At 37.2% G+C, this 57671-nt stretch carries 39 protein-coding genes and 1 pseudogene (1 of these 40 running past the window's edge); 20 read left to right on the top strand and 20 right to left on the bottom strand.

Annotated features, from left to right (window positions below; genetic code table 11):
* From pulA to H592_RS0118635, 5 genes are all read left to right on the top strand, one after another.
* On the top strand, positions 1-1722 hold the 3' portion of the coding sequence (gene pulA / locus H592_RS22830) for a pullulanase-type alpha-1,6-glucosidase (RefSeq protein WP_037072189.1). 1488 nt of this gene lie to the left of the window's left edge; 1722 of the gene's 3210 nt are visible here — the last part of the coding sequence; its start codon lies beyond the left edge, outside the window; its stop codon occupies positions 1720-1722.
* A gap of 514 nt (positions 1723-2236) precedes the next feature.
* On the top strand, positions 2237-3679 hold the full coding sequence (locus H592_RS0118650; RefSeq protein ID WP_211235692.1) for an alpha-amylase family glycosyl hydrolase: 1443 nt from the start codon (positions 2237-2239) through the stop codon (positions 3677-3679).
* Positions 3680-4315: 636 nt separating this feature from the next.
* Positions 4316-5590, top strand: a complete 1275-nt coding sequence (locus H592_RS0118645) for a maltoporin (RefSeq protein WP_028870109.1) — start codon at positions 4316-4318, stop codon at positions 5588-5590.
* Positions 5591-6035: 445 nt separating this feature from the next.
* A complete protein-coding gene (locus H592_RS0118640) occupies positions 6036-6848 on the top strand; it encodes a MalM family protein (RefSeq protein WP_028870108.1) in 813 nt (270 codons plus the stop codon).
* 51 nt (positions 6849-6899) lie between these two features.
* Positions 6900-7859, top strand: a complete 960-nt coding sequence (locus H592_RS0118635) for a glucokinase (RefSeq protein WP_028870107.1) — start codon at positions 6900-6902, stop codon at positions 7857-7859.
* A 185-nt stretch (positions 7860-8044) separates the two neighbouring features.
* Here the strand turns inward: H592_RS0118635 and H592_RS0118630 are convergent, their stop codons facing one another.
* Entirely contained in the window at positions 8045-8620 is a 576-nt protein-coding gene (locus H592_RS0118630) for a hypothetical protein (RefSeq protein ID WP_028870106.1), read from the bottom strand.
* A 240-nt stretch (positions 8621-8860) separates the two neighbouring features.
* On the opposite strand from H592_RS0118630, the gene H592_RS0118625 reads away from it, so the two are divergent.
* Positions 8861-10924, top strand: coding sequence for an alpha-amylase (locus H592_RS0118625; protein WP_245600451.1), 2064 nt, complete (start codon positions 8861-8863; stop codon positions 10922-10924).
* Positions 10925-11677: 753 nt separating this feature from the next.
* Here the strand turns inward: H592_RS0118625 and malG are convergent.
* From malG to malE, 3 genes are all read right to left on the bottom strand, one after another.
* Positions 11678-12568, bottom strand: a complete 891-nt coding sequence (gene malG, locus H592_RS0118620) for a maltose ABC transporter permease MalG (protein ID WP_028870104.1) — start codon at positions 12566-12568, stop codon at positions 11678-11680.
* An 11-nt stretch (positions 12569-12579) separates the two neighbouring features.
* Entirely contained in the window at positions 12580-14148 is a 1569-nt protein-coding gene (malF, locus tag H592_RS0118615; RefSeq protein WP_028870103.1) for a maltose ABC transporter permease MalF, read from the bottom strand.
* 165 nt (positions 14149-14313) lie between these two features.
* Positions 14314-15495, bottom strand: a complete 1182-nt coding sequence (malE, locus tag H592_RS0118610; protein ID WP_028870102.1) for a maltose/maltodextrin ABC transporter substrate-binding protein MalE — start codon at positions 15493-15495, stop codon at positions 14314-14316.
* 680 nt (positions 15496-16175) lie between these two features.
* Between malE and malK the strand changes: the two genes are divergently transcribed.
* Positions 16176-17312, top strand: a complete 1137-nt coding sequence (gene malK / locus H592_RS0118605) for a maltose/maltodextrin ABC transporter ATP-binding protein MalK (protein ID WP_028870101.1) — start codon at positions 16176-16178, stop codon at positions 17310-17312.
* 666 nt (positions 17313-17978) lie between these two features.
* Here the strand turns inward: malK and malQ are convergent.
* Positions 17979-20156, bottom strand: a complete 2178-nt coding sequence (malQ, locus tag H592_RS0118600) for a 4-alpha-glucanotransferase (RefSeq protein ID WP_028870100.1) — start codon at positions 20154-20156, stop codon at positions 17979-17981.
* A gap of 365 nt (positions 20157-20521) precedes the next feature.
* A complete protein-coding gene (locus H592_RS0118595) occupies positions 20522-22975 on the bottom strand; it encodes a glycogen/starch/alpha-glucan phosphorylase (protein WP_028870099.1) in 2454 nt (817 codons plus the stop codon).
* A gap of 613 nt (positions 22976-23588) precedes the next feature.
* On the opposite strand from H592_RS0118595, the gene malT reads away from it, so the two are divergent.
* The 7 genes from malT to cdd all read left to right on the top strand — a co-directional run bounded on the left by malT (position 23589) and on the right by cdd (position 32613).
* The gene (malT, locus tag H592_RS0118590; protein WP_028870098.1) at positions 23589-26297 is read left to right on the top strand and encodes an HTH-type transcriptional regulator MalT; all 2709 of its coding nucleotides are present in this window, start codon (positions 23589-23591) and stop codon (positions 26295-26297) included.
* A 219-nt stretch (positions 26298-26516) separates the two neighbouring features.
* A complete protein-coding gene (locus H592_RS22825) occupies positions 26517-27221 on the top strand; it encodes a substrate-binding domain-containing protein (protein WP_051369265.1) in 705 nt (234 codons plus the stop codon).
* A 162-nt stretch (positions 27222-27383) separates the two neighbouring features.
* A complete protein-coding gene (locus H592_RS0118580; protein WP_028870097.1) occupies positions 27384-28322 on the top strand; it encodes a LysR family transcriptional regulator in 939 nt (312 codons plus the stop codon).
* Between the two features lie 360 nt (positions 28323-28682).
* Entirely contained in the window at positions 28683-29459 is a 777-nt protein-coding gene (deoC, locus tag H592_RS0118575) for a deoxyribose-phosphate aldolase (RefSeq protein WP_028870096.1), read from the top strand.
* A gap of 91 nt (positions 29460-29550) precedes the next feature.
* Positions 29551-30882, top strand: coding sequence for a thymidine phosphorylase (deoA, locus tag H592_RS0118570; protein WP_028870095.1), 1332 nt, complete (start codon positions 29551-29553; stop codon positions 30880-30882).
* 328 nt (positions 30883-31210) lie between these two features.
* Entirely contained in the window at positions 31211-31726 is a 516-nt protein-coding gene (locus tag H592_RS22820; RefSeq protein WP_051369264.1) for a DUF1097 domain-containing protein, read from the top strand.
* Positions 31726-32613, top strand: a complete 888-nt coding sequence (gene cdd, locus H592_RS0118560) for a cytidine deaminase (RefSeq protein WP_028870094.1) — start codon at positions 31726-31728, stop codon at positions 32611-32613. The genes H592_RS22820 and cdd overlap by 1 nt, the downstream gene beginning before the upstream one ends.
* A 356-nt stretch (positions 32614-32969) precedes the next feature.
* Here cdd and H592_RS0118555 read toward each other — a convergent pair whose 3' ends face one another.
* Together H592_RS0118555 and H592_RS22815 are read right to left on the bottom strand one after the other, a co-directional pair.
* On the bottom strand, positions 32970-33431 hold the full coding sequence (locus H592_RS0118555; RefSeq protein ID WP_028870093.1) for a lysozyme inhibitor LprI family protein: 462 nt from the start codon (positions 33429-33431) through the stop codon (positions 32970-32972).
* Positions 33425-34189, bottom strand: a complete 765-nt coding sequence (locus tag H592_RS22815) for a glycoside hydrolase family protein (RefSeq protein ID WP_028870092.1) — start codon at positions 34187-34189, stop codon at positions 33425-33427. Before H592_RS22815 ends, H592_RS0118555 begins: the two co-directional genes overlap by 7 nt.
* Positions 34190-34688: 499 nt before the next feature.
* Here H592_RS22815 and H592_RS0118545 point away from each other — a divergent pair, with 499 nt between their 5' ends.
* Complete coding sequence (locus H592_RS0118545) at positions 34689-35501, top strand: Cof-type HAD-IIB family hydrolase (RefSeq protein WP_028870091.1); 813 nt, start codon at positions 34689-34691, stop codon at positions 35499-35501.
* A gap of 336 nt (positions 35502-35837) precedes the next feature.
* Here the strand turns inward: H592_RS0118545 and H592_RS0118540 are convergent, their stop codons facing one another.
* Entirely contained in the window at positions 35838-37247 is a 1410-nt protein-coding gene (locus H592_RS0118540) for an amidohydrolase (RefSeq protein ID WP_028870090.1), read from the bottom strand.
* Between the two features lie 656 nt (positions 37248-37903).
* On the opposite strand from H592_RS0118540, the gene H592_RS0118535 reads away from it, so the two are divergent.
* Both H592_RS0118535 and H592_RS0118530 read left to right on the top strand, forming a co-directional pair.
* Positions 37904-38227, top strand: a complete 324-nt coding sequence (locus H592_RS0118535; protein ID WP_028870089.1) for a hypothetical protein — start codon at positions 37904-37906, stop codon at positions 38225-38227.
* 879 nt (positions 38228-39106) lie between these two features.
* The gene (locus tag H592_RS0118530; protein ID WP_028870088.1) at positions 39107-39715 is read left to right on the top strand and encodes a copper homeostasis protein CutC; all 609 of its coding nucleotides are present in this window, start codon (positions 39107-39109) and stop codon (positions 39713-39715) included.
* A 190-nt stretch (positions 39716-39905) separates the two neighbouring features.
* Here H592_RS0118530 and H592_RS24970 read toward each other — a convergent pair.
* The 6 genes and pseudogenes from H592_RS24970 to proV all read right to left on the bottom strand — a co-directional run.
* Positions 39906-40082, bottom strand: a pseudogene (locus H592_RS24970) (HipA N-terminal domain-containing protein); the annotation flags it as partial.
* A gap of 624 nt (positions 40083-40706) precedes the next feature.
* Positions 40707-42065 (bottom strand): Na+/H+ antiporter NhaA, encoded by a 1359-nt coding sequence (nhaA, locus tag H592_RS0118515; protein ID WP_028870086.1) that lies wholly within the window; start codon positions 42063-42065, stop codon positions 40707-40709.
* Between the two features lie 379 nt (positions 42066-42444).
* Complete coding sequence (locus H592_RS22810) at positions 42445-43230, bottom strand: PRC-barrel domain-containing protein (RefSeq protein WP_211235691.1); 786 nt, start codon at positions 43228-43230, stop codon at positions 42445-42447.
* A 404-nt stretch (positions 43231-43634) separates the two neighbouring features.
* Positions 43635-44666: a glycine betaine/L-proline ABC transporter substrate-binding protein ProX gene (proX, locus tag H592_RS0118505; protein ID WP_028870085.1), complete on the bottom strand. Its 1032-nt coding sequence runs from the start codon at positions 44664-44666 to the stop codon at positions 43635-43637.
* Positions 44667-44678: 12 nt separating this feature from the next.
* Positions 44679-45533 carry an ABC transporter permease gene (locus H592_RS0118500; protein WP_028870084.1) on the bottom strand — a complete coding sequence of 285 codons (855 nt, stop codon included), beginning with the start codon at positions 45531-45533 and terminating at the stop codon, positions 44679-44681.
* Positions 45534-45559: 26 nt separating this feature from the next.
* Positions 45560-46786 (bottom strand): glycine betaine/L-proline ABC transporter ATP-binding protein ProV, encoded by a 1227-nt coding sequence (gene proV, locus H592_RS0118495; RefSeq protein ID WP_028870083.1) that lies wholly within the window; start codon positions 46784-46786, stop codon positions 45560-45562.
* 744 nt (positions 46787-47530) lie between these two features.
* Between proV and H592_RS0118490 the strand changes: the two genes are divergently transcribed.
* Positions 47531-47965 (top strand): universal stress protein, encoded by a 435-nt coding sequence (locus H592_RS0118490; protein WP_028870082.1) that lies wholly within the window; start codon positions 47531-47533, stop codon positions 47963-47965.
* A 283-nt stretch (positions 47966-48248) separates the two neighbouring features.
* Here H592_RS0118490 and H592_RS0118485 read toward each other — a convergent pair whose 3' ends face one another.
* From H592_RS0118485 to H592_RS22805, 4 genes are all read right to left on the bottom strand, one after another.
* On the bottom strand, positions 48249-48998 hold the full coding sequence (locus H592_RS0118485) for a Crp/Fnr family transcriptional regulator (RefSeq protein WP_028870081.1): 750 nt from the start codon (positions 48996-48998) through the stop codon (positions 48249-48251).
* 731 nt (positions 48999-49729) lie between these two features.
* A complete protein-coding gene (locus H592_RS0118480) occupies positions 49730-52132 on the bottom strand; it encodes a plasma-membrane proton-efflux P-type ATPase (protein WP_051369267.1) in 2403 nt (800 codons plus the stop codon).
* Positions 52133-52570: 438 nt separating this feature from the next.
* Positions 52571-53350, bottom strand: coding sequence for an acetoin reductase (locus H592_RS0118475; protein WP_028870079.1), 780 nt, complete (start codon positions 53348-53350; stop codon positions 52571-52573).
* Between the two features lie 699 nt (positions 53351-54049).
* The gene (locus H592_RS22805; protein ID WP_425414402.1) at positions 54050-54823 is read right to left on the bottom strand and encodes a PRC-barrel domain-containing protein; all 774 of its coding nucleotides are present in this window, start codon (positions 54821-54823) and stop codon (positions 54050-54052) included.
* A 520-nt stretch (positions 54824-55343) separates the two neighbouring features.
* Between H592_RS22805 and H592_RS0118465 the strand changes: the two genes are divergently transcribed.
* Positions 55344-56144, top strand: a complete 801-nt coding sequence (locus H592_RS0118465; RefSeq protein WP_028870078.1) for a PRC-barrel domain-containing protein — start codon at positions 55344-55346, stop codon at positions 56142-56144.
* A gap of 254 nt (positions 56145-56398) precedes the next feature.
* Entirely contained in the window at positions 56399-56614 is a 216-nt protein-coding gene (locus H592_RS0118460; RefSeq protein ID WP_028870077.1) for a hypothetical protein, read from the top strand.
* 482 nt (positions 56615-57096) lie between these two features.
* Here H592_RS0118460 and H592_RS23430 read toward each other — a convergent pair whose 3' ends face one another.
* The gene (locus H592_RS23430) at positions 57097-57300 is read right to left on the bottom strand and encodes a hypothetical protein (RefSeq protein WP_028870076.1); all 204 of its coding nucleotides are present in this window, start codon (positions 57298-57300) and stop codon (positions 57097-57099) included.
* Between the last annotated feature and the right edge of the window lie 371 nt (positions 57301-57671).

The raw sequence follows: 57671 nt of genomic DNA, 5'->3' as shown, positions 1-57671 counted from the left end.
ACGGTCGCTAAATTATGTGGAATAAATGACTCTGCAGCGATTTGTGATCAAGGAGTAAACGGCTCAATAATACGTGATGTACTCGCAGGTTATGATTCTTCAACAGGGGCAGCCCAAGCTTTACTCAACGACTTAAGGGCTTATGACAGCTTTAACTGGGGTTATGATCCTTTTCATTACACAACACCTGAAGGCAGTTATGCAACAAATGCAAACGGCATTACACGAGTCGAAGAATACCGCATGTTGATTATGGAACTACATGAGATGGGTTATCGAGTAGTGATGGATGTCGTTTACAATCATACCAACTCAGCAGGTACTAATGATAAATCTGTATTGGATAAAATAGTACCAGGCTATTACCAACGCCTTAATGCAGCAGGCGGAATTGAAACCTCGACCTGTTGTTCAAATACAGCGACAGAACATACCATGATGGGTAAGTTAATGACTGATTCATTAGTTACTTGGGCAACTCACTATAACATTGATGGTTTCCGTTTCGACTTAATGGGACATCAACCAAAGCAGTTAATGATTGATGCACTTAATGCTGTTCAAGCCGTTGATGAAGATAATTACTTTTATGGGGAGGGTTGGAACTTTGGAGAGGTAGCTAATGATGCTTTATTTATACAAGCCACACAATTAAATATGGCCGGTACTGGTATTGGAACATTTTCAGACCGCTTACGTGATGCAGTTCGAGGTGGAGGCCCCTTCGATGGCGGTAGTGATCTACGTAAAAACCAAGGATTTGCCACAGCAGGATTATGGAACGAACTTCAGGAAGATATTACTGCAGCTTCACTCAAGTTAAGAAAAGATGGAGATATGATCCGCTTAGGCATGGCAGGCAACCTCGCTAACTTTAAATTGATAGATCAGACAGGGGTAGTTAAAAAAGGTGAAGAAATTGATTACAACGGTCAGCAAGCGGGTTATACCTTAGATCCGCAAGAGAACATATCCTATGTTTCAAAGCATGATAACCAAACACTTTGGGATAATAATATGTACAAAGTAGCGTCACAGGTAACTTCTGAGCAACGAGCACAAATGCAAATATTATCGCTCAGTGTCAACGTATTGGGGCAAGGCATTCCGTTTTTACATATGGGATCTGAATTATTGCGCTCAAAATCAATGCAACGTGATAGTTATGATTCAGGTGACTGGTTTAATACAGTCAATTTTGATATGAGCAATAATAATTGGAATGTGGGTTTACCAAGACAGGATAAAGATGGTGATAACTGGCCGTTAATCCAAACAATTATTGAAGATCCACAGGCTCAACCTACAACTGCGGATATAGAGTGGACCGATACGCGATTTAAAGAACTTTTAAAAATTCGTACTAGTTCCCCTTTATTTAGCTTGACCACTGAATCAGAAATACAAGCACGCGTTGATTTCCACAATACAGGTGCAGATTCAATAACAGGATTAATCGTAATGAGTATTGATGATGGGGCAACAGCAGGTATAGATTTAGACCCTAATATAGACGCCATCGTGACTATTATTAATGCGACTAATGAACAACAAGTGTTTCCCATTTCAGACGCTAATGGCTTTACATTACACCAGAGATTAGTCGACAGTAGTGCATCATTTGCGGAGGGAACATTCACTGTTCCAGCCTTATCGACTGCGGTGTTTATTAAACCACAAGGAGAATCTCAAGGGCAGGGACTTGCTGTACAACAAAAGTAGAAAACACATTATTTCAATTAAAGATTTAAGTTTTTATTAAAAAATGACCGCTTAGATCAGAAAATAGTAGTACAGATTAAATGGAGTAAACAATAATACTTTATAGCCTATATGGGTAGGCTATAAAGTATTGATAATAAAAATTTTAAGCGTAGGCCACTTTAATGAGGGGTTAATAATCACGTACCTTTTCACAGGCTAAAATAAGCTCAGATATCAGATAAAAATGTAATAACACCTTACTACTTCTACTTCTACGCCCGCCGATTCAACCTACTAATATAGATATCGGGTGGATTGCTTCCATTATTCAGCGTTTATAATGAGACATATTCTAATAGAAAATAAATGTACTGTTGCTCTGAAAACTAATTATGATGAACGGGAGTAAAAATAAACTACATCAAACTTTTTCGTTTATATAAAAACAATAAAATTAAGTGATTGAGTTTAGGTAGGGTTGAATTTTATTTAGGTTTATTGCAACAAGCTGCAATAGCCAAGGAGAACTAAAATGATGTATCAATCTAACATGCACACTATTGAACTGGATATATCAACGTCCGAAGTATTGAAGAATCAAGACAGTTCAAAACGGGTAAATATTGAAAGTAACCAACTTGGTAATGAAAATGTAATTTTACATGCCTTTGATTGGTCATACGCAGAGGTTGCTAAGCAAGCAAAAATAATCAGCCAAATGGGTTATCACTCAGTATTAGTCTCACCACCACTAAAATCTTTTAAACATAAAAATGGCACAGAATGGTGGCAACGCTACCAACCACAGGATTATCGTATTATTGATAATCAGCTTGGTAATACCCTCGATTTCTCTAATATGATAAAACAACTCGCTAAATATGATCTTCATGTTTATGCCGATATTGTATTTAATCATATGGCCAATGAAGCCTATCTACGGACTGATCTTCAGTACCCAAGTCAGGAAGATCTTCAACACTATGCTGATAATAAATCTTACTATCAATCTTTGCTTCTTTTTGGTGATTTAAGTAAACCCCTGTTTAATAGCACACACTTTGTTGATGGCTTTGGTATTAAAGACTGGAAAAATTGCTGGGAAGTGCAAAATGGAAGAATAACAGGCGGCGCAGAAGACCCTGGATTACCCACGCTAAAAGTATGTGACTATGTGATAACACAACAACAGTCATACTTAAAAGCACTTAAAAGGCTAGGCGTAAAAGGCTTTAGAATCGATGCAGCAAAACACATGACACTCGAACACTTGCAACGAGTTTGGAGTAAAGATATCACTGAAAATATGCATGTATTTGGTGAAATAATAACCGATGGTGGTGCGACGGAAGAAGAGTATGAGTTATTTCTGCAACCCTATCTTGAAAAAACAAGCTTAGGGTCCTACGACTTTCCATTATTTAACACTATTTTTGACGTGTTTCAGGAAAATGGCAATATAGAATCACTGATCGACCCTTATTGTTTTGGGCAGGCGTTAGTAAACTTTAGAGCGATTACCTTTGTGATCACCCATGATATTCCCAATAACGATAGCTTTAAAGATTTGATTTTATCAGAACAAAATGAATACTTAGCTTATGCATATATATTAGGCAGGGATGGTGGTGTGCCATTAATATTTGCGGATTTAAATACCAGCGGTATCGAAGGTAAAAATCAACAACCACGTTGGGTTAACGCTTGGAAAAATAAACGCATGCAACAGATGATTAAATTTCATAATTATGTCCATGGTGAACCAATGATCCCTATTTTATCTAACCAAGATCTGTTGGTTTTTGCACGAGGCGATAAAGGGATCGTTGTCATAAACAAATCCGATGCAGACATCTGTATTGACTTTCAATGGCATCGTGCAATGCAAGATATATTGACTGAGCAGCAGTTTGAAATTGAATCAGACAAATTACATCTAATCTTAGAAGGAAAATCATATTTAATGTTAATTTGATGCTATCACAGACTATATTTATATCCCCTTTAGCATTCAAGGCTAAAGGGGTATCTACTTAGCAACTTAACAAACTACTAACCAGCAACCAAGCATTAAAAGCCTTTCTCTAGTAACTTGCAACGTTAACTTACAGGTCATTATTTGCCGATTGTGCACTCTTCTTTTTAGAATTAATTTCAATCTAATTTTAAGGGCTAATATTAGCAATTTATTGAGTTTTGATTTAACGCAATATTATCGTCATTAATGAATATTTAGTCGCGTAAAACAATTAGAAAGAGATTACAAATTTCGCTCAATTTTAAGCTCAAATGGTACCGTAACACTACCTTGATCACTCTTTTTCAGCCACCTCCTCCCTAAATACGTGACCCCTTCTACATTTTTATTTTAATGGCGTAACTCTACTCCTTCCCCCCCCCCCCTAAATAAAATAAAGGTGGAGGAAGTCAGCCATCTTTATCTCACCTAACATAGTCAGCGTTGAGTCACTTTGAAGGGAGGAAACTCCTAAACACTACCCTGTTGTTGCTTAAACTTTTTACTGTCTATCTAACAAGTTAAAGGAATAACGGAGAAATAATAAATAACCAATCGTTTTAAAATTAGCGAGTTAAAAATGGAGTTGATAACATGAAAAAAATAAGTTTAATCGCAGCAGCAGTATCTACCGCATTGCTTTCAAGCTCAGCATTTGCAGTAGATTTTCACGGTTATGCTCGTGCAGGTGTTGGCATGAACGCAGATGGCGGACAACAAATTGCTCACGAGAAAAATAAAATTGGTCGTTTAGGTAATGAGGACGATGTTTATGGTGAAATTCAGCTAGGGTCTGAAGTTTATAATGATAATGGCAAAACATTTTATCTCGATTCAATGGTTGCGATGACCTCTAACGGATCAAATGATTGGGAAAGTACCGGTACTTCTTGTGAGCTTGTCACTTCAGGCTCTGCTGATGCAGTAGAATGTAAAGATGACGCACAATTCGCTTTACGTCAGTTTAACGTCCAAGCAAAAGGTTTAATTTCTGCAGCACCGGAAGCAACCTTATGGGCCGGTAAGCGTTTTTACCAACGTCATGATGTACATCATACGGATTTTTACTACTGGGATATTTCAGGTGCAGGTGCGGGTGTTGAAAACATTCAAGTTGGACCAGGCAAACTTTCTTTAGCTTGGGTACGTAATGACCGTAGTGATATTGTCGATAGTGGCAACAAAGGTGGTTCAGTAAACGTTAATACATTTGATATTCGTTATGCTGGGATTTCATTATGGGAAAAAGGTAGCTTAGAAGTTGGTCTTGATTATGCGATGGTCAATGACACTGATGATGTTGTTGGTGATCCACAAGATGGCGTTATGACAACTTTTGAATTTACACAAGGTTTAGATAATGGCTTCAATAAAACAGTATTCCAATACGGTACTGAAGGCTACAGTAAATCTTTAGCCTTTTACGGCAGCGGTAACTGGTATGGTGCTGAAGCAAATGACGGTGCTTCTGGCTACCGTGTAATTAACTGGGGTGTACTTGGTTTTGGTGAAAATATTGAGATGTTACATCAGCTAGTTTATGCCGTTGGTGAAGATATGTGGGATGGTCATGATAAAACTAAAACCATGTCAGCGGTTATTCGTCCTGTTTACAAATGGGATGAGAATCATAAAACTATCCTTGAGTTAGGTTATAACATTGATGACACAGACGGTGATAAAACCAAAAATAGTAAAGTAACTATTGCGCAAGCATGGACCGCAGGTTCAAGCATCTGGGCACGTCCTGAAATCCGTGTTTATGCAAGCTACATTAATCAAGACGCAGACAGCGGTGCTAATGCCTTTAACGGTGGTCGTGACGACAGTACTATGCAGTTTGGTGTTCAAGCTGAAGCTTGGTGGTAAGCCAGTAAGTTATTAATCAACAACACAGTCGATGTCTCGACTGTGTTGTTTACTTCCTTAATTGAGCATTATCTTTTATCAAAATTAGATTTCTTAAAACAAGGCTTCTTGATATCTAAACTCCTGAGACCTAGACTCTTGAAACCTAGCCTTCTGAAAATAAGTAGAATGAGTAAAACAAGTAAATAAGCTTTTAAAGGGATATTATTTTTAAACCAACCAAATTTTTATCCATAAAATTTTAAATCCAGCGACATGGATGATTTAAAAATAATATAAACTAATAATAATCAATGTTAACAAAGCTATAGAATGAAATAATAGGTAAGAATAAACACAAATCGTCTTTTCAAATACAGGTACAATAAACACTTATTATTGGTCACTCTTAATCAGTGAAGATATAAAGTGGCAGAAATGATACTCACAATTAGGATAATCAATCATGAAAAAATGGATAGCACCAATTATTTTATCAACTTTAATCGTAGGTTGTGCAAAAACACAAACAGTGACACTCGACGTTCCTCAAGAAAATAAAGTTGCATTGAACATATCAGAGATCACATGGTCAGCCTTAGATATCCCAACTGATATTAAATTTTCGATTGATAAGTCAAACCAATTATTGCTAAACGGAGAAAGTGCAGGTCCTATCGCCAGCTTTACTTTGCCTGGCAATAAAGGTTCTTTAGATATAGAAATTGAAAGTTTTGTCGATAGCAAAAACACTTTTTATGCACCTAATATTGTTATCCTAAATAAAGCAGGCGACCTTATTGACCAAAAGCCCTTCAGCGACTTTACCTACGAGCCGGCAAAATTATTAGATAACGATAAATTTACCACTAAGTTTAATATCATGCCTGATATGAGCGGAGATAATCTAAAATTATTGGTCTTTACCACCGCAAAAGATTTAGCAGGTTCAACGCCAGTTTTGCACCCAGCAAAAGCCTTTGCCATTGCTAAGCATACAGTACAACCTATTATCGATGATCCGCTTGCTAAACATGTTGCCTATGGCAATTTAAGCTTAACGCTTACTAGCAATCAAGTTGTGACAACACGCATCATTAACACCAGTGATAATATTCCTGCTGGGATTAACCTTGAAAGTTTCTATAGAAAATCAATCCAAAATGCCGTTGCAAATGAAGATATTCCAAAGGCACTAAAGCTTTTAGAAGAAGCTAAAAATCTGCAAGTAGAAGGTGCACAAACAATTTTTGTTGATGCAATCAATAGTTATAAGTAAAAGATAAAAGGTAAATTTAAGTTGAAAGTTAACAAGTATTTAGGAGAAACTATGTCAGCGGTTGTAGTCGATCTTGGTGGCACTAATATTAGATTTTCGGTTTGTGATCTTAAAACTGGTGAATTGAGCCAATTGGTCGAGTATGTTTGCGCTGATTTTGCCTCCATAGAGCAAGCTTTGTTAGCTTATTTCTCAACCTTGCATAGTGCAGTTAATGACCTTTGTATCGGTATTGCCTGCCCCGTAGAAAATGATCAAGTGACCATGACTAATTTAAGTTGGTCATTTTCACAAAAGGCACTTAAGGAACAATTAAACTTAAGCACTTTATATGTGATCAATGATTATACCGCGATCTCTATGGCATTGCCTTTCTTAACGCCATCAGATAAATTAAAAATTGGTTCGGGTACAGTTCAGGAAAATGGCAACACCGCTGTTTTTGGGCCAGGTACTGGATTAGGTGTATCACATATCATAAAAGTCGCTGATAAATGGATCAGTCTAGAAGGTGAAGCTGGGCATGTTAGCTTCACTGCAAACACCCACCAACAAGCGGATATTTTGTTTCAATTACAAGCTAAGTTTGGCCATGTTTCTGCTGAGCAAGTGATGTCAGGGCAAGGTATCGTTAATTTATATCAAAGTCTGTGTGACTTATCGCAACTGAACCCTCAATTTATTGAGCCTAAACAAATAACCCAAGCAGCACTAAACCATAAATGTGTAATAGCACGACAAACTTTGGATATCTTTTGTCAAATAATGGGCAGTTTTGCAGGTAATCTCGCCATGAGCTTGAACTGTACGGGTGGTGTTTATATTGCTGGTGGCATCGTGCCGCGTTTTCTTGAATTTTTTGAAGCCAGTGAATTCAGACAATATTTTGAAGAAAAAGGACGTTTAAAAGACTATTTAACGAAAATACCTACTTTTGTTATTACTCACAAAAATCCAGGTTTACTAGGTGCAGCAACTTACCTACGCCAAGAGTTAAAATACCTTCACTAATCAATAAATAATGTTCTAGTTTAAAATCAACGCCAGCAGATATTTTTACTGACGTTGATTGCAACCACCTACCTTACTATTGATAGATTAATTGATTGATGGATAGTTTGATAGTTTGATAGTTTGATAGTTTGATAGTTTGATAGTTACCCATCATTAGCAATAGCTTGAGCCCGTCAGTGACCTTAAAGCTTAAAAAAGTTCACATTTATCGTAACACCATCACTTACAAACTCAACATATCGACTTGGATTGGCTTGTTGATATTGTGTCTCAGGGTACCACAGTAGCCTTCTAGGTGAAGATATTCTGCCCGAGTTCATAAACATAATCACTTCTCTATCAACAATATGAAACGGTTTGTTCTTAAGTTGATCAATAATATCAATATGTTTTCCTGCAATTTCAACCCAAGCTAAAACATAGCCATCCTTACGAATATTGAGTTGAAGTTTGGAATAATTATTTGCGGTAAAGGGCGCATTTAGTTGAATTTTGTTTACACTTCCCTTTGCTAACCATAAATGTCCCTGTACAGGCGTTGTATAGTAATTAACAACTTCAGAGCAATACTCTTTACCTTCTTCTTTTTCGCCACAATCAAATAGATCCTGATTTTTATTTAATACATCAACAGACCACCCGGGAATATTGTCACCTAACATAGGTGATAACCAAGGTAAGCTTAAAGTACTAGGATAAGCTGTTAACGTAGAACAAAATAGACTACAGATTAGAGAAGTAAAAACAGTTTTTTTCATAAATGGCTCGTGGTTACTTTATTGTTGAATAGTTGGTTAACTGAATAACTATAAAACGCAATAACAGCATAACTAAATGATCAAGATGTTATTAGTTTACCTGTTTACATAAACAGAAGTATCACCCTTAAACCATTTATAATAGGGGTCTACTTTAAAAATCTGAGGCGTAGATGGACGGTTGATGTGTCAATAGATACAATTTTATATGATGTAATAAGCTAATTAAAAGAAGGTAAAATGATGAAACTTAATACTCTTTTTCTCACGTTATTAATCAGTGCTCCGAACGTTTTCGCAGCCAATATTGCAATATCTACCACTACAAATAGTCGACAGTTTACACTTGAAGACGAACATCCCCTGGTTGTCCCGCTTTCAAAAGATAGTTACACCATAAATATCTCTGAGGTTAATGGAAAATGTGCTTCAGTAAATGCACAAAAAGTAAAATTTAATAAGCCTTTAGCATTAAATTGTGGTGAGCCAACAGAGCTTGATTTACGGGTGCGTTTTAGCGGAGATTATGCATTCACATTTAATGAAAGCCCCCCTTCCTTAAAAATTAATCGGCAACCTAAAACTTCACAAAAAACTACCTTTAAACGCCCTATTCCTGATCTGCAGTGTGAAGTCTATTCAGGAGGCGCAGTTACTATTAATCTGGATAATCTATTCAATGAATCGACAAAATTACGTGATGCTTATTCGGGCCATATTGTCGAAGTTAAAAACAATAAGGTAACGCTCACACCTTCCCCTGATAGCGGTGGATTAGTGCTACTTGAAAAGTTGCCAACAGCAAGCACAGTTCAACAGAAACCCCCATTAAATTGGAGAAATGCAAATATCTACTTTGTTATGATTGACCGTTTTAATAATGCAGATACTAGTAATGATCAATCTTATGGACGTGTTAGCGACGGTTTAGATGAAGTCGGCACATTTCATGGCGGTGATCTTAAAGGTGTCACTCAAAAACTAGATTACATTCAAAGTTTAGGCACTGACGCTATTTGGTTATCTCCGATTGTCGAGCAAGTACATGGGTTTGTTGGCGGTGGAGAGAAAGGTAACTTTCCCTTTTATGCTTACCATGGATACTGGACACGAGATTTTACTAAAATTGACCAAAATTTTGGAAATGATGAAGACTTAAATGAGTTAGTCAAACAGGCCCATCAACGCGGGATGAAGGTACTACTAGATGTAGTAATTAACCATGCAGGTTATGCTACCTTAGCCGATCTTCAAATAGATAAAATCGATGTTGTGACACCTCAATCAAATTGGCCACCTCAATGGTCTGCTTGGAAGCCCATGTCAGAACAAAACTGGCATAGTTTTCACCAGCAAATTAATTATAAAAGTTCGCAATGGCAACATTGGTGGGGAAAAGATTGGATAAGAGCAACTTTCCCCGGTTATCAGTCACCGGGGAACAGCGATATTTCGTCCTCTTTAGCAGGATTACCCGATATGATAACAGAATCAACCAAAGCGGTAGCGCCACCTGAATGGCTACTCAATAATGCAGGTACTCGTGTTGCTAAACGAGCTAATTTTACTGTGTCAGATTATTTAATAGAGTGGCAAACCGATTGGGTGAAACGGTTTGGTATTGATGGATTTAGAATCGATACCGTTAAGCATGTTGAACCCAGTGTCTGGAAAAGGTTAAAGTCAGAAAGTATTAACAGTTTAGAGACATGGCGCAACAATAACGGTGAATCAGGTTTACCCTTTTTTATGATGGGTGAAGTGTGGGGGCATACAGCTTATCGTAGTCCTTATTTTGATGATGGGTTTGACGCTTTGATTAATTTTGATTTGCAAAAGAAAATGGATAAAGGCGCTGCTTGTTTCAGCCAAATGAAGAATACCTACCAAAACTATGCCAATACGATACAGGAAAGCAAAGACTTCAATCCGGTCAGTTACATGTCATCACACGATACTGAGCTATTTTTTAGTCGCTTTAACTCTTTACAGATGCAAAGAAATGCGGCAAATGCATTGTTGCTCACCCCTGGCGCAATCCAAGTTTATTATGGCGATGAAGTGGCAAGAAAAATTGGTCCATATGCTGATGATTTTCATCAAGGCACCCGCTCTGACATGGTGTGGGATTTAGATAAAGATCGTCAATCCTTGCTAACACATTGGAAAACGATTGCTAAATTTAGAAAAAATCATCCTGCAATAGGAGCAGGAAAACATAACGTTATCAACCACGATAATGCTTATGTGTTTAGTAGAAGTTTGAAAGACGATACCGTTGTGGTTGCTTTTTTTGGCCATTAACCGATTATATCAATTGTCTCAATGCAGTAAAAAGTGACTTAGTGTTGAGACAATTCACTTCTCTATTTATAAGTAACTGCTTATAAAAAACATCAATAAGCTGCATCCAATAATTAATAGTCATAAATCAATGCCTATTAATGCCCTCATGATGCGCAAACCACTGCAATAACGCGATCAAGATAGCATGAGTATGTACATGAGTAACAATACAATCGAATTGTTCTAGTTCATTTAGACATTAACAAAAGCCAACCTTGAATCTAGTTCTATCAATAGCCTTAACACCAGCCCTAAACCAATCAAAAAAACCAACCAAGAACTATTTCAACACACAAAACCTTTCAACAACATGAATAAGAAATGTTCACTTTCAATAGTATTTTCTTTTAGTACCTTTAGCTTAGCGATATGTGTAAATACAGTCAGAACGACTTAGGACGAGGTTATTTAAGTTTATTTTTTCTTAAAAAACATTAATTCTCATTATCAATGCCTATTAATAACATAGATAAAAACAGAGGAGAAAATATAAATATTTAGTTTATAGTTGCACATAAAAATAATTACAAGGGTAATAATCTCGTATAATCACAAATAAGGAGGGAGAACGGCTACTCATAAAATTAATTCATGGATCAATCAATCAATCAATCAATGATGATTAAAGTAGGCTTAAAATAGTTAAAAAAAAACGCAATTTACAAGGTGGGATAAATTGCGTTTATTAAAGCTATCTAGAAGTTAAGGATGCTACCCTTTCACACCTCCAGCTGTTAATCCACCCACTAACCAACGTTGTGCGAGTAAAAATACACCAGTAATAGGCAATGCCGAGAGTACCGCTGCTGCAGCAAAATCACCCCATAAATAGTTTTGAGGGTACAAGTACTGTTGCATGCCAACGGCTAACGTATAGTTATCAACATCTGATAATAATAGTGAAGCAACAGGCACCTCGCCAACTACAGCAATAAACGAAAGGATAAACACAACAGCTAATATCGGAACCGATAAAGGCAACAACACTAAGCGGAATGCTTGCCAAGGTGTAGCACCATCTAAAGCAGCCGCTTCTTCAAGCGAGTTATCAATGGTCTCAAAGTATCCTTTGATGGTCCAAACATGCAGTGCAATCCCCCCTAAATAAGCAAAGATCAATCCGCCATGGGTATTTAATCCAAGAAACGGAATGTATTGTCCTAATTTATCGAATAACGCATACAAAGCAACTAATGCCAGTACTGCCGGAAACATTTGGAAAATCATCATCGCTTTCAAAATAGCACTCTTACCACCAAACTTCATACGCGCAAAAGCATAAGCAGAAGTTGTTGACAAGGCAACAATTAAAATTGAAGAAATACTCGCAATCTTAATTGAATTCCATAACCAGGTTAATACAGGAAATGGGGGCGGCGTGACACTACCATCTACGTTAGTAACAGAGAAACCTAATGCCAGCTTCCAATGCTCTAAAGATGGATTTTCGGGTATCAAGCTGCCTGTTGCAAAGTTACCTTCACGCAATGAAATTGCGATTACCATTAATAACGGGAAGATAATAAATGATAGAAAAACCCAAAGTGCTATGTGTGTTGCCCAAACTCTATACTTTAAATTCTTGCCTTGTACTATAGCCATCGGAAAACTCCTTAATCTTGTTCAAGTTTTGTGAAGCGAAGATTTAGCAATGCCAAGCCGCCCACTAATAGGAAAATAATTGTTGCAATGGCACTTGCTAGACCAAAGTCTTGTCCACCACTTCCTTCAAATGCAATGCGGTAGGTATAGCTCACTAATAAATCCGTATAACCTGCCGGTTCAGTAGTGCCAATCATATTCGGCCCACCACCCGTTAATAGGTAAATCATTACAAAGTTATTAAAGTTAAAAGCAAAACTTGCAATTAATAACGGTGTTAATGGTTTAATCATTAGAGGGAAAGTAATGTTAGTAAAGTTTTTTAATGGCCCTGCACCATCAATTGCAGACGCTTCGTAAAGATCATGTGGAATCGCTTTTAAAAGCCCCATACACAGGATCATCATATAAGGGAAACCAAGCCAAGTATTAACAATCACCACCATGGTTCTTGCGGTGATAGGGTCTGAAAACCAAGCTGGGCTAATGCCGAACAGGGCTTCTAACACCATATTTATTTCACCAAAACTTTGGTTAAATAACCCTTTAAAAATAAGAATAGAGATAAAAGCGGGAACCGCATAAGGTAATATCAATAATACCCGATACACTGCGCGCCCTTTTAGTGCTTCCCATTGCACCACACTAGCTAACACCAATCCGATAATTAAGGTCAAAAATACAGACAATGCTGAAAATACAACGGTCCAAATAAAGATCCCTATAAAAGGTTCTTTAATCCCCTCATCCTTCCATACCTTCTCAAAATTTGCAGTACTGACATTGACGACAAAACCAGGCGAGATAGGGTCTCCTATAAATTCGTTATTTTCATTAACGACTTGATAGAATCCTATTTCCATATTCGCTTTAAGTCGCTGCTCAGTTTCATTGTTTAATAATGTTTCGCCATCCGATTGCATGCTATAAAGAGGTTGTATGGCGGCAAATTTCCGTAGCCCACTCATGCCCACCACTGTGCCGTTTGGCATAGTTAAATTAATGTCGTTGAGCTTTGCCCTAATTTTGATAATTGATTTTATTTTTTGTTTTTTACCATCAACTTCTTGTACGGCCTTAAGTTCAACATTTTGTCCGGCTACAATATCCATTGTAAAATCATCTGTCGCGAGCGTTTGGCCATTATCAATGACCGCTATACGAAAACCTTGTTCGGTCTGATAGAGATTAAATGGATAACTTTGACCGCTCTGAAATGTTCTATCCAACAAGACACTTTGTGCTCGTTCTATCGTTAATTGGTTTTTAGCACTGTAGTTAGTAAATGCGAGGCTAGTGGTATAAACCAATGGAAATAATATAAATAGGATCATGCCCGCAATACCAGGATAAATATAGCGATGAGCATAGGTCTTTTTACTACCAAAAATATACAGTGCCAGTGATGTTAATATGACGGTAAGTAATGCAAATGCTAGTTCTCCACGAGAGTACATTACAATCGACGCATAACCGTTTACGATAGCGACTGAAACTAAAATGGCCCATTTTATTATCACTCCCCAACTAAGAGGAAGTGGAGATGGTGCAATGGCACCAGAACCTTGAACTGACTGCATATAGAACCCTGTTTACTAAAATCAACGCCACCACTAACTGTTTTTCATCATGATTAATAGTAGTGATGTGTTATTGATGGAGTCGAAAAAAATTAAAATGAGGAGAAAGCAATGCTTTCTCCAGTGTTAAGGAATAAACTTGATGTTTACTCCTTAACAACGTCATTATTTGACCATTTGTTTTTCTGCATCTGCAAGCGCTGCATCTACTGCTTGGCGACCATCAACGATATTGATAATGGCATTTTTTGCACTTCCCCAGAATGCACCCATTTGTGGGATATTTGGCATTATTTCACCATTTTTTGCATTATTCATGGTTGCCGCAATGCGTGCATCAGCAGCTAACTCTTTTTGAAATGAATTCAATGCAACAGCACCAAGCGGTTTATCATTATTAATATTACGTAAACCCTCGTTAGTGAGTAGGTAGTTTTCAATAAACTCAACAGCAAGGTCTTTATTAGGTGACGCAGTGCTAATACCCGCGGTCAATACACCAACAAATGGTTTAGAATCTTTACCATTAAATTTAGGTAAAGTAGTCACACCATAATTAATGCCAGCTTTTTCAATATTGCCCCAAGACCAAGGACCGTTAATAGTCATTGCAACATTGCCCTTAGTAAATTCAGATTCAGACACGGAATAATCCATATCAGGAGAAATAACCTTGTTATCGATCAATTGTTTTACAAACGTCATTGCCCCTTTTACACCCGCATTATTAATACCAGCATTTTTAATATCATAACCGGTAGACGTTGGCTTAAAAGCATACCCCCCATCAGCAGCCATTAAAGGCCAAGTAAAGTAAGGTTCTTTTAAGTTCCACATAATCGCCGATTTACCATCTTTTTGCAGTTTAGTATTCAGCGCCGTGATGTCTTCCCAATTCTCAGGAGGCGTAGCAATTAAATCTTTGTTATAAATAAGTGATAGCGCTTCAATAGCCACAGGGTAACCAATGAATTTACCTTTATACTGCACAGCATCCCAAGCAAAATCGACAATACCGTTTTTCACTTCTTTAGAAGGGGTCACTTCAACTAGCAAACCTGCTTCTGCGTATCCACCAAAACGGTCATGTGCCCAAAAAACGATATCAGGACCATCGCCCGTTGATGCCGTTTGTGGGAATTTGTCTTGTAGTGCATCAGGGTGAGCAACAGTAACTTTAATACCAGTATCTTCTTCAAAGCGTTGGCCGACTTCAGCAAGTCCATTGTACCCTTTGTCGCCATTGATCCAGATAGTAAGCTGCCCCTCTTCAATCGCCGCGTTGGCATTAAAAGAACCCAATGCAGCCATGGTGCAAAGCGCAACGATACTTAGATTTTTTTTCATGTTAATATCCTTTTTAGTTGTGATGGAGGGCTAGCCGTTGGGTAAGCCATATTTCGAACTTTATTATCTAGAAGTTAAAACGCTTAATCATCATCCTATCCACTACGCCCCATGGGTTCGACTCTATTTTCGTGACACAGCTCTACCTATAACCGAGATCAAGATCTCAAATTCAATTTTTGTGTGATAGTAATCATCATAATTAATGCAAATTAGTGGAATGACATCTGCACTTTGTTGAATATGTCTTATCCCTCCCCTCCTCTGTCCTCCTCCTACAAATTATTGCACTAGGATGATGTATAGATGGTCTAAAATAAGCATACTATCAATCACTAGTAATAGATTGAGATCGTGTTATTTACGTTTTCGTTTCAGCGATCCCTAACTGCGGCTAAAAATAGCCAATAAAACCAATTTATCGCTAATATTTATACTTTTTTACTACCATTTACATAACAAATTATGCAATCTCGGTATTTATAAAGTGTATCTAGTTAGTTCGTTGTTAATAAAAAGAAATGTTGTAAGAAGGATACATCAACGGCAGCAATTATTTATTAATATAAAACACAATTAATGGTTTCAAATTTCATAAATAAAAATTCCTAAATAAGAGTTCAGGAATAAACAACAGAAATCATGAGCGTAAACATAAAAATTAATCGAGGACAAACTACATGACCAGTGTCACCTTAAAAAATGTATGTAAAGCTTACGACAAGCTACTTATCTCTAAAAATGTCGATCTTGAAATAAAAGAAGGCGAACTGGTCGTCTTTGTTGGTCCATCGGGTTGTGGTAAATCCACACTTTTACGATGTATAGCAGGCCTTGAAGAAATTACTTCTGGTGATTTATACATCGGTGAAGAACGCATGAATGATGTTGAACCATCAAAACGGGGTGTCGGTATGGTATTTCAATCCTACGCACTCTATCCGCATCTTAACCTCTACGACAACATGTCCTTTGGTTTAAAGTTAGCTAAAGCTAAAAAATCTGAAATAGATACACGTGTTCATCATGTGGCGGACATTTTACAATTAACTCACTTACTTGAACGTCAACCTAAAGCACTTTCAGGTGGGCAACGACAACGTGTCGCCATTGGCAGAACACTGGTATCACAGCCAAATGTCTTTTTGCTTGATGAACCACTCTCTAATTTGGATGCCGCATTACGCGTCAATATGCGCAGTGAAATTACTAAACTGCAACGTAAACTTGGCTGCACTATGATCTACGTGACTCATGACCAAGTAGAAGCAATGACAATGGCCGATAAAATCGTAGTATTAGATGCGGGTTCAGTATCACAAGTGGGTCGCCCTCTTGAACTATATCACTATCCAATCAATCGTTTTGTAGCCGGCTTTATTGGTTCGCCTAAGATGAACTTCATGAGCGTATCGATTGAAGATACAGAGGATGAACGAGTCAAAGTCAAACTAGCAAATAATGAAAGCTTTTGGATACCTGTAGAAGGTAAAACAGTGACTATAGGCGATCGAATGTCATTAGGCATTCGTCCTGAACATTTACTGAATGCAGAACAAGCTGATGCCACTATCGAAGGCAAAGTACAAATCGTAGAAAAGCTAGGTAATGAAACCCAAATTTACATGAACCTAGCCAGTGCAGATGCAGATGTTATATATAGAGCAGCAGATACGCTTGATGTGGAAGTTGGTCAAAAATACAATGTGGGTTTAACTGCGCATCGTTGTCATTTATTCCACAGAGATGGTATAGCCTGTCGCCGTCTTCACCGTGAAAGCGGTGTTGATTATGATGCGATGATCGCTGAAAAATAAAGACAAAATTAACAAAAATATAAATTCAATAGTAAATGCTCACAGATACTGAGCAAATAGTGCAGCATTTACTATTCCAACACTTTTTGTTCCAACATTGGCAATGCAATATACATTAATAACTCACAACTGATGATTTCCCCCTTCCCGCACACAAAAAATAATAACCCATAACCGACACAGTCTATAAACAATCAAATACTCGATATCGCTTATAACTCAACGATTACATTTATTACCACAGACTCTATTTACAATGCTTATGTCATTTATTCTTTAGGAAATGACTATATAGAATGACGACATCAAATTATTTTATGAAACCACTTATTATACGAATCTAGGCTTGTACTTAAGTAATTGTATTTAAGTAGTTGTATTTAATTAAGTAAATTTAGGTAGCTCCATACTCAACCAGCTTAATGATAATGTTAAATGAAGAAAATGGATGAGTTTAATGATTAATGTTTAAAATTGAATTGATAACTAAGTTGATAATTAAGTTGATAGTTAAGTGAATAGTTAAATGAGTCCTTAAATTGAGAGGAAAATCCCAAACGAATAGCAATTTAAAACGGGTAATAAAGCTTTGCTAAGAAAGGCTTTATTACCGATTATATTGCTCAACGATAGAGCTAGAGAGAATATAGTCTCCAGCACAAACAATTAATGACTAGCTTTTAAGCGCAATTGGGTCATTTGTTTAGCTAAGCGATTTACCGACTGTTTTTGAAAAATATCATCGATGTTAACTGATAATTTACGTCGCCAGTTAGGATATTCATTGACCGTTCCAGGTATATTGACAGGCATATCCATTTCTAACAAATCTTCAAGTTGCACACTAAACAATGCAGATGAACCGGCAGCGAGGTGCAAATGTAGCGCTTCACTCAAGTAACTGTCCATTGGAACAAAGGCTGCATCTTTGCCCACACCTTCAGGCAAGAGTCCATGCCAGGCAAGGCTATTAAGTATTTCTTGTTTAGATCGTAACCGTTCATCATATAAAGCTTTTAATTGAACAGGATCTGGATACAAACCAAGTTCTTTACCCATACGCAGATCTTCACAATGCCAGAACCCTCTAAGCGTTGGCATATCGTGTGTACAAAGTGCTGACATAGATTGTTCTGTATAATGGGTAGGTGAGAAAAAACCACCGTCCTCAGCGACTTCGAAAAAAAACAATTTATAAGAATGGATACCCGAGCTTGCCAGTATATCGACAATTTCATCTGGAACAGTACCTAAATCCTCACCAATTACTGCACATTGATGTCGATGTGACTCAAGCGCTAAAATAGCTAACAAGTCTTCAACAGGGTAATAAATGTAAGCCCCCTCCGCCGCAGTTTTATTTTTAGGTACCCACCATAAGCGTAATAAACCCAAAACATGATCGATTCTTAACGCACCACAATGTTTCATATTAGCCCTTAATAACGCAATGAAAGGAGCATAACCTGAGTTCTTAAGTACTTGAGGGTTCAGAGGTGGCAGTCCCCAATTTTGCCCTAACGGCCCAAACACATCCGGTGGTGCTCCGATGCTTGCATCAAGTACCAGATGTCCATTATCAGCCCAACTTGCCGAACCTGAGTTTGCTTCGCCTACTGCTAAATCACGGTATAAGCCGACCGACATTCCGCATTCTTCTGCAAACTGTTGAGCTTCATTAATCTGTGTATCAGCAATCCATTGATAATATAAATAAGACTCAACCAGTGATCTGTTTTGTGTAATAAACTGATGTACCTCTATATTGCTGAACTTGCTATATTTATTTGGAAATACTGGGCAGCCCCAAACAGAAGGATCCTGTTGATGCAAGTGGGCATGTAGCGCATCAAATGCCGCTTGATGCTGTAAACTTTCTCCACCTTGCGCCACAAAATCATGAAAAGCCTCCGCGCGCTCTGTTTCTTTAGAAAGATGCCTAATTTCAAATTCTTTAAATAAAAGGGGTAATACACTTAATTTTAATGCCGCTACTTCACTGTAATTAACCCATTCATCTTTACGCACACTTTTGAGACGTTGTTGAAATTTGATGCATCCGACTTTTTGCTGCGCCGCGCTACTCAATACAAACTCAGGGATAGCTGTCACATCAATATACATAATGTTCAACCAATGACGAGAAGAAGGGCTATATGGGCTAGCCCCTTCAGGGTTGGCAGGAAATAGTGCATGGATCGGGTTTAGGCCAATAAAATCTCCGCCACGGGAAGCGACTTCTGTTATTAGCTGCTTTAGATCGCCAAAATCTCCTATTCCCCAGTTATATGCGGTGCGAACCGTATAAAGTTGGATGCTTGGACCCCAAAGTTTTTCACCTTTAAGTAAACTAGACTGCTTATAACAAGATTCAGGCGTAATGATTATAGTCATTTGATACGGGTTTTTACGGCGTTTACGAGTAACCGTTAATTGGTGATACCCTAACGGTAATTTAGGTAGTTGAAAAATCAACGCTCCTCCATTTGAGCGCTCATCTTTGATCACTTGTGATTGCAAATAACCTTCTAAAACTTCGCCATTCTCTGTAATAACTTGCCAACTAAATTCGCTTTCTCGCACGGTTAAACCAAGGTTTAATTCAATTTCAATCGGTTGTTGTGGATCCTTAATGACCTTAACGGGTGCTAATATTTCGGTTTTATGCCTTTTTTGTGCAGATTTTAACAACGTTTGATCATCAGTCGTATCGTAGCCTAACGCACTTAATAGTTGTTCGATGGTTTCATCTTTAACATAAGCTTCATTTCCCCAGGCACTAATGTAACGGTCTGAGATTTTAGCCATTTTGGCTACTTTTTTTAATACTGATTGTTCGTTCATTGCTCTCTCCGTGGGCATAATATCAAGACTCGTTAATAAAAGATCATGGCCAAACATTAGCTCGCTACTGTTAATAAGAATATTGAATGGTATATACCTTATCCAAATGTAAAAACAATCTGCAAAAAATGATGGTAAAACCATGGTTTATTTAGTAAGTAAAAGACTATCAACCCTACTCAAATTTTTTAGCGTAATACCAAAGCATGTTTGCTGATCAATATCACTGCTTAATGTGAGCCCATTATTTTTCGTTCTTTTTTTATAAATGAATTCAGCATTTATAATGGCGACTACTGTGAAATGGGCATATAGATTAATAAATTAAAAAGTGAAGTGCGCCTAGCACACTTCACTCAATGCGATTAACGATGTACTGCCGATAACTTCCAAATATTATTAGCATAGTCTCGAATAGAACGGTCAGAGCTAAACTTGCCTACCAATGCAGTATTCATAATAGCTTTACGCGCCCAGCCCTTTTTATCTCGGTATTGTTTATCCATCGCTTCATGCGCATGAATATATGATGCAAAGTCCGCTAAACACAGGTAAGGGTCTCCGCCATCCAACAACGCATCATAAATAGTACGCAACCTTCCTGGCTCATTAGGTGTAAATACATCGCTAAGTAACAAGTCTAATGAAGCTTTTAATAACGGATTAGTATGGTAGTAGTCGAAGGGGTTATAACCTCGGCTTAGTACAGCTTCAACGCCATCAACGTCGAGCCCAAAAATATAAATATTATCGTCACCTACCTCTTCACGAATTTCTACATTTGCACCATCCATTGTGCCGATTGTTAACGCACCATTTAATGCCATTTTCATGTTGCCTGTGCCTGATGCTTCTTTACCTGCCGTTGATATTTGCTCAGAAACATCCGCAGCAGGGATGATGATTTCAGCAATGCTGACTCGATAATCAGGAATAAATACGACTTTCAACTTGCCGTTGATTCGCTGATCATTGTTAATGGTTTCAGCAATTTTATTAATAGCGAAGATGATCTCTTTTGCAAGGTGGTAACCGGGCGCAGCTTTTGCAGCAAAGAAAACAACTCGCGGCACCATATCAAAGGTAGGTTCGTTTAATAGACGATAATAAAGCGACAAAATATGTAATAAATTTAAATGCTGGCGCTTATATTCATGTAAACGTTTAATTTGAACATCAAAAATAGCATCACTATCTAGTTCAATATCCATATGTTCCTTAACCCAACTGGCCAAACGCTGTTTATTCAATTTTTTTACATTCATATAATCATTTTGAAATTGACTATCTTCGGCAAACTCAGCGATTTGGTTAAGTTGACTTAAGTCCGCAGGCCATTGATCACCTATTTTATCAGTGATTAATTGAGATAATGCTGGATTACAGAACTTCAACCAACGTCGAGGGGTAATGCCATTAGTGATATTTTGTAAACGGTTAGGATACAACTCATCAAACTCAGGGAATAAATCACGTTTAACTAAAGCAGAATGCAAAGCTGCAACACCATTAACCGCATAAGAGCCAACTACGCATAGGTTTGCCATGCGAACATTACGATGAAAACCATCTTGAATAATGGATAATTTACGTTGTTTCTCAACATCACCCGGCCATTTTTCTCGTACTTCTTGCATAAATAAGTGATTAATATGGAATATAATTTCCATATGTCGAGGTAATAAGCTTTGAATCAACGATTCAGACCAAGTTTCTAACGCTTCAGGTAGTAGCGTATGATTAGTGTAGGCAAATGTTTTGCTACAAATAGCCCAAGCATCGTCCCAACTCATGTCTCTTTCATCAATCAAAATACGCATTAATTCTGGAATAGCGATCGTTGGATGAGTATCGTTGAGCTGTATGGATTCGTATTGAGCAAGATCTTTGAGATTATGTCCAGATTCATCGTGACGACGTAAAATGTCTTTGATTGACGCGGCACTATGAAAATATTGCTGCATTAAACGCAGTGTTTTACCTTTTTCGTGATTATCATTTGGATATAGAATTTTGGTGATATTACCAGCATCGATAAGTGCATGTTGTGCTTCAAAATAATGTCCATTATTGAAACTTTCTAATGAGAATGGTGCAATCGCCTGGCATTCCCATAAACGTAATGGATAAACAGTATTACTTTGGTAACCAACAATCGGAAGATCCCACGGCATGCCTTTTACGAACATACCAGGTACCCAGCGGCGCTTTTCTTTGCCATTTTCAACTACAGGCTGTACATGCCCATAAAATCCTATTTCCTGCGCATATTCTGGGCGCGCAACTTCCCACGGGTAACCTTCTACACCTCGCCATGCATCTGGTGCTTCTTTTTGATGACACTGTTCAAAGGATTGCTTGAAAAGCCCATATTCGTAATGTAGCCCGTAACCAATAGCAGGGAATTCTTGGGCTGCACATGAATCCATAAAACAAGCAGCTAAACGACCAAGACCACCATTTCCTAATGACGGATCGCGCTCTTCTTCAAGTAAATCCGATAGGCTGTGTCCCATTTCTTGCATCGCATCGTTAATTTGATCGTAAATACCCATGCTAATTAGGTTATTGCCTGTCAGTCTGCCAATCAAAAACTCTAAGGATAAATAATTAACACTTTTCGCATTTTTAATTTTCGGATCTTGCTCAGTCGCTAATAAATCAAAGGTAGTTAGCCCAGCTAATGCGCGTCCTAAGGCAAGGTACCAGTCATGCGTCGTCGCTGTCTCTTCGGTTTTTGCATAAGTCGTGTTTAAGTGATTTAACACTTCAGATTTAAATAACGTTTTATCAAATTCTCTTTGTTGAACAGGTTTCATGGTAAAGCCTCTTTATTAAGTTTTATTTATCTGAGGCATATTCTGGATTTATATTAAACGCAAAACATCCTCCTAATTTAGGGTTAAATAAGGAGGAGTATTAAGGGCGTAGAAAACTAAGTTTATGCTTAGGGCGATGAATACAGAATCGATGACCTTTTACGATAATAATCAATAGATAGCACTAGTGTGGATAATGAGTGCCAAGTCACTTTTTAAAATAACAATGATAAAGTAGTCTCGACACTTCGATAGTAAATGAATTAATCTTAATGCTGATTTGAAAATATAAATACTCTTACAAAAAAAAATAAGCTTTTTTTTCATGATATTAGGTTTAAACACTGATATGCATCATCATTTTCAAAAATAGCTTAAGGTATACTTTAGGTCACATAATTTGATGATTGGTGATTGAGGTTTTGAAAACAGTACTATCATCGAGAATTAGCCATGCCATACAGTACGAGATTAGAGTCACATCGCTATTACACAGGGCACTAAAAAATGTGTGTAATGTCATGCAATGTAAAGCCTTGCAGTAGTCAATTCTAGTGAATATAGCGTACGCTTGGCCCTTATAATAGAAATAATTAATAACACGAGAAAGCAAATGTGGCTCCCATCAAAACTAACAAGACCAGGCAGATTACATAACGCAATACTAAGACCTCGCGTGCTCGAGTTATTGCAACAAGCGCCATTTTATAAACTGGTTCTATTTCGTTCGCCAGCAGGCTATGGAAAAACCACCATGACCGCACAATGGTTAGCGGATAAATCCTCCGTCGGCTGGTACAGCATTGATGAGAATGACAATGATATATTTCATTTTATTAACTATTTCATTCAAGCAATCAACAAGGCAACTAACGAGTCCTGTCCTAATGCGCAAACATTAGTTGAAAAACGTCAATTTTCATCGCTGCAATCATTGTTTGGTGAAGTATTTAGTGAACTTTCCAACTATCACCAAGAATGTTATTTGGTATTAGATGATTATCACTTGATCAAAGAAAATGAGATTCATGAAGGGATACGTTTTTTCCTTAAACATATGCCAGATAATATAACATTAATCGTAACCAGTCGTTCTGCACCTCCTATTGGTACAGCAAACCTTAGAGTACGCGACTTAATGATCGAAATAGACAATGATCTTCTCGCTTTTGATGCAGATGAAACAGCTCGTTTTTTCAATCAACGTTTTTCCGAGGGCGTAGATGATACTACGGTAGATAACCTTCGTGCTTATGTTGAAGGCTGGCCTTCTGCATTACAACTTATCGCGTTACAAGCACAACATAACAAAAAAACACTAGCACAATCGGTTGAGTCTGTTTCAAATTTTAGTAATGGCCATCTTTGGGAATACCTTGTTGAAGAAGTTTTTGACTTTTTAGATAATGATACTCGTCACTTTTTAATGCAATGCTCTGTACTGAGTACCTTTAACGATACGCTTATTAGTGAGTTAACAGAAAGAGACGATGCATTGAGTATGCTTGAATACCTAAATCGTTATGGCTTATTTATATACCCCTTAGAGGGAGAACAAAACTGGTTTAGGTTTCATAATTTATTTGCAGAGTTTCTAGCACATGAACGTCAAGCACGGATCCCGCAGGAAGAAAATGCGCTTCATCATAAAGCGGCTAAAGCATGGCTAAAACTAGATATCCCTCAACAGGCTATGTTTCATGCACAGAAAGTAAATGATGGCGAACTACTGACAAAAATCATTTCCGCGCACGGCTGGAGAATGTTTAATCATGGTGAATTAACTAATTTAGAAAGTGCAATTAACAGTTTGTCTCCTGACAAGTTATACGAAAATATTAAACTGCCATTAATAAGAGCTTGGCTTGCACAAAGCCAACATAGCTATACCGCAGTAGAGAATATGCTGGCGGAGGCTAAGCAAGAGATCGATAAGAGAAATATTACGTTAACAACAAACGATCAAGGTCAAGTTAATGCGCTGCTTGCGCAAGTTGCTATTAATAGAAGTGAGCCTGAAAAAGCCTTTGAACTAGCTGAACTAGCATTAACCCAATTAGACTCTAATGGTTATCGAAATCGAATTATCACCACCTCTATAGTAGGTGAAGTAAATCATGTAATGGGACAGTTAGACAGAGCCCTACCTTTAATGCAACAAACCGAGAAATTAGCGAGACAGCATAAACTCTTTCATCAAGCATTGTGGGCAATATTGCAACAGGGTGAAATACTGCTGGCACAAGGTTTTGTACAAGCTGCATTTGAGTTACAAGATAGTGCTTTTAAACTGATTACTGAACAAAAATTGCAGCAATTGCCGTTACATGAGTTTTTATTGCGTAACCGTGCGCAAATATTATGGTGCTGGAATCGCTTAGATGAAGCTGAAGAATGTGCTTATAAAGGAATCAATGTACTCGGAAACATAGAACCTAGCAAACACTTACACTGTTATTCAATGCTAGCGATGATAGCAATAAGTCGTGGAGAGCTAGATAAGGCCATGCGATTTATTGAAAAAATACAACACCTAGTACAACAATCAACCTATCATGATGATTGGTCAGCACATGCGTCACAATCATTGCTTTTATACTGGCAAGCTCGTAATGACTTAGACGCAATAAAAAATTGGTTAGGTACCGCAATCCGCCCTAACCAAGCAAATAACCACTTTTTGCAACTGCAAGTTCGTAACATTGTCAGAGCTGAAATAGCCCTTGAACAATATGACCAAGCAACAATAACGATTAAGTTTTTACAGTCTGAGGCCAAAGCATCACATTTAATTACGGATAATAATCGTAATCTTATTATTGAAGCGATTATAGCGACAAAAGTAGGTAATGAAACATTAGCGTTAGAGACATTAAAACAAGCACTAAGTTTAACTAACCAAACAGGCATGGTCAGTAACTTCTTGATCGATGGTGTACATATTGAGCATTTACTACAAAAACTTAGCAGTTCCGCTAGCTTAAATGAACTTGAAAAACACCGTACGTTACAATTATTAAAAGATATTTCTATCAAGCAAAAGAGCCGTTCTATCCACTTCGATGAAAGTTTTGTGGATCAACTGGTGAATCACCCTGATATACCTGAGCTCGTTCGAACCAGTCCCTTAACACAAAGGGAATGGCAAGTATTAGGTTTGATTTATTCTGGATTAAGCAATGAACAAGTCGCACTCGAGCTGGATGTGGCAGGTACAACGATAAAAACACATATTCGCAACTTGTATCAGAAGCTGAATATTGCAAATCGCAAAGAAGCGATAAAAACAGCAGAGAACTTGTTGAGACTTATTGGTTATTAATACCAATTTTGCTCAATAGCTAATTAATATTGCTGGTTAAAATACACCACTTCTTTATTCTTGATGGTTTACCATCAAGAATAAAGAAGTGGCCCAATAAGTTAGTCCTGATACAAGGGCTCAACTGAATAAAGAAAATAATGACCGCAGTTGAAGCCAACTCAACCACCTACTAAAGTAGATGGTTAAGTTTTATGCCACAAGGGTCCATTAGACAGAATGCAGCATAACGTAGACATGTTAATGCAAAAGCGTGTTGATGGGTTAATGCTTATGTGTGCAGAAGTAGATGGCCGTCATATTGATCTGCTTCAACATCATAAACCTGTTCCTTCGATAGTTATGGACTGGGGGCCTGCTGATCCTTCACTAGATCAAATCCAAGATCACTCTTTTCTCGGTGGAAGCATGGCGACTAAATACCTAATAGACTGTGGGCATACAAAAATAGGTTGTATTACAGGCCCGTTAGAAAAAAATACGGCTCACTTAAGGTTGCAAGGGTTTAAACAAGCAATGATAGAAGCACATATTGCAGTCAACAAAGAATGGATCATAGAAGATGAATTTGAAGCTGAAGGTGGTTTTCAAGCATTTAATAAGTTATTTGAAAAAGGCCCACTGCCCTCCGCACTTTTTATTGGTAATGACATGATGGCAATGGGGGTTATTAATGCAGCCCATAAACAAGGGATAAGAATACCAGAAGACATCTCTATCATTGGCTATGATGGCATTAAAATGGCTAAATTTTTCACCCCTTCTCTGACCACCATTCATCAACCTAAATTTAGGTTAGGTGCAAAAGCTGTCGATACGTTACTAGAAAAAATTAATAAACAACGCGCTGAGTCTATCGTCATCAAACTTGAACCAAGTTTAATAATAAGAGATAGCGTTAAAAATCTAAATAAATCAATTTGATGACAGCAATTACTTGCTCCCCTAACTAGCCACAGAACAATAGATATTGATCAATAGCAGGTTAATATAACTTATTCACCTCACTTATCTACCATTCAGCTCTTTTACTGGCATTGCTTTTACTATCTTTGTAAGATGCTTTTTTAGAACTTGGAAATTGAAATGAAAAACCGTGCTAATCAAATGTATTTATTACATATATTGAAAATGAGTGGCAGCTTTACTAAAGCGGCTGAACGATTGGATGTATCAATTTCCTATGTTAGTAAACAATTAACTCAATTAGAGTCAGAACTCAATGTGCAACTTGTGCAAAGAACCACGCGCAATTTGACCTTAACCGATGCGGGTATTGAGTTTGCTGAACATTGTGCTCAACTCTATGCAAATATTCAAAATGCAGAAGCGGCAATGATGGATGCAACAGAACAAATGTCAGGTACCATCCGTTTGGCACTATCACGAAGTTTTGGCGCGCTGCACGTCATTCCAGTATTAGATAAAATGCAAAAGCAGTATCCAGAGATCAATTTTGATATCACTTTTTCAGATCAAAAAATCGACATGCTAAATGATGGTATTCATTTATGGATAACAACCCATGCGGATATCAATGAAGGTTATATAGCCCAAAGGGTCGCCGATGGTAATTTCGTGCTTGCCGCTTCACCGGGATACTTAGATAAAAACCCGAAACCTATTCACCCAGATGATTTATTGCATCATAACTGTGTCACCTATCATAGTAATACCCGTGACTACAGCTATTGGCCATTTAGTAAGGGCGAACAATTATGTTGTAACCATGTCACTGGCAACTACCGTGTCAACCTTTCTGAAGCAGTAAGGGATGCAGTTATCGGAGATCACGGCGTAGGTTATATTGCGACCTATTTATTATCCAATGAGTTTGAAACAGGCAAACTTATCCAACTCCTACCAGACTGGAAAGCTAATTTAGATATGCCGGTTTACGCCGTCTACCCACGAAAAAAGCACCTTCCCAAAAGGCTGAATACAGTGATCACGTTTCTAAAGGAGCATATTGGTACGCCGCCCTATTGGGATCTAGCTCTAGCTCCTTGGGTGAAGAACATTTAGTCGCATTAAATAAACCTTTCGTTTCTTTTCATTTATTCGTTGTGATCGTCAGTGCTTTTTCTTGTGCCAGTGCCGCGTAAAGCGCCCTTTAATAGCAGAGCCTGTTTCTATGCTCTGTTATATCGTTTAAAACCGATTTTTTAGACCTAATTTTGTAACCCTAGTCGCATAACCTGACTTCATAACATAGCTTCATAACATAGCGGCAAAAAAAACAGTATTCAAGAACGTTAATCAATCCTTCACTTTTTCCATACGTAAAAAGTGCTTTGCCTATATCGTATATATCAATGCTTTTATTCGATGTACTCTCGAGCACATAAACCTCTTTCAACTTACGATAAAACTGGAGCCAACCCTATGTCTGATATTAAAACAGCTGCTTTACGTGCACTTAAGCTAATGGATTTAACTACATTGAACGACGATGATACAGATCAAAAAGTTATCGAGCTTTGTCATAATGCTAAAACGGCCGTTGGTAATACCGCTGCAATTTGTATTTATCCTCGTTTTATCCCGATTGCTAAGAAAACACTGCTTGCACAAGGTACACCAGAGGTGCGTATTGCAACCGTGACCAATTTTCCACACGGCAACGATGATATTGAGATTGCAGTTGCAGAAACTAAAGCTGCGATTGCTTATGGAGCCGATGAAGTTGATGTGGTTTTCCCATATCGCGCACTGATCGCCGGTAATGAAAATGTTGGTTATGAGCTAGTGAAACAATGTAAAGCAGCCTGCGGTGATATTTTACTTAAAGTGATCATTGAAACTGGAGAGCTTAAAACTGAAGCGTTAATTAAGCGTGCTTCAGAGTTGAGCATTGATGCTGGTGCAAATTTCATCAAAACCTCTACTGGTAAAGTTGCAGTTAACGCCACTCCAGAATCAGCTGAAATAATGCTTAAGGTGATTCGTGATATGGGTGTTGCTCAGCGCGTTGGTTTCAAGCCAGCAGGTGGCGTAAAAACAGCACAAGATGCAGCGCAATATCTAGCAATGGCAGATCAAATTCTAGGTGAGCAATGGGCTGATAGCATGCATTACCGTTTTGGTGCATCAAGTCTACTGACTAATTTATTGAACACATTAGAAGTGACAAATCAAACTGCCGATGCAACAGCATACTAGGCATCGCTTTCGTTACAGCTAGTCCTTCTATTTATTATAGAGGGGCAGACAAACAATTAATTAAAACTCGTTAAAGAGTATGGAGAGATTAATGTTTTTACCTCAAGAAATAATCCGCAAAAAACGTGATGGGCAAACACTAAGCACTGAAGAGATCAACTTTTTCATTCAAGGCGTGGCTAACGATACTATTTCTGAAAGCCAAATTGGTGCATTTGCTATGACTATTTTCTTTAATGAAATGGACATGTCAGAGCGAATTGCCCTTACCTGTGCAATGCGTGACTCAGGTATGGTCATGAACTGGGATCACATGAATTTTGGTGGCCCTATTGTTGATAAACATTCAACAGGTGGCGTGGGTGATGTTACCTCGCTGATGTTAGGTCCAATGGTTGCTGCCTGTGGTGGTTTTGTACCAATGATTTCTGGTCGTGGTCTTGGTCATACTGGTGGCACATTAGATAAATTAGAATCAATTCCTGGTTACAACATTTCTCCAAGCAACGATGTGTTTGGCGAAGTGACCAAACAAGCAGGTGTAGCGATTATTGGTCAAACTGGCAACCTTGCCCCTGCCGATAAACGTGTTTATGCAATTCGAGATATCACCGCTACAGTAGACAATATTAGTTTGATCACCGCGTCAATTTTGTCTAAAAAATTAGCAGCAGGGCTGGATTCACTAGTGATGGATGTAAAAGTGGGTTCCGGTGCATTTATGCCCACCTACCAAGCATCTGAAGAACTGGCTAAATCTATTGTTGCTGTGGCTAATGGTGCTGGCACAAAAACAACGGCAATTTTAACTGATATGAATCAGGTACTTGCCTCGTCAGCAGGTAACGCACTCGAAGTACGTGAAGCAGTACAATTCTTAACCGGTGAATACCGCAATCCTAGACTCTATGAAATCACCATGGCACTTTGTGCGGAAATGCTAGTATTAGGTAAATTAGCTGAAAACAGCGAGCAAGCACATCAACAGTTACAAACCGTGCTAGACGACGGCTCTGCCGCAGCATGTTTCAGTAAGATGGTTGCAGGCTTAGGTGGACCTAAAGACTTTGTTGAACACTACGACAAATACCTAGAAAAAGCACAAATTGTCAAACCTGTTTATGCAAAACAAAGTGGAATTGTTTCCGCAATGGATACCAGAGCAATTGGTATGGCCGTAGTGAGTATGGGTGGTGGACGCCGCGTTTCTAGCGATACTATTGACTATGCTGTTGGTTTTGATAACTTTATTTGTTTAGGTGACACTGCAAACGAACAAAAACCACTAGCTGTTATTCATGCTCGCAGTGAAGAACAATGGCAAGAGGCTGCTGCAGCACTACTTCAGGCTATTAAGGTAGGCGACCAAGCTTATCAACCGACACCCAATGTTTACGGGCAAATCCGCGCGGAAGATATTTAAAGTAAAGCCTGTAACAAGGCACAAGAAATCAGAGTGGCAGTTATTGAAGCAGTGTTTGATGTACATTATGCTCACTGCTTGATGTAAATAATAATGATACCGCCTTTGAATATGATGATTAATCTATTTCTTTGTAGGTTTATTAACAAAAACATTGAGAAAAAATGGTGCGCTAATATCGGTTAATGTTTAGCAAGTGGTTATGTAACGTAACCAATCAATTATTGCCTCTCCTTTCTATAACAATAAGCACATGTTTACTCAAAGCATGTGCTTTCATTTCATATTTTTTTATACTATTTTAATTTACAAAGATTAGGGATATTCGATGAGTTTACTGTTAGCATTGTCAATTAGCACTGGCATTTTATCCGGCTTGTTAGTTTGGCTTACTGATTTTTTTGATATAGCAAGCTGGCTAGTATTCTTAGGGGCAACCAGTTATTTTGCTTGTACTGATAAAGGTATGAAAGGATTGGTTCAAGTCTGGTTGACTAATTTCAGTGGTACAATTTGGGCAATGTTAATTATTGTTTTCTCCACTTATCTTGCAGCTGATTTTGCTCCTTATGCCACAACGGCTATCTTTGCCTTTGCTATGTGTTTTCAAGCTAAATTTAATGTGCTTAAATTTATCCCTGGCACATTCATCGGTGCAGCCGCCATTTTTTCTTCCAATGGAGAATGGATGGTTACTATTATTGCCTTATTTATTGGTGCTATTGTTGGCTTTCTCATGACTTATACCGGAGAACAGTTGCATAAATGGAGCGAGCACCGCTCAAGCGATAGTAAATCTCAGCTATCGGAAAACGGTCGATCAAAAAGCTTAGGAATAAAATAATGAATAAATTGTTAGCAAATGCATTGAATGAACTACCTATAATTTTAGCCGATTATTTAAAACCTATCGTTGAAGATAAGGACTTTTCTGCCACTATTTCAGTGGCACAGTTTAATGAATTAATGACTATAACTACATTAAGTGATAGTGAATTACGTGTTGCATTACTGCCACTTGCAGCAAGTTACTCCTACTCCCCTATTTCCAATTTTTGTGTTGGAGCGATTGCGCGCGGCCTTTCAGGAATATTATATTTTGGGGCTAATATTGAATTTCCAGGGTCACCGCTAGCACAAGCAGTGCATGCAGAACAATCTGCCATTTCCCATGCTTGGATGAAAGGAGAGACGGGCATTCAAGATATCACCATAAACTATAGTCCCTGCGGACATTGCCGACAGTTTATGAATGAACTAAGCAGTGCAGATAAAATGATGGTACAACTGCCAAATCGACAAGCAAAAACGTTACAAGACTATCTACCAGAATCATTTGGTCCTAAAGATCTCAATATAACGACACTGTTAATGGAAGATAAACCACAAAAATATGTTGTATCTGATGATAATTTGTTACTTACGAATGCCGTTGCTGCTTTAAATATCAGCCATGCGCCCTATTCAGAAAACTACTGTGGCATCGCTATTCAACTCGATGATCAATCAATCTATATCGGTGCTTATGCAGAAAACGTTGCTTTTAATCCGAGTTTGCCACCACTTCAAGTAGCATTAATACAGATACTTTTAGCGGGCAAAAGCTTTAAACAAATTTCAGCAGTTACATTGGTCGAGCTTAAAGCGGGTCAAATAACCCATAAATCAACGACACAATCTGTTTTAGATACGTTGAGACTTGGCATCCAACTTAATTACCTTGCTATTTAAAACAATGAGCTGTTAATTAAAAACACTGCACTGCAGACGTGTTTTGTACTTACCTTTGTAATCATAAAATTATGGCTTGGTAAAATAATTACTTTGCCAAGTTTTTTCCTTAGCAAATCAATTCCTTAGTAAGTTATTTCCTTACTAATCAGTTCTTTAGCAATGTATTAGCTTGCTAAAGAACAGCCTTGAGCAAAAAAATAGAGAAACCTAGCTACTGCAGGTGAGTTTAAAAGAATCATTTGGCATCGCGACCATACAAGCTCTGAGTATACTTGTTTAGTGTTGAATCATTTAACCTAAACAATACATGCAATAACATACTTTTATAGTAAAACTATTGGTACGATCTAACGTTAAAGATTTTTTGCATAGTGTAACAACTGAACAATGCGCTCTTTGACTATCCGCGTTCGATAATCACCCCGAGATATTCCCGCTGAACTGCCAAAATATTCACGAGTCCAAGTACTTTGAATTAACTTAAACTCAGCGTCACGGTACTTTAACCAAGCAAGTTGCGCAGTTATCAAATCGGACTTCCTTGCATTGGGTAATTTCAACTTAATATGTGAAAATGCTTTATTTAATTCTTTGTCTAAAAATAACAGATAGTTATTATAAGCAACTAAAAAATCTCTGGTTTTATTTTTGGGATCATCAATCGCCATCAAGTAGACCATTTCTCGTTTTTCAAACTCGCCAAACAAATCTGGGGCATCTGGGTTATCAATTGCACACGCTCCAAAAATAACGCTAATAGAGAATAAACAGCCAAGAAGGATCCGATACATATAATTAAGTGATCTTTTTACCATTTTTCATAAACTCCTTTCTGATAGATGTTCCACTCCGACTGCCGTCTATTTTTTAAACCACGATTAACTTTACCTTGAGATTTATCCCAGGCTTTCCAAGCTTTTTCCAACGTAGGGTAAGAAGTTATCACGTCAGGATCGTTAATCATTTTTAACACCGATGACTGAGAGAAACCTGTTTGACCTATATTGAAAGCAAATATTACCATTGCATCGAATTCATGCTGAGTAACATCAACGTTCACTTTACTTTTTACGGTGTTAATAAAAGGATTTAGATCTGCTTGTAATAATATAATCGCTTGCGCCTCGTTCAAACCGGCTTTGTATTTAGACCAATCTGATTTGGCAATCAAATGGCCGTAACCAATAGTAGCACCTTCTACCCACACCTTAATATCTTTGCCGGTTTGGTCGTCGTAGGGAGTTATTGCCAAACCTTCAATTTCCTTCAAAAGATTAATTCCTTTTTCACCAAAATATAGCGAACTAATCGATGCAACTGCTTCTTTAGTGGTCTGTAAGCGTCTCAAGGTTTCACCATTAGCATCAACCAACCCATCTGCTTGATGCATATCCATCATCATTTTTTGGAAAGCTTGTATTCGTTTAATCGTGTTTGGACCTGATTGTCCATCTATTATCAACGGCTTTGCAAAGCCAGCAAATTTATGTTGATTGAGCAAGCCTTGCACTATTTTAACATCTTCAATGTTATTTTCGCCTTTATCTCCAACGGATGCAGTTATCGTTTTCATGGTAATTCCCCTTCATTTATGGGGCGCTCTTCTTGACACCGAGAAGAACACAAAGAATAAACTTCTGGAACGATTGCTATAATTTACTAACGACTGGTGGTGATGCATGAGCATCTAACTATTTCAAAAGCTAAACTAACGGCCTTCTTGCATAGCTCAATACTTAACCACATTAATTCATATTTAATTGATGCTCAACAAGATATTTTCTTTTCTCTCATCGATTGAATAAATTGAGTGATGGGAGTTTTTAAAAGGAATTCATTATTCAGTAGCTAGCCACTGTAGCTGGATAAAAATTAAGCCAAGAAGTAATACTTTATTTAGGATGAGGCCAAAAACACGATCTAGATGATTTTTAACAGATCATGAAATGCCACTTTCTAAATTATTTCTTTTAATGCTAGCTACATGGTTTTTATCCATTTGCTAAAGCATCACGAAAAATCATATAATCATCCTATTATCAATCCCTTACAAAATATGCGAGCGTTCATCAATGGCACAACATAATATTAAATTCATTGCTACCGATATGGATGGTACCTTGTTAGATAAAGAGGGTCGTTTACCACCTGATTTTTTTGACGTATTCCAACAATTAGAGCAAAAAGATATTATGTTTGCAGCTGCTTCTGGGCGCCAATATTATAGCTTATTACAAACCTTTTCTTCGGTTAAGGAACGCATGATATTTATTGCTGAAAACGGCACCTTAGTCATGCATAAAGGCGAAGAACTCTACAGTTGTACTATTGATACCAGCTCAATTCATCGCATTATCAAAGAGGCTCGATTAATCGAAGGTGCACATATTGTTTTATGTGGCAAAAAGTCCGCATACATTGAAACACAAATACCTGAAGCACTTAATGAAATAAAAAAATACTACCATCGTTGTGAATTTGTAAAAGATTTACTCGAGGTAGAAGATGAGTTTATTAAGATTGCTATCTGCCATTTTGATGGTTCACAAGAACACGTATATCCGTCAATTAATGAAAAATTCAGTATTGACCATAAAGTAGTGGTAAGCGCTAAGGTTTGGCTTGATGTAATGAATATCAATGCATCAAAAGGAGATGCCATCAAATATTTACAAGAAACATTAAACTTTAATTTCGAACAAACAATGAGTTTTGGTGACTACTTTAACGATATCGAAATGTTACAAGCAAGCTTTCATTCTTATGCAGTAGAAAATGCCCATGAAAAAGTAAAAACATACGCCCGTTTTAGTGCGCCGAGTAATCTCAATCATGGCGTGTTGAACGTGATTAAAGAACACCTTCAGCTTATCGAATCGGATTGACTAAATTTCAATAAATAGCCAGTATGTAACTGTTTATAATTAACTGATCTAGCATTAAATCTTACTAGGCTATGGATTATTGTTTGGCTATAAACACTAATCCATAGGACATATATCTAACGTTTCAATCGATTGCGTTCTTTGCTCATCACTAAGCACTTTTAAGCTAGAAATAAGTCCTTGGATTTATAAGCTAAACTGATCATAAATAGAGGTTTAGTGGTTTAGCAATTTGCTCGTAAATCGCAGAGAGAGCGGCCAGTAAAATTAGATGGTATGTCTTTGGAGTAAATAAAACGGGTAAACTGAATTATTTAGCCCGTTATCTTTCACTTTTTATTGCACAATTTCTCCACTATCGATAATAGTTTTTCTAACGACATCGGTAAATTTCAATGCTTCTTCACGAATTTTATCTTCATCTACTGTCAAAACCTTCTTATCTTCCATGAGTATTTTTCCGTCTACGATAGCATGACGGACATTGGTCGGATAAGCTGAGTAAACTAAAGCTGAATATGGGTTGTACATGGGAACCATATTCACCGCTTTAGTATCGATAACAATGATATCAGCAAGTTTACCGACTTCTAATGATCCTATCTTATCTTCCATATGTAAGGCTCTGGCCGCCCCCATGGTGGACATATCAATGACTTTAACTGGCGGCATTGCAGCACGATCGTGGTTAACTAACTTGTGTACTTTCGCTACTTGTCCAAATTCTGCAATGGTACTTAAGTTATTACCTGACATTGGGCCATCGGTTCCTAAGCCAATGCGAACTCCTTGGTCATACATTTTGAGTGCCGGTGAGACACCTTTTGCTGATTTTATATTTGCACTCATGTTATGTGCAACGCCCATATCGCTTGCTTTTACCAAAGCGATATCTTCGTCGTCAACTAAGATCATATGTGCACCAACAAGCTGACTATTTAACGCACCAATATCATGCATATATTGAACTGGACTTTTACCTCCGCTGATTTCTGCAATTTTCTCTTCTTCGCGTGTAGATTCCGCTAGATGAATCAATACAGGTACACCTTTTTCTTCGGATAGTTTTGCAACTTGTTGCAATACTTCTGTTGTATTGGTGTAGGGAGCATGTGGTGCAAATGCGGGCGTGATACGAGGATGATCTTTATATTCTTCGATAAATTTAAGAGCGTAAGCAATCCCTTCCTGTGCATTTTTTGCATCCGCTACAGGAAATTTTATTACTGTTTCACCTAATACTGCACGCATACCGATTTTATCAACGGTTTTTGCCACTTCATCTTCAAAATAGTACATATCTGCGTAAGTGGTTACACCGCCCTTTAACATCTCTACGTTACCCAAGTTAGCTCCGATACGGACCATATCACGAGAAACCAGTTTTGATTCGAGCGGGAAGATATAACGGTGTAAGCGATCTGGTACATCATCGGCAAGTGATCTAAAAACGGTCATTGAGACATGTGTATGCGTATTAATTAGTCCTGGCATAACGATGTCGCCAGCCACATTCATTATTTTAGTTGCTTGGTATTGGTCTGCTAATTTTTTATCGCCAACAGCAATAATTTTATTATCTTTAATGGCAACCGTACCAGACTCATAAATAGTTTTTTCTGCATTCATAGTCAGTACAGTTGCATCAGTGATCAGTATGTCAATATTTTCTACTGCAAAAGCTGAAGCTGAGAATAAAGATGTCGTCGTTAATGCAGCTGCGATTAAGTTTTTATGAAAGCCCATAGATAATCCCTTTTTTGAAAAAATAAAGTAGCGATGTGGTAAAGCAAGATGTAACTCGTTTGAATAGAACGCAGTTGATTTATTATCAAATATTAACAATAAATGCAGGAGATTAGCTATTGATTTAATGCAAATACAAGACACTTGGGGCTAGAGTAATCGCTCAAGGCAGACTACATCTAAACCAATCCATTCTATTAAATGGTCCCATTCGGGTACCTGTTGCATGAAACTTTGAGCCAGGCTCTTGTCTTGCAATAAGCGTTTTTGCATGCTTATTAACTTGCAAAACAGGATGAATACCATCTTTCAAAATAGACTCGTAAATTTTTAGGGCACGAACATCTGTTAATAAATGATTGAAATTGCATGTTTTAATAGCTTACTCGATTTGTTTAATAACTGTAATTCATTCGATTAAAAGTTTAGCAATTGCAACAACCCATCCCCTGTCAGTAATATGACTTTAATTTTACATTTATTTTTTGTAAATGATATGCTGTTTAATGATTATGATTGCATGCTTTTTTGTGAATTAAATTTATGAATTGTGGTGATCTAAATTGGGATTATAAATAAAACGTTATGTGATGAAACATTACGTACATATAACAAATTTATTAAATGTAATAATCTACAATAATGAGGAAAACAAAATGATTCAAGGTCAACTTTACAGTGGTCAAGTAACCGAAACAATGGCTATTTCAGATATAAATCAAGGTAGAGATATTAATCTGAATTTACATCATAGTGATAGTGGCGGTTCTATAAAGATTTACGTACTAGGTGCTGATGAAGCAATCTTTAAAGTTAAACATGTTTTAACTGTTATTCCAGGAGGGGCAGATGTGTCTTTAAATTTCACGGCTAATTATAACTACATTCAATTGGAAGCAGTTGATGGAGAGCACGGCGCTAGTGAACATGAACGCCCTTCAGTTAGATATGATCTCGACAGACAGACGCTTCCTGTATAACTGCATTTTTATACGTACTCTAACAGACACCTATCTTAATGGTGGGTGCCTCATAACGAGACTGTAGAGTCGCTCATTTCAAGCCAATTTAACTTCATCAGAAAACCACCATTATTTGCATTTACTTGATGAAAAATTAATTGCATTATTTCTAATAAACAATTATTAAATTGATGTGAAGCATACTTTTTAGATTTAGTTTCGTGTTATTAGAACCACAATAGACCATTATCTCGACCATTTAATAATAGCTCCTCCTCTCATCTTCCCCAAAAAATAATATCCATTAAATATGTGAATACATGTGATGGATATTTTATTAAATTATTGCCATAAATAAATTTTATGATCAGGGCCGATAAATGCCAATATTACGCTCCTTTTGCTTTTCGGCCACTAGAAACTGTTGTTGTTGAATTAGCCAAACAATTCAATAAAGGACTCTAATCCCGTCATTGAAGCGAGACTGAGTCATAACAACTACCTCTTCTTAGCGTGTATAAGCTAGATAACTAAAAGATTGAAGAGTAATTATGAGTCGTTAAAGCTTATTTGAGTCCACATTCCTACAGAAAACGTCATCCGTAATGTTTAAGCGGCGACATATTTTTGCTTAATATTTATGATTATAAAAACGGAGTAAAAACAGTTTAACCTTGATCACATGGAGTGAACATATGCGTCCATATCCCTTTATTGATCGCCAGTCCCATATATCATCACCATAAAAACGAACTAAAAGTATTATTACTTGAATTCAAATAATAATAAAATAGCTATAAATTTCAACAGGCTAAAAAATGCTATTAGTTTTATAGACTTGACGAGTACTATTCTGATCATACTATGTTACTAATAATTTTTTAAAAGGAGTAGAACATGGTCAAAGAATGTTGTGTAGGAAGTTACATAGAGGCTAAACGAGCTTATGAAAATGGAGCAGACAGAATTGAGTTATGTGATAACTTGTTAGAAGGTGGAACTACACCAAGTTATGGGACAATAAAAAATTCTGTTTCAAACATATCAATACCTATTAACGTGATTATAAGGCCTAGGAGCGGTAACTTTATATACTCAGATGAAGAATTTGAAATAATGCTAGATGATATAAAAATATGCAAAGATCTGATGGTAAATGGGATCGTATATGGAGTGTTAAATAATGAAAATAAAATAGATGTAGAAAAGGTAAAAATAATCATGGCGGCGGCAAGTGACCTTAAACAAACATTTCATATGGCATTCGATGAGATAGAAAACAAAAAAGATGCGATAGATATTTTAGTATCGTTAAAAGTAGATAGGATACTTACCAAAGGAGGAAAAAATAGCGCTTTAGAAAACCTACAATGTTTACAAAAACTAATTACGTATGCGCAAGATAAAATCATCATTATTCCGGGTGGCGGTGTAAATAAAGATAACTTAGTACAAGTTGTAAAAGAGACCGGAGCAAAGGAAGTACATGGAAGTAAAATAGTATAATTATAATTGTAAATGTGACAAGCCTATTTTCGACCCGGTCCAAAAATCTGTGTAACTGCGGTTTTTAAACGTAATCTTTAAGAGGGTCTTCGAATGTTACCATAAAACGATTCAAGGCCGTTTTCCAATTTCTTATCTGCATGATCCATTTCTTTGAGTCATTCATAATAGGATCATAATCCACTTCTGGCATATTCACCTGAAAGAATGGATGTAATCCTTCGTATGTATAGGTTTCTAATCGTATAGGCATAGTAAGGGATAATGCATATTTTGCATTTAAGTCATATGAATAATGGTGGGCCACATTTTCTTTCTGTAGTCTCCCTACTCCCTTTTCATGAGTGTATACATCAACGTTAGCCATTATTAGTCTCTTTCAATTGGTCTAAAGTAGGTAACACAGCTTTGACGGTAAAGGTTATGATAATTTTAAAAGGAAATGTTGACTGTACGATTTTTTACCCCATAAAACTAAACCACCTACTTTAGTAGGTGGTTATTGGCTTTAAAGTTTTTTATCAGGCAGTATAATCGTTGGTTTTTCAGGTTTTTGAGGGGTGCTTTTTTTCTTGGGTTTAATTGTTTTTTTTGCGATACATTTTAGCTCATGGCTTATCTTTTTCATAAAAACCTCTGAATCATTATCAATTACGATATTGTAATAAGATAGGCTAAAAGTTTACGACAAATAATGTTAAGTTTATGTACGATAGGTAACTTAGCACTCAAATATTAATATCACTCTGGCTATATTAAATTTTTTCAATAGTTAAAGAAGTACTGAAAACTGTTTTTTATCATTTCAAAAATTGAAAAGAATGCTTTCTAAAATTAGCTTTGTAATAGTAGTAATTAAGCTATTTTATATAAATACTAATTCAGCTATTTCGTATTAAGGAAACTTTGAATTATTATTTGTAATGTTGTCTTTTCATTAGTTCCTTGGCATTTTTAGCCAATAGATGATTTTTTTCATCCTTGGCTTAAATTATTCTCTTGAAATAAATAACAAAATAACTGTCCCGATAATACCCGCGATTAATGAACCTAACAGAATCCCCAATTTTGCTTGTTCGATTAATGCAGGTTGCCCTTCGAATGCTAATGCTGATATAAACAATGACATTGTAAAACCCATACCTGCCAAAAAACCTATTCCAACAATATGAGAAAACTGCACATCTGCTGGCAACCTGAGCATGCCCATTTTTAAACCTAACCATGCAAAAAAACTGATACCAATTCCCTTCCCTAACACCAGCCCTAAAATAATGGCAATGGAGACTACCGTATCTTTAAATTCAGGTATCATAGTAGGTAACATTACTCCTGCATTTAAGAAAGCAAATAAAGGTAAAATAATAAGACTGACTGGTTTGTCTAGTGTATAACCCCAACGTAATATCGGCGCTGTTGTTTGCTTTGCAATGTCTTCAGCTTGAACAACAAGTGCATGTTGTTGTTCATTTTCTAGGATAGGAGTGGATGGCATATCTATTTTTTGAAAGTCTTCCACTATTTTTTGCATTTTATAACGGAATCGTCTTTTGTTTGTATAGGGACGAGTAGGCACCATTATTGCTGCGAGTAGTCCTGCCGTTGTAGCGTGAACACCTGATTGAAGAATAAACCACCAAAGAAACACTCCTCCAACTAAATAGAAAAGAGGTTTTCTTATGCCCACAAGGTTTATAGCAAACATTGTAATTAACGTGATACCCGCCCAAAGTAGTGATGATAGAATGATTTGTTCGGTATAAAAGAAGCCAATAACAGCTACCGCTCCCATGTCATCGACAATCGCTAAGCCTGTAAGTAAAACATAAGCAGCTCGTGGTGCTTTTGATCCTAATAAAGTAAGAATACCAATTGCAAAAGCGGTATCAGTGGCCATTGGGATCCCCCACCCCTGATGTGCATCAGCCCCACTAATCCAGATAATACCTGAATAAATCAGCGCAGGAAAAACCATGCCGCCAATGGCCATAATAATAACTAAGACAGCATCTTTAAAGTCACTAAGAGCACCAACCAAACATTCATACTTGATTTCTAAGCCCAAAATGAAAAAAAATAACACCATTAAACCATCATTTATCCAATAATGTATAGAATGACTTATATTCCAATCACCAAGAGACATGGCTAACTTCAGTGAGTTTAGCTCTTCATAACTATGCAGCCCCCCAAAATTAACCATAAGGATAGCTGCTGTGGCAGATACAAGTAAGGCAACTCCCGCAACAATTTGACTATCAATAAATGATTCAAAAGGTAAAGAAAATTTAAGAAACCTTCGCTCTAGGGGGGCATGTTCGCGATTTGCTTCTTTTATTTCATAACTCATAAGCCAATCTCCGTAACATTACACTTTGGTTTATTTCATTCACAACATTTTTCTAAACACTAGTAACTGTTGAGTCTATTTACCTAAACATTCGTAATATATTGGATGTGCTACGATATCACCTTTAATATCTATGATGATGAGACTAAATAATGAGGAAACAAATATACTAATGATTTGTTTAAGTTGGTTTTAACACTTTAGATGTGCCACGTTTTAATGCTAAAAATAAAGGGATTCTAGTTTAGATTGCAGAAATCAGAGAATAATGATTCTGTGTGTAATTATCTAACTGGTGTATTCAAAAGATGGTCCAATAAAACTGTCATATTAAACAGTTTATTAATTTCATTGGGTCTAAACCTATCGGTTGATTTACTTATAATCTAACCTTTCTAATCCTCGTCTCATGTAAGTATTCTGGCTCTTGCGAAATTTCATAGTATTCATCAAGATTGATGTCAGATTGAAGATCAATAAGTCGTTTTAAATCAAATAATGGATTAGCCTTTATTTTATGGGCGCTTACATTGACAGATATGGAGCGATCAGCCCAGTTCACTGTTTCGATACATTTATGACTAATCAGTACTTTGCGTCCAACTGGTAACCAACTACCCATATCTATCACTACATAAGAAATAGACCAGTTGTCATCATCAAGAATAAAGTCATCTATATTGCCAATATTCTGACCAGAACTATGGACATCGTACCCTTTTATCTCATTTGTAGTGTGCAGATGCCAGTTTTCAAATTTATTCTTTGTTTCACTTCGATATAGACTAGCATCAGCTATCTCTGCTGGACTGGTAAAGCATACCCACTCACCTACATCCATCCAATAAACACCATAACCGTAATATTTAAATAATTCCACTTCATATAAATGAGATATCGGTTGATGTTCATCAAGAGGAGGACAGCCTTTAATATCTTCACGTGTTAAATTTACAGCAAATTTAAATTTATCCCAATTAGGCTCACTCAGTGATATTGGACTGATGAGTACTTTTCCTCCAAAAGGAAGCCACTTGCTAGTATCAACTTCCAGATAACGTATTACCCAGAATTTATCGTCAAAAATGAAGTCTTTACAACTCCCAACTTCCTTATCCAGACCTTGTAACTTAAAATTCATAATTTTATTCAAACTTCGTAACATCGGCGTATACCTCTATGTTTATTATGACTTTATTTACTTATAAAAATTGTCTTAGCGAACATTTTATGTAAAATTTAACATTAGAATGTTATATTTTCTAACGTAACAAATTGCAACCTGTTCACTTTACATTGATTAGTTACCAACTGTATGTACGCAAACGCACTTAAGACTTACTATCTTTTAACTAGGAATTGGAGTTTAAGATTGAAGTGAGATTAACGAAGTATTAATTGTACATATTATTTACAAAATCACGGTCTTGCAGTGGTCCATCACCTATCTATCTGTTTTAATATTAAAAATTGATGTTGCACTGAAAATAAGATCTAAAATAAGCAATTGAAAACCCCACCCAAAGGCACCATTAGTGCACTTCAGGCTATGAGGAAAGAATGTTCAGTCTATTTAGCCGCGCTACGGGCTTCTTCAAGCCAACCGTCCCATTTATCTTGGTTTTTTGCAATCCACTGATCTACATGACGTTGTACATCCTGCTTACTTTTTTCGCCATCGTTCATACGGGTATTCTGCTCATTAACATCACTTAACTCGAGTGTGAATACCTCAAAAAACTTCCTTGCTGCTGGATTATTTTTGGTGAACTTTTTATTGGCGACTATCTGGATGTCGGAAGCGACAAAACCAAGTTTAACAGGATCAGAAACTGCCCCCTCAAGACCACTTACCGTCATGCGATCAACTGCTGACATTTGGGCTTTGGTTGGATTGATTTCAGGCACATTTATCCAGACAACATCTTTGCCAGGCTTCAGTTTAAAAATGGTCCAATTTGGCGCCCAAGTATAAAAGAATATTGGCCCACCATTTTTATATCCAGCCATTGCTGATGCCATTCCTGCTGCATAGGCTGCTTTCACTGGATTGACGGAATTTTTGAGATCGTATACATCCATATGGTGAGTTATTATTTTTTCACATCCCCATCCAGGAGGACAAGCGGTCAGATCAGCCTTACCATCTCCATTAGTATCAAATGCTTCCATAACCTCAGGGCGTTTAAAATCATCCAAAGAAACAATATTATATTTATCAGCTTCTTTTTTAGAGACTAAATAACCACCTAAACCACCCGCTTTCATTACGTAACCAACCTTTTCCGCCTTTTCAGCGAAATTACTTGGTAATTGATCGTTATGCATAGGGAACCAACCATTGGTCCAGTAATCAATATCACCTAGCGTCACTGTTTTGTAAAAGATAGGATTCACCAATGTTTTTGGAAAGTCCACATCATACCCCAGCGTTTCAAGCCCTCGTCTTACTAGAGCCTCCTGAAAAAAACCGGTATCCCATGTTGCGCGGGCAGGTTTGACGGTTATACCTTCGCCTGGATTGATATTATCAGCAAGAGCAGTTGTTCCTGTAAATGAAATTGCAGCTAGTGCGGTTCCAATTATTATTTTTTTAAACATGACTTTACTTCCTTATTTATTTTTTTTACCACGATTTTTTGTAGCTAATGATTGAGTAATTCTATCTAAAACGATTGCCAGTAAAACAATAGCTAGACCACCAACAGTTGCCAGACCAATATCTAATGTGTTCAGACCAAGTACAACGGGTGCACCGAGGCCACCAGCTCCAATCATTGCAGCGATCACCACCATAGAAAGAGACATCATGATTGTTTGATTTAGCCCCGCCATGATAGTCGGCAGAGCAAGCGGTATCTGAACCTTAAGCAATACCTGAGAACTTGTTGCTCCAAAAGCGAGCGCCGCCTCTACCAACTCTGGGTGTACTTGCCTGATACCAAGACTCGTTAATCTAACAATTGGCGGTAAGGAAAAGATAATAGTAGCCAGAACGCCTGCGGTATTACCTATGGAAAAAAGCATCACAATGGGAACCAGATAAACAAAAGCAGGTGTTGTCTGCATCGCATCTAAAACCGGTCGTAAAATATTATTAACACGATCACTTCGACCTGCCCATATACCAAACGGCACTCCAACAACTGTACAGAACACGACGGATGAAAATACCATGGCGAGGGTTATCATCGTTTCTTGCCAAAAACCAAGCAAACCAATGAGAACCAATGAAGCAATGGTAAAACCCGCCAGTTTGAAACCTGAAACACGCCAGGCAATGATGCCAAATACAATAATAATGAGGACAGGAGATGTTGCTAGAAGACCGTCTGATACACCAGACAGGGTAAAATCGACTGGCCATTTAATCATCTGGAAAAACCATCGATACCCCTCAACCAACCAATCAACAAAAGTGGTGATCCAAACATCTAATGGAATAACTCTTTCATCAAAACTGAACATGATATAAAACTCCTTAAGATAGTATTCTAGGGTGTTGTCTCTTCAAAAAAGGTGCCCTTTTCGGCACGATTTAAGGTTCGAAGGAAAAGATTTTTAGAAACAACGCCACGATATTTATTGTCTGAATTTACTACTGGAATAGGCCAAGCGTGCGATGAAACCAAATGTAAGATATCTTGAAGACTCTCAGTTTCTTGAACAGATTTTGCTTGTTCAATAAAAGCATGTTCAAGTTTACTGGTACCATTTCCTTGGTCGATAGCCTCACGCAGAGAATCTGAAGAAACGACACCCAAAAAAATATGTTCAGAGTCTAGTACATAGGCAAATTCACGATCTTTCATACTCAACATTTCTAAAGTAGCTCTTGGGCTACCTGCTTTCGTATGCCATACCACCGTTGGCTGAGTATCACGTACAATGTCACCAGCTGAGATAACACCTGTAGGGTCCACTCCTCGGAAAAATGCGCGTACATAATCATCAGCAGGATTCTGCAGTATATCTTCAGGTGTACCTACCTGAATAACTCGTCCACCCTCCATTATTGCAATTCGGTCGCCAATTCTTAATGCTTCATCTAAATCGTGGGAAATAAAAATAATCGTACGTTCGTGTCGATCTTGGAGTTTTAACAGTTCATCTTGCATCTCTGTTTTGATAAGCGGATCAAGCGCTGAAAATGCCTCATCCATGAGTAGAATTTCAGGATCAACAGCGAGACCTCGCGCCAATCCAACCCGCTGCTGCATACCACCACTTAGTTCATCTGGATAGGCTTTCTCCCAGCCTTCAAGTCCAACCTGTTTCAAAGCATCCATAGCACGTTCTTCACGTACTTTCTTATCCATACCGTCAAGCTCTAAGCCAAATGCAGCATTTTCTAATACGGTCTGATGAGGCATAAGCGCAAAGGACTGAAAAACCATGCTAGTCGTGCTTCTACGAAACTTGACCAGTTCAGCCTTACTCATTTTAAGAATATCTACACCATCAACTAACACTTCTCCGGATGTTGGCTCAATAAGTCGATTTAACATACGTACGAGCGTTGATTTTCCCGAACCAGATAGCCCCATAACAACGAATATCTCACCTTTGTTAACTTCAAAACTTGCGCCTTGCACAGCAACCGTCAGTCCCGTTTCTTCGTAAATTTCTTCTTTATTTTTTACTTTTTCTAATAACTTTACCCCCTTTTGAGGCTCAGAACCAAAAACCTTATAAAGGTTTTTTATCACTATTTTTTCCATATTATTTTTCCATGACGTTCATTACGCGGTGCTGTTTTTTGAAGAGTTAATACAAAAAACAGTATAAGAAGAGATCTTTTACTATAATAAACTCAGACATTAAATAATTAAAATTTCACAAATAATTTACATTCGATCGCTTTTTACAATAGTCTTTAGTAGACCAGCTTGTCAACGAATCATAACCACACTAACAATGTAAATAATTGAAAATAAAAATATTAATTATTATTTTCAATGAATTTTAATATTAAAAATACGCTATAGAGTGCCGCAACGTTGAAGGCACGCTCGATTCTACTTATTAAAAATTTCATTAAATCCCTAAATTATCAAGTAAAAATAAAAACAGGTTGCAAATACAAAATAGAGGTTAATTACCTATTATTTTAAGTTAACAAACAATGTAAGTGGCTTTCACTCTGGTAATACATTTCTAATCACTTATTTTTAATTAAGCGGATATATCAAAGTAACTTCATAAGACTAAAACCCGAATCAAAGGCCATCTGCTTTAAATAAAAAATTAGATAACTAAAAAGATAACGCTTCGCTTAATAATTTTGCTTCCTTATGACAATACGTCTATCCAATGGATATGATAGGGTGACATAACGACTACATCTGTATTAATCGAGTAAGTTGATTACTGAGGTGTAAAAGTAATAAGAGATTGAGATCTAGTTAGAACAATTGTTTTATCTAGTTATTATTCTTATAAGATATTTAATAGGGAGTAATTCAATGATCTATAAACATATATTAGTTGCTGTTGATTTGACTAAATCCAATGAAACAGTCATGAGCAAAGCTGTGGCGCTAGCAAAAGAGACTAATGCGAAGCTATCATTTATTTATGTAGATACGAATTATGTAAGCATTTCAGGGCCAGTGAGTACTTTAGGTGTAGCTAGAGTAGATGATGATAAAGAGAAGCAGCGATTTCAGAAAGAGCTGCGCGTATTAGTTGATGAGCTCGATTACCCGGTGGAAAACACATTGGTAGTAATGGGTGATGTAGAGGAAAGATTAACAACAGCAGTTGTTCAATTAAATGCAGATCTGTTAGTTTGTGGGCATCACCATGATTTCTGGAGTCGTTTATTATCTTCAGTGCGTAAACTTGCGAATATCGTCAGCACGGACTTATTAATTGTCTATATCAAAAATCAAGAATAGAAAACCGATGGTGATATTGATAACCATATTATTAGAATAAACATGGAAGGAATGCATTACAATTGCTATTGCATTCCATGAATTAAATAATATAAATATTGAAAGCTTACAAAATACCCCGCCTAAATAATATTTCACCGATCAGTATAAACATATTTTTAATTTTGTTAATTAGTACCAAATTTAGACGTTGACAGAAGTTATTTTTTACCTGGAATAGCCAAAGGTTTCATAGAAAGCGTATTGGTGAATTCAGTTAGGTCTACCCCTAATAATTAATTATTCATTTTGAATGGTAATGGCATTTTGTTTTTGCGTAAGGTAATAATCGGTCAGTTTCTTTTTTTACTACGCTATAACATTCACAGCTTAATTTTTCTAGTTTATGCCTGTCTAACACAGTAATATGTCCACGATGATAATCAATTACTCCATTCTTCTGTAATTTTCCAGCGGCCTCAGTTACACCTTCCCTCCGTACTCCTAACATATTTGCAATAAGCTCTTGAGTCATTGTAATTTTATTATCAGGTAGGCGATCAAGCGACAATAAAAGCCAACGGCATAATTGCTGGTCAATAGAATGATGGCGGTTACACACAGCTGTTTGTGACATTTGAGTAATAAGAGATTGCGTATAACGAAGCATCAGGTCTAACAATTTCCCATGGCGATTAAATTCTTCTGTCAATAACTTCCCTTTAAGTCGATAAGCATAACCAGCACTCTGTACTACAGCTCGGCTAGGAGTAGTTTCTCCGCCCATAAACAATGCAATTCCGATAATCCCTTCATTACCAACGACAGATATTTCAGCCGATGAACCGCTCTCCATTACATATAACAAAGAGACGATTGAATTTACAGGAAAATACACATGAAAAAGCTTATCACCGGACTCATAAATCACTTCACCTAATTCTAATTTCACCAGTTCAATAAACGGAAATAACCGTTCATGCACTTCGGAAGGCAAAGCAGATAATAGATGATTTTTTAAAGGTGTGATCTTGGAATCTAATATTTTTGACATAGTCTTAAAGCATCCTTTTTTATAGCTCTCGATGTAGCTAATTGATGGAGCCAAAATTAATGTCACAAAAGTAACTTTACTAACTTTGCAGTAGACATTTACAATACTATTTTATCTGTATAATAAGCAATATTAGCGATGTGACTAACTACAATAAAATTACGCCAAATCATTATAAGTAAAAAAATTTATCATGTAGGGATCAAATATGTACATCCCGAAAAATGTTTATATTACAAGTATTATTGAACTGAAAATTTTTCAAGCTCTCTTTTCAAATAACGGCGATTAGTCATCACCCTGCTATTTGTTATTTATCATTATGTAATTAGAATGTTGAAACGTAATGGATATATGACCTCTAATATTGGATATTTAAACTTACTTGGAGCATAGCCATCATGATCTAAGATAAATAATAGAGATCTAACGATATTATTAGTTCTATTGTGAAACATGATCAATTTTGGGCAGTTTATCGTCAAAAACTCATCAATACTCTGTTGAAAATTTTGGTTCTAACTAGATTCTTGTTATTTCCTATATCATCATTTTTAAACGTTTAACACCGTCAATTTACGCACATTAAAACGGCTGCTATGACACTTTATATTCAGTAAAAATTTGATAAATTTTGCTTTTTTTTAATCCCTATTTCCATCGATACAGAAGCGTCTAAATAAACGCTCCTGTATCTCAACATCAATGGAATGGAACAAAACAAACTAACGTTATTTATCAGATTTGGTTATTGGATCTAATATGCGGTAGGCCAATAGTTTCACACGGTCAGTCACAAGGAACCAAACAAGTGCATAGGCCCAAACAAATAGCACCCAACCCCAGTTAAGTGGTGTCATGAACACTCCAAAGAGAGCAATCAATGTTGCTAGAATTTGCGTACCAATCACCGCATATAAAAGAATATTTGCCGGACGAATCGACCAGAACGGTCCTCGAGTCCTCGTCAGAAAGATAGTCAAATGCCCTGCAACAGATAACATTAGATACATCAATGTCTGTAGATGTGGACGATCAAGTTGATAGATACTGTCGCCAATATAAAAGAGTCCAAATGCAGCAATCGGACCTAGCACCCCAAGCACCGTAGCCACTCCAATAACCAAACGCATATTCCAGATCTCGGGCTTGTTTTCATATCTGACATTATCGTAAGCAATGGATAAAATTGCACCATCATTGAGTAGCGCTAGCATCACAATCATGACAGCGGTTAATGGATAAAAATCAAAGACTAGAATCGCTAGTGTCATGAATAATAATACTCGCAGTGTTTCCGCTATCCGATAAATAGCATAACTATTCATCCGCTGAAATATTTTACGACTCTCTTTAATAGCATCGACGATCACTGAAAGGCCCGGCTTCATAAGTACAATGGATGCCGCTGCTCGAGCTGCGTCAGTTGAATCAGATACGGCAATACCACAATCAGATTTTTTCAATGCAGGAGCATCATTTACACCATCGCCAGTCATGCCAACAATATGCCCCCGTTGCTGCAATAAGTCTACAATGTGGTATTTATGCTCGGGGAATACTTGCGCAAACCCATCTGCATTTTCGATTGTATCTGCAAATGCATCTGACTCTTGATGCTTTGAATCACTAAAACCGCTAGCATCGAGAATATTAGCTCCCATTCCCAATTTTTCTGCCGTTTCTTTAGCAATTGCGACTTGGTCTCCCGTCAACATTTTAACCTGAACACCCATTTTCTTTGCAGTCGCTATGGTCGATTTAGCTTCTTCTCGAGGAGGATCAAACATAGGTAGAACGCCGATAAATTCCCAAGCATCATTTGCATCGGTCCGTGCAACACCCAACGACCGAAAACCACGTGATGCAAATTCATTAATGGCTTTTTGAACTTCCGCTTTGATTTCCTTCGCATTAGCTGACAACTCTAGTATCACCTGTGGAGCACCCTTCATTATCTTAAATTTTTTTCTATTGCTATTCTTTACGGTAGCTTCAGTACGTTTATTTATCGGGTCAAATGGTTGAAAATGAAGTACTTGCCAATCGGACATTTTTTGATCTTTTCCAAGACCATCAAGTACAGCTTTATCGATAGTATCTTCATCTTCAGCGCGCGAGGCCAGCGCAGCACAAAGAATCAGCTGGTCAGCCGATACATCATTTATGCAGAACGGTTCCCCGAGCGTGAGATTGTTTTGTGTCAGTGTACCGGTTTTATCGGAGCACAGAATATCGACACCCGCAAGTTCTTCTATAGCGGCAAGTCGCGTCACAATAGCCTCTTTTTTAGCGAGTAAGCTTGCTCCAACAGCCATAGTTACAGACAACACCGTCGGCATAGCAACGGGAATTGCAGCCACGGTTAACACTAAGGCAAACTGCAACGTAGTTAAGATGGGATCCCCCCTGAAAATAGAAACAACAATAATCACAGCCACCAGCACAATCGCCAGAATAATCAGATAGTTACCAATCTTCAGTACAGCACGCTGAAAATGACTTGTGGTTTTCTCTTCTTTCATCAGTTCAGCTGTTTTTCCAAAGAAAGTGTTTGCGCCGGTGCCGTAGACCAGTGCATCAGTATTACCTTGTCTTATGATTGAACCTGAAAATATCGGATCGCCCTGTTTACGTGATACGGGCAGTGACTCACCAGTCAAAGCCGATTGATCAACCTCCACCGAGGATTCATCAAGCAGCCGAGCATCTGCTGGTACAATATCACCAAACCTAAGGCGAATGATGTCGCCAGGTACCAACTCGCGAGCAGCCGAAACAGTCCATTTACCATCACGTTTCACATGCGCATTAGTAGCCAGCTTATCTTTTAATGCTGCAATGGCATTACCCGCTTGGTGCTCTTCCCAGAACCCAACGACAGAATTAGCTAACAGTAGAACGAGAATAATAAAAAAGTCAGGCCAATGCTGAGCAACAGCGGAGAGGATCACAGCAATTTCGATCATCCATGGTATTGGCCCCCAGAAATACGAAAGGAATTTAAGAAAAGCATTGGTTTTTTTTTCTTCTAGCTCATTTGGCCCGTATTGCTCTAGTCTTTTTTCTGCTTCTGACTGATGGAGACCGTCCGGTGATGATGTTAATTTTTCCTTTAGGTCCTCTAGAGGCATAGATTTTAAGTCGTTGTTTGGATCACGTGTGTTATCTGATGTATTTTTCGTATCAGAAGCTTTAGATTGGTCATGGTTATTTTTCATGACAAGTGTCCTTTCATAGTATTAATTTTTAAAATTAGGTGTGTTTTGCAAATTCAAATCCTGTCATCAATACCTAAGCAAATCATTACTTCTTTAGCCATGCCAGCTCGAGAACCAGATGAAAAAGACGTTTGCTAAAACGCATCGATTTTTCAACCCCTCATTTTTCAACACAATCATAATGAGTTCGAAAGCACTATCAGACCGGTGAAATAACAGTCCTAACGTTTGTAAGCTTATGCATAATAATTTATTGTTGGATTGCAGTATAAAGTTGGTGGACTTAGGCTCAATCGATTACTAAGCCACCGCCGATAAAAATAAGATGAGAAAACCTTAAAAGCTAGCTCGTTAACGGTAAATGATACCGCCATCAATTAGTGGTGCTTGACCTGTCATATAATCAGAGTCTGAGCCCGCTAAGTAAGAAACAAAGTTGGCAACATCCTCTGGTGTTTGTGCACGGCCAAGCGCAATTCCATCGACATATTTTTTATAGGTATCACCTTCAGCTGCGCCAGTGATTTCAGAGAAGCGTTTATCAATGTCGATCCACATATCTGTCCCAACTACACCTGGGCAATAGGCATTTACAGTGATGCCTGCACTTGCGTATTCCTGCGCCGCTGCTTGAGTTAACGCGCGCACAGCAAATTTAGTTGCAGAATACACACCCAGTAGAGCAAACCCATTATGCCCAGCAATAGAAGAGGCGTTTATTATTTTGCCTTTTTGTTTGTTCTCAATGAATTTTTTTGCCGCGGCCTGAATACCCCAAAGCGTTCCCCCTACATTTATTTTTTGAATGTTATCTAATTCTTCTTGGGTGACGTCAGCAAGGGCTTGAACTTGTGCAATACCAGCGTTATTCACCATGATGTCAAATCCACCTAACGTTTTTTCTACATGCTCAATAGCAGAATAAACTTGCTTCCTATCACTAACATCGGCTTTGAAAATAGTTGTTTTACATCCTAATGCTTCTAATTCATGACAAACAGCGAGCATTTTATCTTCGTTTAAATCGACGATGCCAATATCTGCTCCATCTTTTGCTAAACGCATTGCAATAGCACGGCCAATCCCTTGAGCAGCCCCTGTAACCAGCGCAACTTTACCTTCTAATAACATATTCGACACCTTTTGATAATAAGATTAGGAAGACAGTTAAATTATCTTCGTGAAAAATAATTGTTTTCACTCACGACATTTGCCTATGATGTATTCAAGGCATCAAATTCAATAAGCAAAAACAATCAGAGGGTTAAACGATATCGCCAAATGAAATTGGCGTCGGTACGTTGGCACACACAAAAGTTGTTGAAGAATTAACGTCAATAAAAATACTTAAAATTTGACCGGATCAAATAACTAAAATTAAGCATTGATAAAGCAATAGCAAATCTAAAATTTAGGATTAATCTTTGTTTTATTCTGCTGGAGATAGTTCATTCTAAGGATACTTTCTCAAAATTTAACATCAAAAAAAAACAACTCCGTAACAAAATCCACATTTATCAGAAGGTTTGAAAATCATTATCCAAAAGTGAAATAATTCTGATGTGGTTAGGAGCCAGATTCAAACCTTCAGCTGATACGTAGACTCAAATGAAGTATATTTATAAATTTACAATAACAGTGCCTTAGTCATACCAACCAGTCAGACCTACAGAAATTTTCGAAGGCGCCGTCCTTTAGGGTCTTAAATAATACCAGCGTGATATGTCAAATAGGTAGGAACAAGATAGATAATGGGTTACGGCATATTATTCATGATTGAGACCCACAAGAAAATTAAATATATATAAGGTCGTTTGACTTTATTATTACTTATAACCTCACTTTCAGATCAGACAAGTATTTCGAGCTCTGTGAAATTTCATAGTACTCATGAAGATGCGCTTCATATTGAGGATCAGTAAGTCGGTTTGAATCGAATAATGGACTATCCTCTACTACCTTAGCACTTACGTTAATAGTTATAGAACCATCGATACAATTCACTGTTTCAATACAATTAGGACTAATAATTACTGTACGTCCGCCTGGCAGCCAATTTCGAGTCTTGATAATAAGATAGCAAATAGACCAATTACCATCATCCAAAATAAAGTCCTCTATATGTCCAATACTTTGATCTGTTGCGTGGATTTTGTACCCCTTAACCTCAATTGATGAACGCAAGTACCGTTCTTCTAATTTGTTTTCAATTTTAGTTGCAATACTTTGAGTTTTATTAGCAAATAAATTTGATTCGGCTATTTCAGCAGGACTAGTACAAGTTGCCCACTGACTTTCACCCATCCAATAAAAACCATTACCATAGTATTTAAATAATTCCGCTTCGTATAGATGAGATATGGGCTGATTTTCATCAAATGAGGGACTATTTTTTACTTCCTCTCGAGTTAAATTGACCGAAAGTTGATGCGTTTCACATCTTACTTCACCAAGTGATCTAGGGCTAATCAGAACTTTGCCCAAAAATGGCAACCACCTGTTAGTATCAACTGCCAAATAGCGTATTACCCAATATTTATCATCAAAAAGAAAATCTTTACAATTGCCTATTTCTTTATCGATACCTTGTAGTTGAAGATGCATAATTTCATTTAGACTCCGTAACATCAGCGTATACCTCTATTTTTATTATTAATTCATTTACTTATGACAAATGTTCTAGACAACAATATTTGAAAAATTTATTAATTTTATCTCTAAAAAAAGTTCATTTAAGAAGTTTACATTACAAGGTTGCCAGAAGTATGTACGCCAACACACTTAGTTCTAATACCAATAAAGTTAAATATCGAATATTTTTTAATGAGGATATAGCGTCAAAAACATTATATGAACAGCAGTATTCTAATGATGACGTAAGGGTAAATAAATTTATTTTATCAGTCGTTAACCCTGCTATAAGGTAAAAATTATTTACCAATCTAATTAATAAAATGACATAGCAGAATGTTAGAAAAAAACACTGTAAATACAACTTTTTTATCTTCACATTTCAAAGGATTATAGTCTGTTCGCCAGCGTACCGACAAGATTGAGTAAGAAGACTAACTTAATAAATGAGACAAAAACATTTATCAATCAATATAATAAAAGGATATCGATTATGTTACACAGCGTGCACGATTTACGGGATTACAGTATTGCCGCCACAGATGGCAATATAGGTAAAGTGACAGATCTCTTATTTGATGACAACGAATGGGTAGTACGTTATTTCGTTGTTGAGACCGATAGTTGGTTATCAAGCCGTAAGGTATTGATATCACCAATTGGAATACAAAAAGTAAACTGGTTAGAAAAAGTGTTTCACGTATTGTGCACCAGAGATCAAGTTAAAAATAGTCCAAGAGTTGATACTGATAAAACTGTTTCGCGTCAACAGGAAATTGATCAACTTGATTACCACAGCTACCCATACTATTGGGGCAACACAGGTTTTTGGGGCGATGGCATGTATCCTCACTTACTTAACTCAGGTTTTGGGCAACCAGAACAAACGCCAAAAGAGGCCGACGATATAGCAATTGTGCATGAAGCCGCTATCATTAAACGACATAAAAATGATGATCCAAATTTACGTAGTAGCCAAGCTATTATTGGTTATCATATTCATGCTAGTGACGGTGATATTGGCCATGTCTCTGGAATCATCATTGAAGACCAATCGATGTCTGTCCGTTATCTTATAATCGATACGACCAATTGGTTTGGCGGACACAAAGTACTTATTTCGCCGGAATGGATTAAAGAAATGAAGTGGCTGGATAAATCTGTAACCATCAATTTAACTCGCGATAAGATAAAAAAAGCACCTCACTATAATCCTAACCAAGAACTAAGTCGAAACCACGAATTAGCGGTCTATAAACACTATGGTTTTGAAAATTACTGGGATGTATACTAAAAGCCAATTCGATATAATTTTAACAACTAATAAACATAATAAAGCTTATCTTATCCACTCGAGGCTTGAATATACAAACGTCAATAATATCAACAAGCATTGCGTCTACCCAAACTACATATTCTCAATACTAAAATTAAAATAATAGTGTTCTCACTTAACATTAATGTTTTTTAAATACGCGCTCTGTATGGGTAAAAATTCTAATACCGACATGAATATAATTGTTATAAGAATAGAAGGAAATGAGACTAATGAAATCAATCAAGACAGACAACAAAAAACAGAGCATCACAAACTTTGCTGCAATAAAAACGGCAATAGCAAATAATGAGGAAGAACTTCTCAAAGAATTATTGGCAGACCAAAAGATGCAAGAAATTGAAAAGAGCCACTTCATCGAGCTAGCCGAATTCAGCAATAACTCTGCCATTTTGAAAACACTGAAAGCTATTCCATTAAATAAATAGCTTCAGCTCTATAAATACCGATAATGATTCAATCGAAAATATTATGTTAGGGTATTGGTTAACCTTAGCTTTTAGCTGAAGATGATGGACTGATGAGCTGCATGGTATGGATAACTTTTCGAACCGAGTCGAGGAAATACCGTCAAACATGCCTTAACCTAAATTTTGGACACAACTGCAGTTTCCTCTTTATAAATGGAGGATCACGGAAAAGAAGGTAATATTTCACTTGCATTAAATGTCGACTAGATAGAAATAAGTTGTTTACCACACCACGACAAGTCAAAAACTCTTCGGCTTGCCCATGGGGTTTGACTCGCCTTATGTGCCATTCTTGTAGCCGGGTGGGTTGATGCGATAATTCACATCCATTATTTTCATACTGAACTGTCGAGTACTCGCACTTGGCATTAGCTCTTTTTGCAGCTGAATAGCTTGCTAATTTATCTGTCACAATCTTCAACAGTGCCATTACTGACTTTTCAATAATCGCTTAAAGAAACGCATAGCAGCCCATTTATCTTCACATTTTGCACCAGAATATCAATTTCATGACCATCTTTATCTACTGTTCGCCAAAGGCGATACAATACGTCATTTATTTTGATAAAAGCCCCATTCAGATACCACGTATCACCAAGTTGTCTCGGGTCTTTTTGATCTCTGATTACAATAGCTTGTCCCATACTTTATACACCACTGACGCTCGTGCGTTGTGAAATGCTTTATCTAAAACACCTACCTTTTTAAATTAATTGTATTAAATTATTTGTGATTAATTATATCGGTAAAAATAATTATTCATACCGCACATCAGAAACCTATTAATTAACTTACAAAAATCTATTGGCAACCAAAATGGACACCGAGCTAAATCTTAGGTTTTTTTTAGTTATTCTAAGCAGCTAAAAGTAGTGTTTAAAAGAGGGAAATTTGAAGAATAATGAGTTAAAACTGGGTTGATATTATCAAATTAAAGAAGAAAAAAACCGCTTTTGCGTTTAAGCATAAAGCGGTTTTCTTAATGTGGTCGGTGATAGATGGAGCGAATAAGCGC

This window comes from Psychromonas arctica DSM 14288 (assembly GCF_000482725.1).
Taxonomy (GTDB): domain Bacteria; phylum Pseudomonadota; class Gammaproteobacteria; order Enterobacterales; family Psychromonadaceae; genus Psychromonas; species Psychromonas arctica.
This window is presented reverse-complemented; position numbering and strand designations above follow the sequence as displayed.

Excerpts from the sequence above, each read along its gene's own strand:
- H592_RS0118650 (WP_211235692.1), top strand. The coding sequence starts at position 2,237 with ATGATGTATCAATCTAACATGCACACTATTGAACTGGATATATCAACG.
- H592_RS0118645 (WP_028870109.1), top strand. The coding sequence starts at position 4,316 with ATGAAAAAAATAAGTTTAATCGCAGCAGCAGTATCTACCGCATTGCTT.
- H592_RS0118640 (WP_028870108.1), top strand. The coding sequence starts at position 6,036 with ATGAAAAAATGGATAGCACCAATTATTTTATCAACTTTAATCGTAGGT.
- H592_RS0118635 (WP_028870107.1), top strand. The coding sequence starts at position 6,900 with ATGTCAGCGGTTGTAGTCGATCTTGGTGGCACTAATATTAGATTTTCG.
- H592_RS0118630 (WP_028870106.1), bottom strand. The coding sequence starts at position 8,620 with ATGAAAAAAACTGTTTTTACTTCTCTAATCTGTAGTCTATTTTGTTCT.
- H592_RS0118625 (WP_245600451.1), top strand. The coding sequence starts at position 8,861 with ATGATGAAACTTAATACTCTTTTTCTCACGTTATTAATCAGTGCTCCG.
- malG (WP_028870104.1), bottom strand. The coding sequence starts at position 12,568 with ATGGCTATAGTACAAGGCAAGAATTTAAAGTATAGAGTTTGGGCAACA.
- malF (WP_028870103.1), bottom strand. The coding sequence starts at position 14,148 with ATGCAGTCAGTTCAAGGTTCTGGTGCCATTGCACCATCTCCACTTCCT.
- malE (WP_028870102.1), bottom strand. The coding sequence starts at position 15,495 with ATGAAAAAAAATCTAAGTATCGTTGCGCTTTGCACCATGGCTGCATTG.
- malK (WP_028870101.1), top strand. The coding sequence starts at position 16,176 with ATGACCAGTGTCACCTTAAAAAATGTATGTAAAGCTTACGACAAGCTA.
- malQ (WP_028870100.1), bottom strand. The coding sequence starts at position 20,156 with ATGAACGAACAATCAGTATTAAAAAAAGTAGCCAAAATGGCTAAAATC.
- H592_RS0118595 (WP_028870099.1), bottom strand. The coding sequence starts at position 22,975 with ATGAAACCTGTTCAACAAAGAGAATTTGATAAAACGTTATTTAAATCT.
- malT (WP_028870098.1), top strand. The coding sequence starts at position 23,589 with ATGTGGCTCCCATCAAAACTAACAAGACCAGGCAGATTACATAACGCA.
- H592_RS22825 (WP_051369265.1), top strand. The coding sequence starts at position 26,517 with ATGCAGCATAACGTAGACATGTTAATGCAAAAGCGTGTTGATGGGTTA.
- H592_RS0118580 (WP_028870097.1), top strand. The coding sequence starts at position 27,384 with ATGAAAAACCGTGCTAATCAAATGTATTTATTACATATATTGAAAATG.
- deoC (WP_028870096.1), top strand. The coding sequence starts at position 28,683 with ATGTCTGATATTAAAACAGCTGCTTTACGTGCACTTAAGCTAATGGAT.
- deoA (WP_028870095.1), top strand. The coding sequence starts at position 29,551 with ATGTTTTTACCTCAAGAAATAATCCGCAAAAAACGTGATGGGCAAACA.
- H592_RS22820 (WP_051369264.1), top strand. The coding sequence starts at position 31,211 with ATGAGTTTACTGTTAGCATTGTCAATTAGCACTGGCATTTTATCCGGC.
- cdd (WP_028870094.1), top strand. The coding sequence starts at position 31,726 with ATGAATAAATTGTTAGCAAATGCATTGAATGAACTACCTATAATTTTA.
- H592_RS0118555 (WP_028870093.1), bottom strand. The coding sequence starts at position 33,431 with ATGGTAAAAAGATCACTTAATTATATGTATCGGATCCTTCTTGGCTGT.
- H592_RS22815 (WP_028870092.1), bottom strand. The coding sequence starts at position 34,189 with ATGAAAACGATAACTGCATCCGTTGGAGATAAAGGCGAAAATAACATT.
- H592_RS0118545 (WP_028870091.1), top strand. The coding sequence starts at position 34,689 with ATGGCACAACATAATATTAAATTCATTGCTACCGATATGGATGGTACC.
- H592_RS0118540 (WP_028870090.1), bottom strand. The coding sequence starts at position 37,247 with ATGGGCTTTCATAAAAACTTAATCGCAGCTGCATTAACGACGACATCT.
- H592_RS0118535 (WP_028870089.1), top strand. The coding sequence starts at position 37,904 with ATGATTCAAGGTCAACTTTACAGTGGTCAAGTAACCGAAACAATGGCT.
- H592_RS0118530 (WP_028870088.1), top strand. The coding sequence starts at position 39,107 with ATGGTCAAAGAATGTTGTGTAGGAAGTTACATAGAGGCTAAACGAGCT.
- nhaA (WP_028870086.1), bottom strand. The coding sequence starts at position 42,065 with ATGAGTTATGAAATAAAAGAAGCAAATCGCGAACATGCCCCCCTAGAG.
- H592_RS22810 (WP_211235691.1), bottom strand. The coding sequence starts at position 43,230 with ATGTTACGAAGTTTGAATAAAATTATGAATTTTAAGTTACAAGGTCTG.
- proX (WP_028870085.1), bottom strand. The coding sequence starts at position 44,666 with ATGTTTAAAAAAATAATAATTGGAACCGCACTAGCTGCAATTTCATTT.
- H592_RS0118500 (WP_028870084.1), bottom strand. The coding sequence starts at position 45,533 with ATGTTCAGTTTTGATGAAAGAGTTATTCCATTAGATGTTTGGATCACC.
- proV (WP_028870083.1), bottom strand. The coding sequence starts at position 46,786 with ATGGAAAAAATAGTGATAAAAAACCTTTATAAGGTTTTTGGTTCTGAG.
- H592_RS0118490 (WP_028870082.1), top strand. The coding sequence starts at position 47,531 with ATGATCTATAAACATATATTAGTTGCTGTTGATTTGACTAAATCCAAT.
- H592_RS0118485 (WP_028870081.1), bottom strand. The coding sequence starts at position 48,998 with ATGTCAAAAATATTAGATTCCAAGATCACACCTTTAAAAAATCATCTA.
- H592_RS0118480 (WP_051369267.1), bottom strand. The coding sequence starts at position 52,132 with ATGCCTCTAGAGGACCTAAAGGAAAAATTAACATCATCACCGGACGGT.
- H592_RS0118475 (WP_028870079.1), bottom strand. The coding sequence starts at position 53,350 with ATGTTATTAGAAGGTAAAGTTGCGCTGGTTACAGGGGCTGCTCAAGGG.
- H592_RS22805 (WP_425414402.1), bottom strand. The coding sequence starts at position 54,823 with ATGCATCTTCAACTACAAGGTATCGATAAAGAAATAGGCAATTGTAAA.
- H592_RS0118465 (WP_028870078.1), top strand. The coding sequence starts at position 55,344 with ATGTTACACAGCGTGCACGATTTACGGGATTACAGTATTGCCGCCACA.
- H592_RS0118460 (WP_028870077.1), top strand. The coding sequence starts at position 56,399 with ATGAAATCAATCAAGACAGACAACAAAAAACAGAGCATCACAAACTTT.
- H592_RS23430 (WP_028870076.1), bottom strand. The coding sequence starts at position 57,300 with ATGGGACAAGCTATTGTAATCAGAGATCAAAAAGACCCGAGACAACTT.